Origin of the sequence: Rhodomicrobium vannielii ATCC 17100 (assembly GCF_000166055.1) — a bacterium.
Taxonomy (GTDB): domain Bacteria; phylum Pseudomonadota; class Alphaproteobacteria; order Rhizobiales; family Rhodomicrobiaceae; genus Rhodomicrobium; species Rhodomicrobium vannielii.
Genome location: NC_014664.1, coordinates 3,813,073 through 3,867,377 on the forward strand (window position 1 = coordinate 3,813,073; position 54,305 = coordinate 3,867,377).

Genomic DNA, 54,305 nt, shown 5'->3' on the forward strand with positions numbered 1-54,305 from the left:
ACGTGGAGGCGATATAGCCGCCCATCAGGCCGAAGCCCTTCGCAAGCGTCGCTTCGATGATGTCGACGCGGTGCATCGCATTGTCGCGCTCGCAGACGCCAGCGCCGTGGTCGCCATACATGCCGACCGCATGGACTTCATCGATGTATGTGAAAGCGTTGTACTTTTCGGCGAGGTCGCAGATTTCGTTGATCGGCGCAATGTCGCCATCCATCGAGTAGACGGATTCGAATGCGATGATCTTCGGCGTGTCGTTGTCATATTCCTGAAGCAGGGTTTCGAGATGCTCCAGATCGTTATGACGCCATACGCGCTTCGGGCCGCCACCGTGGCGAATGCCCTCGATCATCGAATTGTGGTTCTTCTCGTCCGAGAAAATGACCGCGCCCTTCAAGATCTTGACGAGCGTCGACAGCGTCGCGTCATTCGACACGTAGCCCGATGTGAAGAGCAGCGCTGCTTCCTTGCCATGCAGGCTGGCCAATTCACGTTCAAGTTCCACGTGATAATGCGTCGTGCCGGAGATGTTGCGTGTGCCACCCGAACCCGCGCCGACCGTGTCGATCGCTTCATGCATCGCGGCGAGGACAGACGGGTGCTGCCCCATGCCGAGATAGTCGTTCGAACACCAGACGGTGATCGGTTTAGTTCCTTCGGGAGTATGATGGACCGCGCACGGGAAGTCCCCACGGCGTCTTAGAATATCGGCAAAAACACGGTATCGGCCCTCGACGGTCAAGGCTTCGAGAGCTTCGCCAAACTTCCCCTGATAGTCCATATAGCGTTCCTCGTTGGCGGGAATCGGTCGCACGGATGCGCCTTGAGCGGAAGAGCCAACTACCTGGTTCGCTGGCAGGATTTCCGCCCTGCTGGGGCAGATAATTGCGCGAACGCAAACAGAAGTCTACCTCTTAGAAGGCTTACAAACTGACGCACGTCAATTTTTTATGACATTATTGGCTGTCAACGCAACCTGACAGTGGAAATGTCACAGACGGGTCAACTTTAACGGGCATTTACCGGGGGTTGCGAGGCCGTGCGGGCTCTCATCATCTCTACGAAGCGCCTGAAAAGGTAGTGGCTATCTTGCGGACCGGGCGACGCCTCGGGGTGGTATTGCACGGAGAATACAGGGCGGCCGCGCAGGCGGATGCCGCAATTGCTGCCGTCGAACAAGGAGACGTGTGTCTCCTCGACATCGGACGGCAGGCTCGCGCGGTCGACCGCGAAACCGTGGTTCATGGAAGTGATCTCAACCTTGCCGGTTGTGTAGTCCATGACGGGATGATTCGAGCCGTGATGGCCATGCGGCATCTTGATCGTGCGACCGCCGAGCGCGAGACCGAGAAGCTGATGGCCGAGGCAGATGCCGAAGAGTGGCACCCCCGCCCCGACTACCTCGCGGATGACCGGAAGGGCATACTCGCCCGTGGCGGCGGGATCGCCGGGGCCGTTCGACAGGAAGACGCCGTCTGGGTTGCGGTCGAGAATTTCCTGCGCCGTCGCATAGGCGGGCACCACGGTGACGCGGCAACCGGCCGAGGCAAGGCAGCGCAGGATGTTGCGCTTGATGCCGTAATCAACGGCTACGACGTGAAACTGCGGGTTTTCCTGCTGGGCGAATCCCTCGTCCCAAACCCAGCCCTGCTCGCTCCAGGGGTAGCTCTGCGTGGTGGTCACGGCGCGGGCGAGTTCCGCGCCTTCCATGGAGGGGCAGGCGCTCGCCTTCGCTTTCAGCGCATCGAAATCGAACAGGCCGTTGGGATGATGGGCGATGACGGCATTCGGCATCCCCGCCTCGCGGATCAGAATGGTGAGCGCGCGTGTATCGACGCCGGAAATGCCGACGATGCCGCGCGCACGCAGCCAATGGTCCAATCCCTGGCGCGCGCGATAGTTCGACGGCGTGGTGATGCCGGCCTGGAGGACGCAGCCGCGCACGCCGGATGACGCCGCGAGGTTTGTCGTCTCGATATCGTCGGGATTGGTGCCGACATTGCCGATATGCGGGAAGGTAAATGTGATGATCTGGCCCGCATAGGACGGATCGGTGAGGATTTCCTGATAGCCGGAGATGGCAGTGTTGAAGCAGACTTCGCCTTCCGCCTGCCCCTCAGCCCCGACGCCGTATCCTTGAATGACCGTTCCGTTCGCCAGAACGATGGCGGCTGTGTAGGGGCGTTCCGCCCATGCAGCGCTGCTGGCGGGGTCGATAAGAGACATGGCGTGTTCCTGCTTGTTCCGCGCGTGGTTTAATGCGGCGCGCGCCGCCTTACAACCGCGAAATTCTCGAAGTATGCCTGACGCGCGGTCTTATCGCGTCGGAACTGGGACTTCGCCGCGATAATCGTAGAATCCGCGCTGGGTTTTGCGCCCGAGCCACCCGGCTTCGACATATTTGACGAGCAGCGGGCACGGCCGATATTTGGTATCCGCCAACCCCTCGTACAACACCTGCATCACCGACAGGCATGTGTCGAGGCCGATGAAATCGGCGAGCTGAAGCGGTCCCATCGGGTGGCGCGCGCCGAGCCGCATGGCGAGATCGATGGCCTCGACGGAGCCGACGCCTTCGTAAAGCGTGTAAACCGCCTCGTTCACCATCGGCAGAAGGATGCGGTTCACGATGAAGGCGGGAAAGTCTTCCGCGACCGTGACCGTCTTGTTGAGCGTTTCAACGAAGTGCCGCGCCGTGTGGAAGGTGGACTCGTCGGTCGCGATGCCGCGGATCATTTCCACGAGTTCCATCACCGGCACCGGGTTCATGAAGTGAAGCCCGATGAACTGCTCCGGCCGGTCGGTCACGGCGGCGAGGCGTGTGATGGAAATGGACGATGTATTGCTGCCGATGAGCGTGTGCGGCTTCAACTGCGGACAGAGCGCGATGAGAATCTTGCGCTTGACGTCTTCGTCTTCGGTGGCGGCCTCGATCACGAGGTCCGCGTCGTTGAAGGCGTCGACGGCGGGTGCGTAACGGATGCGGGCAAGGGCGCTGTCGCGGTCCTCTTCCGTAATTTTCCCGCGATGCACCTGACGGCTCAAATTGCCGTTCATGGTGGCGAGCGCGGTTTCCACGCGCTCCCTGCTGATGTCGTGCAGCAGCACGTTGTAGCCGGCCAGAGCGACGACATGGGCGATACCGTTGCCCATCTGCCCCGCGCCGATAATACCTACCGTCTTGATGGCGACAGGTTCGCGCCCTTTTGCGTGGTTCACGAACGGATTTCCACGAAGGGCAGTCGTTGCAGTTTGGGACATCGTCAGCTCTGGTTTTGGCGTTATTTACGGCTATCGAGAGCCGCTTCGATTTCGGGCAGGATCTGGAAGAGATCGCCTACAAGGCCGTAATCCGCAACCTGAAAGATAGGCGCTTCTTCGTCCTTGTTAATGGCGACGATCACTTTGGAATCCTTCATGCCAGCCAAATGCTGGATGGCTCCCGAAATACCGACGGCGATATAAAGCTCCGGGGCGACGACCTTGCCGGTCTGTCCGACCTGAAAGTCACCCGGGATGAAACCTGCGTCCACGGCCGCGCGGCTTGCGCCAACGGCGGCGCCCAGCTTGTCCGCGATCCGCTCGATAAGCTTGAAATTGTCGGCGGACCCGAGACCGCGACCGCCTGAAACCACCACCTTCGCGGCGGTGAGATCCGGGCGCGCGGACTGCGAGATGTCCTCGCCCACGAATTTCGCGAGTTCGCTCTGCGCAGGTGCGTCGATCTTTTCGATGGCGGCGGAGCCGCCCTCTGGCGCGGCGGCGAACGCAGTCGTGCGGATCGTCAGCACCTTTTTCGGCACGGTGACTTCCACGGTCTGGATCGCGTTGCCCGCATAGATCGGGCGCTCGAACTGCGTCGGCGACAGGATCGCCGTCGCTTCCGAAATCTGCGGCACGTCGAGAAGCGCGGCGACACGCGGCGCGAAATTCTTGCCGGTGGTGGAAGCCACGACGACGAGCGCGTCGTGATTCGCCATCAGCGGCACGATGAGCGCCGCAAGATCCTCGGCGAGATGCGCGGCGAGATGCGAAGCGTCGGCGACGAGCACCTTGTCCACGCCTTCGAGCGCTGCGGCCTTCTGCGCGACGGCATCGACGTCAGCGCCCGCAACAAGCACATGGACCGGTGCGCCGAGCGCCTTCGCGGCGGTGAGCGCCTTCGCGGTCGCGCCATTCAGCGCCTTGTTATTATGTTCAGCGACGAGAAGAACGGCCATTATTGCAACACTCCCGCTTCGGTGCGCAGCTTGTCCACGAGTTCGGCAGCCGTCTTGAGTTTTACGCCAGCCTTGCGCGTGGGCGGCTCAGCCGTCTTGAGCACTTTTACTTTTGGCTCGATGTCGATGCCGAGCGAGGCGGCGTCGATTTCTTCGAGCGGCTTCTTCTTCGCCTTCATGATGTTGGGTAGAGACGCGTAGCGCGGCTGATTGATGCGAAGGTCGACCGTGACGATGGCAGGAAGGCGCAGCGCCAGCGTTTGCAGACCGCCGTCAACTTCGCGGACAACTTCGACCGTTTCACCCTGCGGCGAGACCTTGAACGCAAACGTCGCCTGCGGCCGGTTCAAAAGCGCGGCGAGCATCTGCCCGGTCTGGTTGGAGTCGTCGTCGATGGCCTGCTTGCCGAGGATCACGAGGCCCGGCTTTTCCTTTTCGACGGCGGCTTTCAGAATTTTTGCAACCGCGAGCGGCTCAATCGGAAGGTCAGTCTTGTAGAGGATTGCGCGATCAGCGCCCATGGCGAGCGCAGTGCGAAGCGTTTCCTGCGCCTTGGCGGGGCCGATCGAGACAGCGATCACTTCGTCGGCGTGTCCAGCCTCCTTCAAACGAATCGCTTCCTCGACCGCGATTTCGTCGAAGGGATTCATGGACATCTTTACGTTGATAGTGTCGACGCCGCTCCCATCCGGCTTCACGCGGATCTTGACGTTGTAGTCAACCACCCGCTTGACGGGGACAATTATCTTCATAATGGAACCATGCCCTGATTTTTCTTGTCCGCCAATTATGCTGCGCCGCAGCGCGGGGTCAACATCGGTTGCATCCTACTTACGTCGTTGCGAGTAACCACGCAAAGGTATTTCGCACTTGCGAAAGAGTCAATGGACCCTCCCTTAAACATTTATTATCTCGCCGTTAAACGGAGCCATCATACGCCCGTCGCCGAATCGAACAGAGGCACGCCGCGCCGCTTCATGACGACGATAAGAAGCGCGCCTGTGAAAAACCCCCCGATATGCGCCCACCATGCCGTTCCGTGATTGGTTAGATAGAGCGCGCAGATGATCTGGTAGGCGATCCACACGCCGATGACGGCGCCGGCGGAAAAGCGCAGCGGTAGGAAAGGGATAATGGGGTTCTGGAAAAGAACCCACACCCTGATATTCGGATGCAGCATCAGGTAGGCGCCGATGACGCCCGCGATTGCGCCGCTCGCCCCGATCAGCGGGACGTCCGGCGATGTCGTCACGATGCTGTGCACCACCCCCGCCGCGACCCCGCAAACGACGTAGAACAGGAAGAAGCGCACGTGCCCCAGCGCGTCCTCGACGTTATCGCCGAAGACGAAGAGAAAGATCATGTTGCCGAGAAGATGCAGGATGCTGCCGTGGAGAAACATGTAGGTCACAAGCCGGAATTGGTCCGGCATGTGGTCGACGAAGGCGCGCATCGTTTCAACATCGCGCGGCTTCAGCGCAAGCGCATCGACGAAGCTTGCGGGAGATGAAAGCACGAGGTGCGTTTCAAAGATGAAATAGATGAGGCAATTTATTGTAATAAGGCCGATGGTGACATACTGAAATTTAACCCTTTTTAGCTGGTTCATATCCCAGAGCGGCACAAACATCGACAGGCCCAATCAATATCGAAACGGAAGTACGATCAGGAAGCGGCATGTGGCTTCCACAGAAAATCGTTCGCGCCTTTGCCGTTCACGAAGCGGCTCGCCACGAAAAGGTGATCCGAAAGGCGGTTCAGATAGGCAAGGATATCGTCGCTCACCGGCTCTCCCTGAACGTCCTTCAATTCAACAATGCGGCGCTCGGCGCGACGGCAGATGCTGCGGGCCAGATGAAGCGCGGCCGCGCCTTCGGTTCCGCCCGGCAGAATGAACGCGTTGAGCGGCGGCAACTCCGCCGACAGCGCGGCGATTTCCCGTTCGAGGCGGGCGACCTGCTCCGCCTTCAGCCGTTGTGGTGCTGAGGCGTCGGCGGCTTCGAGGTCTGCGCCGATGTCGAAGAGGTCGTTCTGGATGCGTTCGAGCATTTCGGTGACGGCTGTCTGATCCGCCGGCAGCTTGAGACGTGCGACTCCGATGGCCGCGTTCGTCTCATCGACGGCGCCGTAAGCTTCGATTCGAATATGCGATTTCGAGAGGCGCACGCCGTTCGCGAGAGTGGTTTTCCCGCCGTCGCCTGCTTTCGTGGAGATGCTCGTCATGCCATCACCTCTGCCGCTGGAGCAAGGCTTCAGGGATAGCACACTTAGAACTTGTAGCCTAGACGGACACCCGCATTTGTAAGGCCGCGATTGGTGTCGCAAAGGCCCGCGTTCGACATGTGATCGATGGTGGCCATGATCTTCCAGTCGGCCGACAGCGGCAATGCCGAGCGACGCCGATTCACGGAAGTTTACATCGCAGCCGTAAGAAGCTTCAGTTTTCGAGCTGAGCGGGCCGTCATGCGCCGCGCCGCCAAAGGACGTTTCGAAAAACACGCGATCCGTCAGCTTCACGTCCCAGGTCGCGCCCCAATAAAACTGATTGGTTTTATCGAAAGCAACTGTGCCGCCAATGTGAAGGCGGGGCGTCATAAAGACATTCAGGATGCTGTTCTCGTAGGCTCCCGGGATGCGGCCGCTCAGAACCTCAAGATTGATGGCGGGGCCGCCCTCGCCGGGCGCGTCGTCGATGGCTTGCTTGAAGGCGCCGACGCGTACTTCATCAATGGCCCAGAACGGATGGTTGGCTTCCGTGAATGCCTCAAGGGCGGCAGCCGGTGCCGACAAACCCGCGCACATCGCAGCCGAAGCCACGAGCATGCGACCGATGCTGAATATGTGCCCGCCCATTTTTTTTCCCCGTGGTCCTTGTTCTTTTTTTGATCCTGTAGAACCCTCCTGTCAAACCGGGCGCGAGCCTCAAAATCCGGTTTGCCGATTGCTGTGAGAAATTTGACACGAGAACACGCAAGACACGCGGAAAAGCTTTGACAGAGCGTTACGTCCTGCAACTGAGAGGTATAGAGACATCGCGCGAACACCTTTCGCGTGCGCTTATCTGTCGAGACGGCTGTTGGTGAAAACGCCTTCAGCTGCATGTCCAATAGGCTCCCGCCGCCTGCGCCACCACGACTTGTTCAGTGCGCACTCGATGTTCTGGTGGCCGTTCAGGAGACGCGAATCTGGGTGTCTCTCGACACGGGCACAGATGACATCAAGAAAAAAGCGGCGGTCGACGAGAGGCATCTGATTGGACCAATTTCGATAGCGCGAATCAGTGAGAAAATGGCCGCTCGGTAGTCTTGTCACTGCCTTAGGCTGCACTTTTTCAGGCTCCTCCTCCAGATAGATCGCGCCGGAGCGAAACTTGTCGGGAAGTCCGAATTCGGCAAGCATCATAAGCTGCCTCAGAGCGGAAGGATGGTGAGGGGCAACTTCAGCAACGAAAGGATCTACAGCGCCAAAATAGGAGAGATATTTTTTGTAGGGACACCCTTCGCCCAGATGCCTGCGCGAACGCAGTGAGAAGATCTTGATATCGTTCGCGATCATGTCCGCCGTGCAGCTTTCGATGCAGCCGCGAACATCCGCGCCGGGGAGCGGGGTGATGTCGTTTTCGAGGATTAGCACATAGGGCTTCGTGGCACGCTCGGCGATTGCGCGGAAGCCGCCGTAGATGCCGCCATTCTCCGCCGATCCCGCAAAGTCGACGCCCGCTTCAGCAGCGATCGCGCGATCAGTTTCGGACAGTTCATTGAACCAGACGAAAAACTCGCCGACGGAATCGATGAGTCCGCTTTCGCGATGGCGGGCCAGCGTGTTCCGAATAGTCTGCGGCGCGCGAAAGCTCAGCACACCAACCGAAACGAGCGATGCCAGAGACGCGCGCGCCTCGTCTAGGGCGGCGCCTTCAGGCGCGCGCAATTCGTCGATGAGATTCATTGAACCAGCCGGTCAAGTTTAAGCCCGGCTAGGTTTACGCGAGAAGCTGCACCGAAAAAAGGCGGTTTTCGTCGACGAAAACCTGCGAGACTTCCCATCCGCCGTCACGCGCCAGCCGTTCAAACACCTCGGGTGTGTATTTGTGCGAATTTTCCGTGTGGATCGTTTCGCCGGCGGCAAAGCAGAAGGTTCGCCCCGCAACGCCCGCGCTCTGTGCGGCCAGCGAGCGCAGATGCATTTCGATCCGCTGATACCGCTCATTGTAAATTGCCGCATGCTCGAAGGCGTCGAGGTCGAACGTGCCTTGGAGATCGCGATTGATGCGCGCCAGCAGATTGAGGTTGAAAGCGGCCGTCACGCCATCCGCGTCATTATAGGCGGGCAGCAGGATGTCGAGCGGCTTTTGCAGATCCACGCCGAGGAGAAAAACTGCGCCGGGGCCGAGCAGACGCCGCGCGGACAGCAGGAACTCGACCGCCGCGAGTTGCGAGAAGTTTCCGATTGTCGAGCCGGGAAAGAAGCCGACGAGCCGCGAGTCGCCGAGCGGGAGCCGCATGCGCTCCAGATCGTGGAAGCCGCCGAGAACCGGATAGACATCCACATCGGGAAAGCTTTGCGCGATGCGGCGCGCGGCGGGATAGAGCGCGGCAGCCGAAATGTCGATGGGGACATAGGCTGCGGGCCGGTCCAGCGCAGCGAGCAGCAACTCCGTCTTGCGGCTGGACCCCGAACCGAACTCCACAACGACCGCGCGGCTGGGCAACGCCGCACCGATCTCGCTTGCTTGCGACTTCAACAGCCCGATTTCCGTCCGCGTCGGATAGTATTCCGGCAGTTCCGTGATGTGCTCGAACAGGTCGGAGCCGCGCGCGTCGTAAAGGAAGCGGCTCGGCAGCGATTTTTTTGGAAGCGACAGCCCATGAAGCACGGCGTCGAGAAAATCGCCGTCGGGCGCTGCGTGGTGCTCATTCGCGAGAAAAGGTTCCAGCATCATGCGTCGCTCGCAAGCCTGAGGCCGGTCATCTGCCAGCGTTGGTGCGGATAGAAGAAGTTCCGGTAGCTCGGGCGCATGTGCCCATCCGGCGTCAGCGCCGCGCCGCCGCGCAGCACCATCTGATTGCACATGAACTTGCCGTTGTATTCGCCGAGCGGCCCTTCGAGCGACTTGAAGCCGGGATAAGGAAGGTACGTGCTTGCGGTCCATTCCCACACGCCGCCGAACATGGGGGAAACACCGTCTTCGGCGGGCGACGGCAGGAGTCGTGCAAAGTCGAATGGCGCGGGCTGCGGTTCGCCGAGCGAGGCAATTTCCCATTCGAACTCGGTTGGGAGCCTCCCGCCTGCCCAGCGCGCGAACGCCTCCGCCTCGTAATAGCTGACATGCGTCACGGGGCGCGCGGCCTCGACCGGGCGAAGGCCGTAAAGCGTCATCTGATGCCAGACATCGCCGACGCGTTCCCAGTAGAGCGGCGCGCGCCAGCCTTCGCCTTCCACGGCGCCCCAGCCGTCAGCGAGCCAGAGCGACGGCGTTTGATAGCCGCCCGCCTCCATGAAGGCGAGCCATTCGCCGTTCGTCACCGCGCGGCTGAAGATGCGGAAATCGCGCAGCAAGACCTCGTGCGCGGGGCTTTCATTGTCGTAGGCGAAGCCCCCGCCGCGATGGCCAACCTCGTGGATGCCGCCCTTCACAGCGCGCCACTCGCCCGCGCCGCCTTCAAGCGCCGCCGGTTCGGGCGCTTCGGTGCGATAGGCGGGCCGGAGCGGGTTCGCCGCGAACAGCGCGAGAATGTCGGTCAGCATCAATTCCTGATGCTGCTGCTCGTGGTTGATGCCGACCTCGATGAGCGAGCGCGCGCCCTCTTGAAACGGCGCCTCGAAAAGCCGCCGCAGGTTTTCATCCACATGCGCGCGATAGGCGATGACCTCGTCGGCGCGCGGCCGTGTCAGCAACCCGCGCTTGGGCCGGGGATGGCGCTCGCCGAGGCTGTTGTAATAGGAGTTGAAGCAATAGGCGAAACGGTCGTCGAAGATGCGATACGCCGGCAGAAACGGCTTCAGCAGCAACTCTTCGAAGAACCACGTCGTATGCGCGAGATGCCATTTCGTCGGGCTGGCATCATCCATCGCCTGAACCGTCTGATCCTCGGGCGAAAGGGGGCGGGCGATGTCGAGTGAAAGCCTGCGGGTTGCAAACAACCTTTCCGAGAGCTTAAGTTGTTGCCGGTCGCTGGCGGCGGTCAACGGAGGATAGTCGTCGAGTGGCATGACTGTGCGCCTTCCTTGGTTTCCTTGGAGGGTCGTTCTCCGTCGACCGGAGACCTGAGCAACAATTCATCTCCGAAGTGGGTCCATCGTGGCATCAGATCGCGGCGCGGCCGCCACTCCGATCCTCGTTTCGCCATCCCTCTCGCGACCAGCGCCGAGGCCGTTGCGCGGGGCGATGCGGCTGCTGGAAGCGCTTGGCCATGGCGCGCTCACCGAGTTCCCGTTGAGGAGCGGGCGGCGCGCCGACATCCTTTCCATCGGAATGAAAGGCGAGATCTGGATCGTCGAGGTGAAGTCCGGCGTCCCCGATTTTCGCGCCGATCACAAATGGCAGGACTATCTCGAATGGTGCGACCGGTTCTTTTTCGCGGTCGGCCCAGACTTTCCTCAGGACATTCTGCCGCCTGAAGCGGGCCTCCTCGTGTCGGACGAGTATGACGCCGTGATGCTGCGCGAGCCGGGGGTGTCGCCGCTTGCCACGAGCCGCCGCAAATCTCTCACGCTTCGTTTTGCGCTGCTGGCGGCCCGCCGACTGTCCGGCCGTGACGATCCGATTTTTCCCGTGTGACCCCAACGCCGAGGTTGCGCCAAAAGGGAACGGCGCGGATGGACCGCGCCGTCTGCAACACTAATTGCCGGTTCCCCCGGGGGCCTGACCCGCGGGAGCCTCGCGGAGTTTCCCGCTTCGCGCGCTCTTTGTTGGACCGATGGACCGGGCACCACGGTGGGGTCATTTTGGCAACCGCCGCGCGAAATGTGGCTAATCCGCAACTGCTTCTACGTAGGCTCATAAAAATTTGCTTATTTTGGAACAAATGCGTTGAGACGCTGTTTACCGCGAGATCGAAGGCCAAAAGGTAGTTCGACTGATTATCATCAATCAAAACGAGTTGGAGTTGGGGGAATTATGAGCGCTGCCGCGATGAGAAAGAACATGCTCCCGGGATACGCGTTTCCGGCGGCTACGTCTGAAGCGGGTGTTAGCCGCGATGAGCCGCGACATTTCAAGACCAGGACATCGATCGAGAAGAACCTGGAAAACATGTGGATCAAATCCCAGGAACTCGGCTGGAATTACCAGGATTTCGTGTCTCAGGTTCTGGAGATCATGGTCGTCCTCAACCACAGGGATCGCTTGGTCAAACGCGAGGCAATTCCAGAAGTCGTAGTTCGGCGACCCATGGTGTCCGCTCCCGAGAAGGCGCTGGTCTAGCTTTCGGCTGCCTTTGAACGGCGATTTTCCTTGCGGCATTTTCGAGCGCTCGGAAATGCTTCGGGATATTTTTGCGCCGCCCGCCGACGCGCATCCCGCTTTCGCGGGCTTAACGATATAATTTGTCCACATTTCCGCGCGCGCGGGGCTTTTCTCTGGCTCCCCGGCCGCAGCGAACCGCACCGCGCCGCATAGAGGCGGGCGCGGCAACAGCGCCTCGCGTGAGGCCGAGCCGTTGTATTTAATGGTAAACGTCACCGTTAATGGCAACCTAACGCCGCTCGCGATATGCAAATTTGATTTGCGTCAAACCTCATTAGCGGTTTTTGTGATGCAATAAGGTCACGCGCCCTCGACGGTCGCTCTTGCTCCCGCAAAATTTGCGCCGTTGTAAGTGCCGCCGATGGGCCGTGTTTGTGTTAGCCAACCTGTAAGAAGTGCCGTCATGAAAAAGTCCCGCTCGAAGAATTGGTATTCGTCAGAAGATTGGTTTTACGATTATGAGCAGGGGAGCGGTCAGACGCTCACGGTCCACGAACAGGAAAAAGAGCTTTTCACCGGTCTTTTCGATGCGCAGGGAAACAAGCTCTACCGTGAAAGGCAGCCGATCGGCTTCCCGTTGCGCAAAGCCAGCCGCGCGTAATTTCCCCACCCCCTAGAGAACCCCAGCCTCAATTGCCCGGCCGCCAGCTGCCGACGCTCCTCTCCAGATCATCTCACGCGTGACACGTCGGGCGGTTGTTTCCGCAGCCGCCCGTTTTCGAGGGGCACCCGTTTTGCGCGATGTCCGCGCGCTTACGGCTTGCAAAATCAACCCCCGCGCGCTTTAACAACCCTTCACGGATCGTAACGAGCGCGTGAAATCGCGCACGCGATCAGCCGAAAAAGCCTTACAGGGAGACGCCGATCCAATGGTTCTGCGCGTCGTATTCATGGGGACGCCAGACTTTTCCGTCCCCACCCTCAGCGAAATCGTAGCGGCCGGGCATGACGTCGTCGGCGTGTACACGCAGCCGCCGAGACCGGCCGGGCGCGGCATGGAGCCGAAAAAATCGCCCGTCCACGCTTTCGCTGAAGAAGCCGGGTTGCATGTCTTCACGCCTAAATCGTTGAAAAAAGCCGAGGCGCAAGCCGAGTTCGCGGCGCTGGGCGCTGACGTGGCCGTGGTCGTCGCCTATGGGCTGATCCTGCCGAAGCCGGTACTCGCCGCGCCGCCGCTCGGCTGTCTCAACCTTCACGCATCGCTCCTGCCGCGATGGCGCGGCGCCGCGCCCATTCAGCGCGCGATCATCGCGGGCGACGCCGAAACCGGCGTCATGGTGATGAAAATGGAGGAGGGCCTCGATACCGGCCCCATCGCGCTCGCGGACCGGATTTCCATCGGTGCCGATGCCACGGCGGGCGAAATCCACGATCACCTTTCGCTCATGGGCGCGCCGCTGATGCTGAACGCGCTAGACCGGCTCCCGCGAGGCGAACTCGCCTTCACGCCGCAACCCGAAGAGGGCGTGACCTACGCCGCCAAGATCTCGAAGGACGAGACGCGTATCGACTGGTCGCGTCCCGGCCCCGAGGTTCACGACAAGATCCGCGGGCTTTCGCCTTATCCCGGCGCATGGTTCGAGGCGCTGCTTGGCGGCAAGTGCGAGCGCGTGAAGGTGTTGCGGTCGGTTCTGGTGCCAGGCAAGGGCGATCCGGGGCAGCTTCTCGACGGACATTTGACGGTTGCGTGCGGCTCACAGGCCGTGCGTCTCACGAGAGTGCAGCGCGCGGGCAAGCGCGCGGTCGGCGGCGACGAGTTTCTGCGCGGCTTTCCCCTCGGCAGGGGCACGCAATTCGAGTGAGGCCATGGGGTGCGCGGTCGGTTGCCGCCCGCCGGACGTGTCCGTTATCGAGCGACGACGCGCGCGCAGTCTGATCCCTATCAGCGGAAAAACCAATAATTTTCAGAAGCTTGCCGCATCCTGTTGCGGACGCGGCATAGCTTCTCCGCGCTTCAACTCGCCGAATCGTGAAGAAAAACAAGGAGTCGTGACTGGGAGTTGAAGGTGTTTCTTGCGCAAAGTGCAAGCCGGACCATCGATTTCGGAGGCTCGCTTGACCCGCTTAGCATCGGTTGGCCAACTCTTCTTGATGGGCGCTCTAGCAGTGACATGCGCCTCAGGCGGCAATACGCTCGCCGCACCAGCGAACGAAAAGACCTCCGTCGTCGAGCTATTCTCAAGTCAAGGCTGCTCGCTCTGCCCCCCCGCGCACAGGATCTTGCAACAACTCTCGCGTCGGCCGGGCATTGTGGTGCTGAGTTTCCCGGTGAATTACTGGGACTATCTCGGGTGGAAGGACACGCTCGCCCGCCCGGAATATGGCGAGCGGCAGCGCAATTACGCCGCGTTGCTTACAAAGGGCGAGGTTTTTACGCCGCTAGCCGTTGTGAACGGTATGCGCAATTGCGTCGGCAGCGACCTCGCCGCGATCGAAACCGCGATCAGGTCGACGTCCACCTCGCTCACGAGCCAATCCGTGCCTCTCTCGGTCCACCGGGAAGACGGGAACCTTCACATCGAGGTCGGTGACAGCGACGCTCCGCCGCGCCATCGCAGCGGCAAGCTCTGGGTGGCGACCGTGCTTCGCTCTCGGTCGGAGAAAATCGGCGCGGGCGATAATGCCGGGCAAATGGTCACTTACACAAATGTGGTGCGCCGCCTGACGGATGCCGGGGACTGGCAGGGCGCGCCCGCGTCCTATTCGCTGCCGTTGGATGCGCTGTCGAAAGACGGCGACATGCTCGTCGTGTTCTTGCAGACGGGAAAGCTCGGTCCCATACTTGCCGCAACATTGGTGGACATAGACTTCAACAGAAACTGACGGCGCAATGGCTTACTGGCTTTTCAAGACGGAACCCGGGACGTTTTCCTGGGACGATCAGCTCAAGGCCGGGGGCAAGGGCGAGGAATGGAGCGGCGTCCGCAACGCGCTCGCGCAGAAGAACATGCGGGCGATGAAAAAGGGCGATCTCGGCTTCTTCTATCACTCCGTCAACGAAAAGCGCATCGTCGGCGTGGTGCGCGTGCTGAACGAAATCCACCCGGATTCGACCGATCCGACCGGGCGATGGAATTGCGTGGATGTGGAGGCGGTCGCCCCTTTTCCCGAACCCGTCACGCTTGCCGAAATCAAGGGCGAGCCGCAGCTTGCCGACATGGCGCTGGTGAAATACTCGCGGCTTTCCGTTCAGCCCGTCACCGCCGAAGAGTGGGACATCGTCTGTCGCATGGGTGGCTACAAGCCCCCGCGCTGAGCGCCACGGGAACGGCGATCCGTGGCGACGACCGAGTCCTATAGAAATGAATAGATAAGATAGCCTGCCACCGCGAGCAGGATGATCGCCAGCAGATAAAGAAATGGCGCGGCGGCGGACATCAGCCGCTCGTCGAGAATAAGGTCTGGCGCGCCGGGCGGTGGCGGCTCGTGCGCGGGCACTGCGGGGTCTGGCACGGGGCCCTGACGCGTCGCGGCCTCCTCCGCCAACGAAGGCTCCTGATGAGCGACTGGCGGCTCAGGTGTGGCTTGAGCGGGGGCCGAATCTTGCGGAGCTAGCTCTCTTTCGGGCGCATCTTCCCGCCGCGCGGCTTCCGAATCCGCTGGGTCAACCGGCCTGTCGGTCGGTTCCGACGGCGGCGCTGTGTCGTCGGATGCGGTTGCCAACAGCTGTTCATCGGGCGCGCCCGCCAACCCCGATGCGGCCGGATCGGCGCCGAACTCTTCGCTCCGAGAGTTTGCGTCGAACTTGTTTTCGGTGCCTCCCATCGCCTTCTCCTTCTCAGGCATGCCGCCTGTCAACGCGCTACGCCCTTCCGGCGAAGCTGCGCCGAACGAGCCGACCGAAGACCGATGTCTAACCTCTCTCTTTGGATCGAACCTTGCCACCCATCATAAATCTGTTTCGCCCGCCGGGAAAGATGCGTGACAGGGCGTCCGGGTTGTGTCCGCTCGCGCTTCGTCGCCGCGCCCAGAATCGGCGGTGCATGTTGGCCGATGCACGGTCTGCGTGTGCTTGCGGGGTGCGCTCCGGGCAAAAACCGCGCGGTGGCGGTTGAACACCTTCCCGAATTCCTTCGTCGCTTTCGCGCATAGCAGACGCATACGGAGCGTTGTGACGCCGCGATACAACATTTCCCGCGCAATATCAGTGTCTTAATGCGGCTCAGAGCCAGAGTTGCCGATTTGCATCGGTCAGGGCAAGAACAGGTTCGAGGGGTTCCAATACAACCTAAGGTTGGTGTAGATTGTCACCGGGCTCCTCTAAAAAGATGGACGTGGGGTTCACCGATGGCAGCGCGCAACAAGTGAAATGCGTAGCGGCCAATGCAAACAATTTGGCGCTGAAAAAGGGAATATGGGCATGACTGGGGGAATCTTCAATAAGACTAGCGCTTTTGCGCTTGTCGCGGCTGCTGGCCTCATGATGGGCGGCCTCTCCTTCGCTACCACTTCTGCCAAGGCGGCTGACCTTGGTGCTGACGACCTCGAAGCGCGCGTCGCCGAGCTCGAAGCCACGACCGTCCGCAAGGGCAACCGCAAGGTTTCGCTGGAGCTTTCCGGCCAGGTCAACCGCGCTTTGGTTGCTTGGGATGACGGCAAAGACTCCGACGCTTACGTCGTCGACAACGAGCAGTCTTCCACGCGCTTCCGCATGAAGGGCACGGGCACGATCTCGTCCGACCTCAAGGCTGGCTTCCTTATCGAACTCGGCGTGAATGACTCCAACTCGGCGAACGTTACGCAGGCGAATGACGATCTGGCGACCGAAGACACAACGGTAAAGATCCGCCAGGCGAACGCGTTTTTCGAAAGCAAGACCTTCGGTCGTGTAACGCTCGGTCAAGGCTCGTCCGCGACGGACGACCTCGGCATCATCAATCTCAGCGGTAGCCTGAGCGACGCCTCGCAGTATTTCAATAACGTTTACACGGTACGCGGCGGCGGCAACGTCACTTGGGGTACGATCGTTAACGGCAGCAACTTCTTCGACTCGTCGCGCGGTGACTTCGTCCGCTACGACACGCCCGCCCTGTACGGCTTTATCCTGAGCGCGGCTTGGGGTGAAAACGACGTGTGGGACATCGCGCTGCGCTTCCAGAAGGAAGTCTCTGATTTCCGCGTCGCTGCTGGCGTCGGCTATTACTACAACGGCGAGCACAAGGACAACACTGATCCGCGTGCTGCTGTCGCTTCTACTGTTAAGTTCGACAAGGTGTTCGGTTCGGCCTCGATCTTGCATGTTCCGACCGGCCTCTTCGTGAACGGTGCTGCTTCTTCGATCACAAAGTACAACACCTCCCTCGGCGATGTTGACTCGCAGGCTTGGTTTGTCCAGGGCGGTATCACGAAGCGCTTCCTCGACTACGGCGCGACGACGGTCTACGGCGAATACGGCAACTATGACGACGCTGGCGTCGGCAGCGAGTATGTGGCAAATTCTGGCGATTACATCACGGCGTCGGACGTGACCCGCTTTGGCTTCGGCGCGACGCAGGCTTTCGATGGCGCTGGCCTCGAAGTGTACGCTCAGTATCACCACTACGAAGCTGACGTGAAAGTCGAGAATGCGGCTGTTAAGCTCGAAGACTGGGATGCGGTCGTCACCGGCATGAAGCTGAAGTTCTAATCTGGTTCAACCCGGATTTCACGGAAAGGCCGCCTTCGGGCGGCCTTTTCTATTTCCGCCCGCGACGCGCAACCTCGCGTGGCCATCTGCCCCCGGAGCGGCGACCGCGAAACCCGCCGCCAACCTGCGCGATCCTCGCGCCCGCATCGCCGCCGCGCCAAGATAATTCGCCTCAGGCCAAACCCCCTTGAAGTTGCCGTTCCAATCAAGCTAAACAAGCAGCATTGAGCTCGTGCTCTGGCGCATCCGTCTGGTTCTCTTCTCCGCGCGCTCGTCATCAAACGCATGCGCCGCAAGAGCACGAGTAACTTATCGAATTAAGCGCAGTGCGGAATTCGACCTGTGATATGAGAGCCCGCAGCGAGGGTGAATCACATGTCGAATTCACTGCGCTTGCGGGGGAGGCACAGCCACATGCATGCATTTTTCGGTTTCATCGCGATGGTGATCTCGCTCTTCATCTGGGTGATCATCATCAGCGCCATCATGAGCTGGCTCATCGCCTTCGACGTGGTGAACCGCCGCAACCGCGTGGTCTACACCATCGCGGACGGCCTCTATCGCCTGACGGAGCCGCTGCTGCGTCCGATCCGCAACGTGTTGCCGAATCTCGGCGGCCTCGACCTTTCGCCCGTGGTGCTGATCCTCGGCCTGATCTTCCTGCGCGACGTGGTCATCTTCGGGTGGATCCTTTAAGTTCGTCCGGCAAAAGTGGGTTCCGGTTTTGCCAACAGGACGAACGAAAACAGGAAAGCCTGAGCCCGTGCGCCCCGAGCGGACGGGGTCAGGCCCGATGGATTTGCCCGCCACGGCGAAACCGGATGGCGTGTTGTTGCATGTGCGGCTGACTCCGAAGGCGAGTTCTGCGCGGGTTGCGGGCGTCGAGGCGTTCGACGGCAAGCCGGTGCTGAAGGCCTATGTCACGACGCCGCCGGAAGACGGCAAGGCGAACGCGGCGCTCGTGGTGCTCGTCGCGAGTTGGCTCGGCGTGCCGAAATCGTCCGTGTCCATGGCGGCGGGGCAGAAGTCGCGGCTGAAGACGGTCGCGGTCGCGGGCAAAGCCGATGACCTGCTTGCGAAAATCGCCATATGTCTCGACGTGGCAGCGAAGAAAGAAGGTGAGCGCGATGGTTGAAGCGAAGATACTGGACGGCGTCGGAAGGATACTGGACGGCGTCGCCATGGCGGCGGAGATCAAGGCCGAAGCGGCGAAGCTCGCGGCGGCGTTCGCGGAGAAGACCGGGCGCGCGCCGGGGCTTGCCGTGGTGCTCGTCGGCGAGAACCCGGCGAGCCAGGTTTACGTGCGCTCGAAGCTGAAGCTCGCGCGCGAACTCGGCTTTCATTCCGTGGAGCATCGCCCCGCCGCCGACATCGACCGCGCGGGCCTGCTTGCTCTCATCGCGCAGTTGAACGCCGATCCTGCGGTGGACGGCATCCTCGTGCAGCTTCCCCTGCCGCCGCATCTCGATGCGGACGACGCCATTGCGGCCATCTCGCCCGAGAAAGACGTCGACGGTTTTCATGTGGTGAACGCGGGCAAGCTGTTCGCGGGGCTGCCGGGCTTCGTGCCGTGTACGCCGCTCGGCTGCCTCAAGCTCATCAAGAGCGTGCAGCCGAACCTCGCGGGCGCGAATGCGGTCGTGGTCGGTCGCTCGAACATCGTCGGCAAGCCGATGGCGCATTTGCTGTTGCAGGAGAACTGCACTGTGACCATCGCGCACTCGAAGACGCGCGACCTGCCAGCCGTCATCGCTGGCGCGGATGTGCTCGTCGCCGCCGTGGGCCGCCCAAGCATGATTCCCGGCAAGTGGATCAAGCCGGGCGCGATCGTGGTGGATGTCGGCATCAACCGCGTTCCGGCGCTCGACGGCAAGTCGAAGCTCGTCGGCGATGTCGATTTCGAGAGCGCGAAGCATGTGGCGGGCGCGATCACGCCGGTGCCGGGCGGCGTCGGGCCGATGACGGTGGCCTATCTCATGGTCAACACATGCCGGGCGGCGTATCTGCGCGCGGGGTTGGACTGGGGTGGCGTGTAGTGGAGCGAATTTGCCATTGAGTCACGGTTGCTGCGAGCTATCGATCAAATGCCAAATTCAAAAGCTCCACTAGAATTGTAGTGGTCCTTGCGATTTCGACATTTGATCGCGAGGGTTCTTCAAGGGATGCAAACGTCGGAATCGGACCACTAGCGCCGTCTCGCGTCGCGTCAAGTGAGATGTCGCCGGAAAAGCCCCAAACTACGCGGCATCGCCTTGCGCGGGCTGTTTCAGGCGGCGCGTTGAAGGTCTTCGGGCACGGCGTCCCGCCGGTCGGCGCTTTTCAGCCACGCATCCATGAAATGCGTTGTCCACGCGCGGAGCCGCGCCCCATGCATGGCGTGCGATTCAACGTGGCGATGGGCCTTTTGCGCGCCGGGATGCGCGAGCTTGGCGGCGCCGCGCACCGTCCAACCATGGATCATCGCAAGCGTGATCTCGGGATGAAATTGCAGGCCGAAAGCGTTGCGACCGTGGCGGAACGCCTGATTTTCAAAGACATCGCCCGCCGCCAACCGCACCGAGTCCCGGCAGAGCGAAAAGCCCTCGAAATGCCAGTGATAGACGTGGCTCGGCCATGGCCCCAAAGTCTGGTCATGCGGATGGATCGGCTCCCAGCCCGCTTCCAAGTGGCCCGCCGGATGCGGCCTAACCTCCGCGCCGAGCTGTTTCGCCAGCATCTGCGCGCCGAGGCATATGCCGAGGAACGGTTTGCCCTCGGAAAGCGGCACGCCGATCCAGTCGATTTCGCGGCGGATATAGTCGTCGGGGTCGTTGGCGCTCATCGGGCCGCCGAACACGATCGCGCCAGCATAGCCATCGAGAGATGCCGGGAGGGGATCGCCGAAGCGCGGCCGCCTGATGTCGAGAGCGTGTCCGTGCGCTCGGAGCACCTGACCAACGGCTCCCGGCTGGGACTCGCGGCGATGCATGACCACGAGAATGGGCTCTTTGGAACGCTGAGCCGAAGCTGGCGAGCCGGTAAACGAAAGCAGTTCAGACATGTGTCGTTTGCAACAAAACCATGATGCCGGTGCAATACTCAAGACATGTGCCACAAAAGCTATAACGGGAGTATTACCGTTACGAGAAGCTACAACCTAAAGGCTGCGCGCCGTGGTTTCAACCCCCGAGCACCGGCTGTCGAGCAAGAAAGAAGAAAGCTTTCGTTGAAAGGGATTGCGCAATGTCTTCGTTCTATCCTCGCGCAGGGGTTTCGATAGCGGTTTTTCGCGGGTCGGCCGTGCTTCTCGTGCGCCGCGGCAAAGCGCCTTATGCGGGGATGTGGTCGCTGCCGGGTGGCGCGGTTCTTCTGGGCGAAACCGCGCGCGAGGCGGCAGGTCGTGAACTCTTCGAGGAAACCGGGTTCCTTGCCTCGGCTCTAACTTTGGGCGATGTTGCCGACGCGTTGGCGCGAGACGACGAGGGCGCGGTGGCCGTACATTATATGATTGCCGTTTTCGCGGCGGAAGACGTGACGGGTGTGCTTGCGGCGGGCGGCGATGCGGCCGAGGCGCGTTTTTTCACGGACGAGCAGCGCGTCCGCTTGGTCTGCACGCCGGGGCTTGAGACTGCGATCGGGAACGCGAAGGCGGCGCTCTCTAAAGGCTCATCATGATCGACATGACAGGGAAATGTCTGCGAGTTGCATTGGCTGCGGCTCTGGCCTGCACGGGGTTTGCGGCGATGCAGCCCGCGCAGGCGCAGTTCTTCGAAAGACTGTTGCAGCCGCAGCAGCCTCCGCCGCAACAACAGCGCCGCGCGCCCCAGCGGCAGCAGCCCGCCTCGCCTCCGCCGCAGCTTCAGCAGGAGGTCGCGCCGCAGGGCAAACTGGGCTCCGACGACCGCCCCTACGACGCACAGCTATTCCGCCTCGCAGAAATTCTGGGCACGCTGCATTATTTGCGTGAGCTTTGCGGAGGCAATGAAGGTCAGGTCTGGCGCGAGCATATGCGCGAGCTGGTCAGTTCGGAGGGGACGAGCGCGCTGAGGCGGGCGAAGCTCGTCGAAGCCTTCAATCGCGGCTATCGCGACTACTCTCGCACCTATCGCACCTGCACCCAACCCGCGCTTGTCGCGATCCAGCGCTTCATGGATCAGGCGACGACCATCACCGACGGGCTTGTCACGAACGACAAATAGGCGGCAGAGAATAAAGCGAGCCGCCCGAAGGCGGCTTGCGTCGTCGACCTACATCGCCTTCGCAGCCGCGGTCTGCATCAGCCCCTTCAGGCGCGCGATCGTCTGCGTCGCTATCGTTCCGACGCCGACCTTGCAATCTCCCGTGACCGAGCCCGTCACATCGATCTTCTGGCCGATGGCGAAGGTCGTCGGGTCGATAAGCTCGACCTTCACAAGTTGTCCACGGTCGCGCACCTTGACAGGGATCTGAAACTCCGCAGGCATCGCCTCCGTAACCGGCAGGATGCTCTCGATCTTCGCGTTGAACGTGCGGTTATAGGCGCGCACGCACACATGGTCGCCTTCGTCGAGATCCATCAGATAGCTGTCGGGAAGGTAGGCCAGCACGAAACTGCTCCCGACATAGATGTCCGCGACCGAGTTCTGGCCGGTGAGAACTTGTCCGGCAACGCCGACCGTCGGCCCGACGATGCCCGTCGATGCGGCGAAGAGCACGCCGTCATTATAGGCGTGCTTCAGGTCGTCGTGCGCCTTGGTGGCGTCGAGGAGTGCGGACCTGTTCACCGCGAGTTCGGTTTCGAGAGATTCGCGTTCGGCGCGAAGGCCCGCCGCCTTGTCCTGCGCGATGAGCCATGCGGCCGAGATTTCCTGCGTGGACCGCCAGACGGCGAGGCCCTTCGCTCGCGCCTTGTCGAGTTCGTCCATGAATTGCTTCGCCTGTTTTGCACTCGTCTCGGCGACAGGAAGCGTCGCTGCGATGAAAGAGCGGCGCGCTTCGAGCTGTGCGACGCGCGTGGAGATGCGCGCGCGCTCGGCGGCGATGTCGGTCATGGTCCGAAGCATCCAGCCGGACTCGACGCGGGCGACCTGCTGCCCCTTGACGATCGCGTCGCCGGGATGGACGTAGACGTCGGTGATGCGCGCCTCGAAGGGCGAGGCCACGCGGATGCGCTCCCGCGTCACGATGCCGTTTGCGTGCAGGAACAGGCTTGCGCCGGTAACGTAAAGACCGATGGCCGTAGCCGCGCCCGCAATCAAGGCGACCTGCAAGAGAAACTTGAGCAGGCGCGACCACTTCACGCCGCTTGCCTTGAGCTGGACGGGCTCAGCGGCGGGGGCGGACGAGGTCGCCCGGGGGCCGTGCAAGGTTCTGTTGCTCACGCGAAATCCTCCTTGTTGTGCCGATGAGCCGATGGGAAACCGTGATTGGTCATGATGCGCGAAGCTCGACCTGTGCCGCGCGGATGGTCGATTGAGCGGCCCGGTTGTCCGTAAGCGCGGCGGCGATCTTGCCGGCGCTGTTGCCGTCGCCGAACGGGTTCGGCGCGTCGATCCGCTGAGGAGCGTCGCCCGCCGTCAGCGCGCGGACGCCCGAAACGATGGCGTCATAATTCCAGCCGACGAGTTGGCCGAAGCCCGCTTCCACCACTTCCGGCCGCTCCGTCGTGTCGCGCGTGATGAGCACGGGAAGACCGAACGCGGGCGCTTCCTCCTGAATGCCGCCGGAGTCGCTCACCACCAACCATGCGCGCGTCAGGAGATGCACGAAGTCCGGGTATTGCAGCGGGCCGGTGAGCACGACATTCGCCGTGTCGCCGAGAAGGGCGAGAACGCTGGCCCTCACTTCCGGGTTCAGGTGCACGGGCAGCACGATGAGCTTGTCGCCGTCATGCGCGAGATCGCGAAGCGCGCGCAGCACCTCGTCCATATGATCGCCGATGTTTTCGCGGCGATGGAGCGTTGCGAGCACGATCTTTCTGTTATCGGGCAGCGAGGCGAGCGCGGGATTGATGGGGGTATAGCCCTTTGCCACTTTGGCCCGCGCGAATTGAAGGGCATCGACCACGGTGTTTCCCACCACGCGCACGGCTTCCGCGCGGATATCTTCGGCGAGCAGGTTCGCCCGGGCACCCGGCGTCGGCGCGAAGTGAAGAGCGGTACAGAGGCTGATGACACGCCGGTTGAACTCCTCAGGCCAAGGCGAATGCATATCGCCCGTGCGAAGCCCGGCTTCGACATGCGCGACCGGCACGGCGTTGAGGAAGCCACTCTGCGCCGCCGCGAGCGCGGTGCCGGTGTCGCCTTGCACAACGATCCAGTCGTAATGACTGGCGCGGATCACGCTCTCGATGCGCTTCGTCATGATGCCGACCTTCGCCGCGAGACCTGCCTCGGCGACAATCCCGCTGTGATTGAAGGCGATGTCGATGCCGAAGAAGTCGATCAGGCCCGCAGCGAGATCGGTGTGCTGACCCGTCCACAGAACGTCGACGTCGATCTGGCGGCCCCGCAAGGCGCGGTAAACGGGCGCGAGTTTGATAATTTCGGGACGTGTCCCGAAAGCCAGGAGGATACGCATACTGAAATTTTCCTTGAGTGTTATCGGCGCGCCGACATGAGATCGTCGGGGAGTTCGTGCTCGGTCTTCGACCAGACGATGGGTTTGGTGGCGTATTCGCTTTCGCCGACGTAGGTTTTCCATGCGCGCCAGACCGCCAGCATGTTGACGGTGAGCGACACCGGCCAGCGCACCGCCACGCCGATGAAATCGTTGATGCCGTAGACGTCGCGGCAGCAGATGACGCGCATCAGGTAGCGAAGTCCCAGCGCGAGCATGTTGAGGAAGATCGACACCTGAAATATCGGCACGAGGTCCAGCGGCATCTGCTCGATATCGACGACTTCGAAGGCAAGCAAAACCCAGAAGACGAGAGAGATCGGCGGCAGGAAGTTCGTGATCGCGCCTTTGCGATCGCGCATGAAGAAGTATTTGTCCCAGAAGTCGCCGCCCCAGCCGAGCTTGTGCGTCGCCTCGAAATTGATGCCGTAAACCCAGCGCGTCTTCTGCTTCACCGACGCGGAGAACGACTTCGGAAAATATTCGCGCGTGGCGACGAAATCGAGCCCGCGCAATTCATCCGCCGACACAGCAGCGAAGGCCGAGCGGAAGCCCGCGCGTTTCGCTTCCACGCCGAGGATATAGTCTTCGGTGACGCAGCCATTCGCGAGAACGAAGCCGCGCTCTCTCACGAAATGCTCAAGGAGCCGCCGTGTCATGCAGGTGCCGACGCCCGCCGACGGGATCATCGCGCCGACCGCATGCCGCACCACCATCTCGCGCGTGTGGCGTTCGGCGAACTCGTCCATGTAGGTGGCGGCGACCTTCGAGCGCTTGATGGAGTTCAGCGAGAAGACCGGCACCTGAATGAAGTCGTAGCCTTCCCGTGCGTAGGCCGTATAAACGCCGAACGTGCGGGGATCGATGATGTCTTCGCTGTCGTGCAGGACGGCCATCTCCGGCGCTCCGGGGCGCGCATAGACCTGACGGAACATCTCGTTCAGCATCTGGCCCTTGGAGGTCGGCCCCTCCATGGAGTTCACGATGACCCGCACGCGGTCCGGATATTGGGCCGCCATGGCCTCGGCAACGGCGAGCGTGCCGGTATCGTTCGGGTAGACGCCGAGATACAGCTTTACGGACGAAATCGGGATGCGGGCGAGGTTCCCCTCCACCATCCGACCGAGCACGTCTTCCTCCTGCCAGTTGGCGACGAAGACGCCGATATCGGGGATTGCGGACGAGGTCGGCTTTTCCGGGGACGGATCTTCTGGTGGGCCGAAATTACCGCGAATTATTCCAACGGAAAGAAGGTCAACAAAAGCATCATCAAAAGAAGAGACGTTGATTAAAATGCTGATAAATAGCATCAGCGTTAGAATGAGAGCGTCCATTTTTTCGGTCCACGTGCTCTTGACTTAGATCAATGGGCCGGATCATAGTGTTGAGCTTGAGGTAACCATATTCGTTTATAGAGAAGTGGTAAATATATCTAATTGTATTTATGGGGGTGGGCTGATTTTCTTGAGCCAGAACAACGTGCAAGGGATGGAATGGCCTTATGGCATCCCGGAAATGTGATCGCCGGAAGCGCCATAAGGCCGTGTGGACGCGGTTAATTGATCGCTCAGCTATCGGAATCGTCGTCGTCTCGGGCGTAGCGCACGTAGTAGCGTTGCCCGCGCACCTTCACGCTTCGCACGCCCGGGCTGCGGTGTTTTCTGGCCGCGTAGCGGACTGAGCCGCCATCATCCACATGTCCGCAGTCGTTGAAACTGCACCCGTCGCGGAAGCCGTGTTTCGCGATGATCGCGCGGGCGCGGTACATGAAGGAGGTCGTCAGCCCCCAGCCGCGTTGGTCGAAATCGCAGGCCGCGCCCGAATAGTGGCGCGAGTTGGGGACGTGCCCGCCGTGAGCATGGCAATGCACGGAGCGCGGCTTGTAGCCGTGCGAGACGAAGTCGGCGATCAGGGCCTGAAAGCGCCCCGCGAGATGCGCGGCGACGCGGATCGGACCCGCTGCCGTGGTGATTGTAACGAGGCCGCCGCTGCTGCCTCTGCCGAGACTAGCCTCGCTTGTGCCGAGTTGCTTGGCGTGATGGCGGTGCCGATGGGCGGCGTTGGCCGGAATTGCGAAAAGCATAACAATGGCTGCTGTGAGGAGCAGTCGCATACTCACCTACCTGTTGGAGTCCTGACGGAGGATGCTCGCAAAGGCCGATGCGCGTTTTCCGCGCGGATAGTGGCGACGAGACCCTCGCCGGCTTATGTGGCTCAGCTTTGGCTGGCACCGGCGGCCTTTTCGCTAAAGTTTAATTAAGGCCGTGCTGCGGCCTCAAGTTGCGGCCCATGAGGGGAGGGCGGCTAACGCGAGCGCTATGGATTAAATTTCGTTAATTGTTCAGTCGCTTATGGGGTGAAATGCCTGCGACAATATGTTGTATGCCAGCGGCAGCTCGGCGCCCTCTACGGGCGTCGAGAGCGCGTGAATTGCGACGACGGACGCGGATGTCGGACCGCATCGTCGTTTGGATCAGGTCGTCGCTCGGATCAGATCTTCTGATTGTATTCGCCGATCTCGGGATAGGTGGCGAGATGCTGGTCGATCTCGGCGAAGATCGCGCGCATGTTGGCCTCCGAGGTCGGGCTTTCCACGACGACGACGAGTTCCGGCTTGTTCGATGACGCGCGCACGAGGCCCCACGTGCCGTCTTCGAGCACGAGGCGGATGCCGTTCACCGTGATGACATCGCGGATCTTCTGGCCCGCGATCTCGCCGCCCTTGTCGGCAATCGCCTTGAAATGCGCGATCACGCGATCGACCACCTCATATTTCTTCTCGTCGTCGCAATGGGGCGACATGGTCGGCGATTGCCACGTCTTCGGCAGTTCGCGGTGCAACTCGGCCATGGTCTTGCCGGGGTTGCGCGAAAGCATGTCGCAAATGGCGACGCCAGACACGATGCCGTCGTCATAGCCGCGCCCAAGTGGCGGGTTGAAGAAGTAGTGGCCCGACTTCTCGAAACCGACGAGCGCGCCCGTCTGGTGGCTGTAGCGCTTGATGTAGGAGTGGCCCGTCTTCCAATAGGCGGTGTGAGCGCCGTTCTTGACGAGCACCGGGTCCGTGGTGAACAGGCCGGTGGACTTCACGTCCACCACGAATTTCGCGTCCTTGTGGAGCCCCGAAATATCGCGCGCGAGCATGACGCCAACCTTGTCGGCGAAAATCTCCGTGCCTTCGTTGTCGACCACGCCGCAACGGTCGCCGTCGCCGTCGAAGGCGAGGCCGACATCCGCGCCGGAGAGCCGCACCGCGTTCGACACCGCGTGCAGCATCTTCAGCGATTCCGGGTTCGGGTTGTGGTTCGGGAAATTGTAGTCGAGGTCGGTGTTCAGCGGGATCACATCGACGCCGAGCTTCGCCAGCACCTCAGGCGCGAAAACGCCAGCCGTGCCGTTGCCGCACGCGACGACGGCCTTGATCTTGCGCGTGAACGGTTCGCGGTCGGTGAGATCCGCGATATAGCGCGCGGCGATGTCGCCGTGGAAACGATATGTGCCGCCTTCATGCGGCGCGAAGCGGCCTTCGAGCACGATCGCCTTGAGTTCACTCATATCTTCGGGGCCGAAGGTGAGCGGCCGCGCCATCCCGAGCTTGATGCCGGTCCAGCCATTGTCGTTGTGACTTGCCGTGACCATCGCCACGCCTTCCACTTCGAGCGCGAACTGTCCGAAATAGGCCATCGGCGAGAGCGCAAGCCCGATATCGTGCACCTCCGCGCCGCCCGCGAGCATACCGGAAATGAGCGCGTATTTGATGCTCGACGAATAGGAGCGGTAATCGTGGCCGGTCACGATGCGCACCGGCACGCCCCGCTCGCGCATCAACGTCGCGAGCCCGATGCCGAGCGCCTGCATCCCCATCAGGTTGATTTCCTGCGGGAACAGCCAGCGCGCGTCGTATTCGCGAAAACCCGTCGGCTTCACATACGGAAGACGCTCGAATTCCGCCGTGTTAGGCTTGAGGTCCGTGCGCGGCTTGGGGAATGCTGCGGCTGTCATGACGACTCCGGGTCTTTCTTTGGTTTGACACTGGCATAACGGCGTTGCATGGGCCTGCCAAGCTCGTTCGGTGGGTGGGCGCGAGAGATGCGTCGTGCTTGCGCGCTGACGCCAGCTAAGGCGTGGCGCCATAATTGCATTCAAAATACACGCTAGGCTGCGACAAGCTGTGCGAGGCGTGTCGCACCGTTTTGCCCCCTCTATTCAAGTCTACCGCGGCTGCCGTCCTGACGTGAGCCGAGATGATCGTTCGCAAGTCGCCGAATATGCTGGCGATGCTGTTCACTTTGCGTGGCACCGTGGTGCATCTGGCAACGTCTTCTGCTGGTCACCGCCGTGTCCACCTTCATGGCTGCTTTCCCGCATTGTGTTGTCGGAGCCGTTGCCATCAGTTTCGCCGCCGTGCTCGCCGCGCGCTTGCGCGAGGTCTGTTTCCTAGCTCACCGATGAGCGTCGGGGTGCTGCGTACGGATGCAAATGTCGGAATCGGACCACTAGACGCGCTCCTGAACGAAATCGTGATGCCAAAGTCCTCTTGCTTCGCTGCCATCTTTTGGCTAATCGTATTTCGTCGATTGCCGAATAAGGTTCCACCAATGGTTGCCAGGAAAATCTCCGCGCTGGATGTCGGCTCGGATTGTCAAGGCCCAGGTTCGCGCCAGGAGCGCATCGCGAGCCTTGCAAAAGCGCTCGGACATCCTGCGCGCGTGCAGATCGTCGAAACGCTGCTCCGGCGGCAAACCTGCATCGGATGCGACATCGTGGAGGAGATCGGCCTTGCCGCCTCCACGACCTCTGAGCACCTGCGGATCTTGAAAGAGGCGGGCATAATCATCGGCGAGATTGCGCGGCCTAGGGTCTGCTACTCGCTCAACCCGGCGGCGGTCTCGCCTCTGGCCGCGTTCCTGAAAACCATCGAGGCCGGCTCCGCTCCGGCGTTACCGGAGTAGATCATGTCCACGTTCGAGCGATATCTAACCCTTTGGGTCGCGCTGTGCATTGCCGTTGGCATCGCGCTCGGCCACTTCTTCCCCACGGTGTTTCAGGCCATCGGGTCGGCGGAAATCGCCAACGTCAATCTGCCGGTGGCCTGTCTTATCTGGCTGATGATCATCCCCATGCTCGTGAAGATCGACTTCGCGGCGCTCGGTCAGGTCAAGGAGCATTGGCGCGGGATCGGCGTGACGCTCTTCATCAACTGGGCGGTGAAGCCCTTCTCGATGGCCCTTCTCGGCTGGGTCTTTATCGGGTGGCTGTTCCGCCCCTACCTGCCCGCCGACCAGATCGACAGCTACATTGCTGGCCTGATCCTGCTTGCGGCGGCTCCCTGCACCGCGATGGTGTTTGTCTGGAGCAACCTAACCAAAGGCGAGCCGCATTTCACGCTGAGCCAGGTCGCGGTCAACGATGTGATCATGATCGTGGCGTTCGCGCCGATCGTCGGCTTGCTGCTCGGCCTTTCCGCGATAACAGTGCCTTGGGACACGCTCGTGTTGTCGGTCGCGCTCTATATCGTGGTTCCGGTGGTGATCGCACAGGTTTTGCGCAACCGCATCCTGGCGAGCGGTGGCGAGGCTTCGCTTGGGCGCGTGCTCCGGGTCTTGCAGCCCTTGTCGCTTGTGGCGCTGCTGGCCACGCTTGTTCTTCTCTTTGCGTTCCAGGGCGAACAGATCATCGCGCAGCCGCTCATCATTGCCATGCTGGCCGTGCCGATCCTCATTCAGGTCTATTTCAACTCCGGGTTCGCCTATCTCCTGAACCGCGCGGCGGGTGAGGCTCACAACATTGCGGGGCCTTCCGCGCTTATCGGCGCGAGCAACTTCTTCGAGCTTGCCGTTGCCGCGGCGATCAGTTTGTTCGGGTTCAATTCGGGCGCAGCGCTCGCAACCGTGGTGGGCGTGCTGATCGAGGTGCCTGTGATGCTGTCGGTCGTGAAGATCGTGAACAGTTCAAAAGGCTGGTACGAGGGCGGCTCCGCAGTTCGCCGCCGGGTGGAAGCTGACGCGGTCGCAGGAGATGAAGCAACCCATCTCGCCAAAGCGCGTGGGTAAGAAGTGACCCCCAACTCTACAACGGGAGGCGCGTTGAATGAGCATTGTCATCTATCACAATCCCGCTTGCGGTACCTCGCGGAACACGCTGGCGATGATCCGCCAAAGCGGAGAAGAGCCGGAAATCATCGAGTATCTGGAAACGCCGCCGTCACGCGAAAAGCTCACGGAACTGATCGCGGCGATGGGAATTTCGACACGCGCGCTGTTGCGGGAAAAGGGCACGCCCTATCACGACCTCGGCCTCGACGATCCGAAATGGTCCGATGATGAACTGATTGATGTGATGCTGGCGCATCCGATCCTCATCAACCGCCCGATCGTGGTGACGCCGAAGGGCGTCAAGCTCTGCCGACCTTCCGAAGAGGTGCTGGAGATTTTGCCGAATCCCGACATCGGACCGTTCACGAAAGAGGATGGCGAGGTCGTTACGCCGAGGGGATAGCGCGCCTCGGCGCCACCGCCTGACGAACCGCGATCAGGGGCCATCGGCAACTGATCGCGGTCGTAGCAGCGGCAACCCAAATCGGACGCTCGCGTCAGCTCGCCTGTTCGGTCTTCGAGCTGGACCCTTCCATGCGGCCGATGTCCCGCAACTTGTCGGAAAGCGCGAGCTTGCTGACGGTGCGAAGCGGCAGGGCGGTGAAGACCTGGATTCGGTTGCGCAGGAAGCGGAACGCCTCGTTGAAGGCGCGCTGCTTTTCGATGTCCGTGCCTTCGACGGCTGCCGGATCTTCGATGCCCCAATGCGCGGTCATCGGTTGCCCCGGCCAGTAGGGGCAGGTTTCGCCCGCCGCGTTGTCGCAGACGGTGAAGACGAAATCCATCTTCGGCGCATCGGCGGCTGCGAACTCGTCCCAGCTTTTCGAGCGAAAGCCGTCGGCGGGATAGTCGTAGGCCGCCAGCGTCTTCAGCGCATACGGGTTCACGATGCCTTTCGGCTGGCTGCCGGCCGAGAAAGCGTTGAACCGGCCCGCGCCATCCTTGCGCAGGATGCCTTCCGCCAGGATCGAGCGCGCCGTGTTGCCCGTGCAGAGAAACAGGACGTTGTAAACGGGGCTATCCATCGCTTCCTCCCTACGCGCAGCAGCACGATTTCTTCGGCTTCACCGCGCGCACGAAGGCGCTCATGAGCTTGCCGTCGAGTTGCCCGGCGATGGCGTCCACATCGATGCCCTTGCCGCTCAGAAACTCCCGCGCGTCCTCACCGCGATAGAGGCGCGTCGGCTCAATCCCGATGGCCTCGAAGCCTGCCGCCGCGAGCTTGGCCGCGTATTCGCCTTCTTCCAGCGCACCCGCGATGCAGCCCGCCCACGCGAGTACGTTCTTGCGGATGTCGTCGGGGATTTCGCCACGCGTGACGATGTCGGACACGGCGAAGCGCCCGCCCGGCTTCAGCACGCGGAAAGCCTCGCGCAGCACTCTATCCTTGTCTCCCGACAGGTTGATGACGCAGTTCGAGATGATGACGTCGACGGAATTGTCGGGCAGCGGGATCGCCTCGATTTCGCCTTTCAGGAACTCGACATTCTCGACGCCCGCCTGTTTCTGGTTCTCGCGGGCGAGCGCCAGCATGTCGTCGGTCATGTCGAGGCCGTAGGCTTTGCCGGTCGGGCCGACGCGTCGCGCGGAGAGCAGAACGTCGATGCCGCCGCCGGAGCCCAGGTCGAGCACGATTTCGCCGGGCGCGAGTTGCGCCAGCGCCGTGGGATTACCGCAGCCCAGCGAGGCCAGCACCGCCGCCTCGGGCAGCATCCCCTTCTCGGACACGTCATAAAGGTTCGATGTGATCGGCTCGGAACCTTCGAGCGCAGCGTTGCCGCCGCAACACGAACGCCCTTCGCTCACGCGCCTTGCCGCTTCGCCGTAACGCTCGCGCACGGCTTCCTTCACATTGGTGTCGCTCATGGTGTGTGCTCCTTACAGCAGGTGACTTCTTCCGGGCTGATGGCTCGGTTGCGCGTGCAACATTCGGCGAAGAGGAACGCGAGGATGTCTTGCAGCGCCTGCGTGTTCGCCGTGTAGCGAAGGAACGTGCTTTCGCGGCGGACCTTCACGAGGTCTTCGTTCTTCAGCTTTTCGAGATGATGGGAGAGCGTCGAGGCCGGAATGCCGAGTTCCGAGCCGATTTCGCCCACGACAAGGCCGTAAGGGTGCGCGGAAAGGAGAAGGCGCACGATGCGAAGCCGCGTCTCGGTGCCCAGCGCCGCCATCATGTCGGCGAAGCGCGCGATGTCTTTTTCCTGCGGAGCGTCGGCCATTGGGCACACCATTAATTTTATAATTCGAGTATTATAGAATTACCATCCTGTCAAGAAGAGCCGAGAGAGCTACCGCTTCATCGGGTCCGGTCGCTGGAAAGCGGAGCCTGGTTCTGGGAAATGCGAGCGGTCGTTGCCAACCGGGAGCGCGCTGGCCGCCCGGCGAAGGAAACCGCCGCCTATGGCTGGCCGCTTTGCGAGAGCCCTTCGCCGCCATCGGCGGAAGTGCCTCGAACCCCAATTGGCGAAGCGATGGACCATCACGTGTGAGGCGCTTGACACCGTTGCAATGGCTGATCTCGATTGGCCGCCGCCCCGATGCGTGAGGCCGCCGTGTTCCGTTCGGAGATTTGCCCTCGCCGGATTTCCTCCATGAGGCGAGGAACGATGCAGAGCGAACGGACGACGGCATTGATCATCGTCTTGCGCAAAGACGCTGGCGACGCGGCTTCGCCAAAGCAAAACCGACGTACGCGTTGTGATCCCGGTGCGCGCTCCCTTGAAGACGGCGCTCGACGCGACGGAACGGCGTTCAACAATCATCCTGGTTAACAGTGACGGCAGGCCTTGGACAGAGGACGGGTTTCGCTCGTCATGGAGGAAAGCCGTCAAAAAAGCCGGGATTATCGACCTTACATTTCATGATCTTCGCGGGACCGCCGTCACGCGACTCGCAATTGCGGGAGCGACCGAGGCTGAATCGCCACCATCACCGGGCATTCGCTTCGCGATGTTCGATCAATTCTCGATGCGCATTACCTACGACGAGACGTCAGTTTAGGGGGAAGCGCAATCCGAAAACTCGAGGCCAAAAGCGGAACGAGAGTTGCAAAATGACCTTCAAAATGTTCCGTGCTGTTCTACCCATAAACCGGGAAAAACCCAGTAAAATCAAGTGGCTGGGGAACCTGGATTCGAACCAAGACTAGCGGAGTCAGAGTCCGCTGTTCTACCATTAAACTATTCCCCAATCGGCGGCGGGAACCCCACGACCGATCAGGGCCGAACAATGGAGCAGTTTTCGCCGCTTCGCAAGTCTTTGTTGCGCGCCCCCGACAAGGAGGGTCTGGTCTTCTGCGGATCTTGGCTGCGAAAAAACGCGGTGGAGTCTTGGACTGCTGCCGGGGCGAGATCCAAAGTGGCGACTGCCTGAACGTAGTCACCCAAGCTGGCAACCTTTCGAAGGTTTTCTCGCGGGAGGGGTGTTGGGCACCAGTCCAGCGACCGGCGCGTAATTCATCAACATATCCCACAAGCTCTCAAACATAGTGTGGCAAAAGCGAATATGGCGACAAGACTAGGGCGATCGAATGACGTGCAATCGTCGCTGCAATTGGACGACAATTTTGCCACTGTTCGGTTCTCTTGGCGGAAAAAAAGGCGATATCCGCTGGCGCTCGCTCAGCAAAAACAGATCGCTCATCAACCTTCCCCCTGTCGATGAGCCTTGAAGCACATCTTGACGGAAGGGTCCTGAGCCTAGCCGAGACGTTGGCGCAACCAAGCACCCCCTACTTCGCCAACTGCTCCACCCGCTCGGCGTCGGCCTCGCCTCCGGCTGTGCGCCGCGAAACCTCCACCAGCACGCCGTCATTGAGCTGCAGCACGCGATCCATCCGCCCCGCCAGCTCGAAATTATGCGTCGCGATGAGCGCGGCAACGCCGGAATTGCGGATGAAGAAAACGAGTTCATCGAACACGCGGTCGGCTGTGTGCGGGTCGAGGTTGCCAGTCGGCTCGTCGGCGAGAAGCACGCACGGGCTGTTCGCGACCGCGCGCGCGATGGCGACGCGCTGCTGCTCGCCGCCGGACAATTCGGCCGGGCGATGCGACGCGCGTTCGTAAAGGCCGAAGGTCGAGAGCAATTCCAGTGCGCGCTCCTTCGCATCCTTCCGGCGGACGCCCGCGAGAAGCTGCGGCATCATCACGTTCTCCAGCGCCGAAAACTCCGGCAGGAGGTTGTGAGACTGATAGACGAAGCCGATCTCGTTGCGGCGTACGCGCGTGCGGTCCTTGTCGTTGAGCGCGGTGCAATCGACGCCGTTCAGCAGCACCGCGCCGCCGCCCGGCTTTTCGAGCAGGCCCGCCATATGGAGAAGCGACGACTTACCCGACCCGGAAGGGCCGACAAGCGCAACCGCCTCGCCGTCGCAGATTTCGGCAGAAGCGCGTCGCAGTACATCCAGCGTGCGGTTGCCCTGCACATAGGTGCGCTCAAGCTCGACGAGTTGCAGAACGGGCCTCGTGCCCGCGAAATCGCGCGTGACGGTTTTCATTCGTAGCGCAGAGCCTCCACGGGATCGAGACGCGCCGCCTGAAGCGCGGGATAGATCGTAGCGCCCATCGAAAGCAACAGCGCGATCACGACGACCACGATCACTTCGGACGGATCGAGCTGGGACGGCAGGCTCGACAGGAAATAGACGCTCGGATCGAACAGGTGCGTGTTCGTAAGCCAGGATACGAGTTGGCGGATGTCTTCCAGGTGCAGGCTTATGAGCACGCCGAGGATCACGCCGACAAGCGTCCCGATCAGGCCGATGCTCGTGCCCGATATGAAGAACACGCGCATCACCGCACCGCGCGTCGCGCCCATGGTTCGCAACACCGCGATGTCGCGTCCCTTGTTCTTCACCAGCATGGTGAGGCCGGAGATGATGTTCAGCGTCGCCACCAGCACGATGAGCATCACGATGATGAACATCACGTTCCGCTCGACCTTGAGCGTGTTGTAGAAGGTGGCGTTGCGCTGTCGCCAGTCGGTGAGGAGCATGTCGGGGCCGCCCGCGTCCTGCAACACGCCGCGCATCCTCTCTACATTGTCCGGATTGTCGATCACGACTTCCAGAACATGCACCGCCTCGCCGAGATTGAAGAAGCCTTGCGCCTCCTTCATCGGCATGAAGGCGATGGAGCCGTCATATTCGGACATGCCCATCTCGAAGACGGCGGCGATGCGATAGCGCTTCACGCGCGGCGCGGTACCGAATGGCGTCGACGCGCCCTTCGGTGCAAGCAGCGTCACCTCGCTGCCGACAAAGACATTGAGCGTATTCGCGAGGCGCGTTCCGATGGCGATGCCGCCCGAATCGTCGAAGCCGTCGAGCGTGCCGAAGCGGATGTTGCCCGAGATCGACTTCAAGGCTTGGAGGTCGCGCCCCTTGAGCCCGCGCACGATCACGCCGGACGAACCGTTCTGCGAGGAGATCATCACCTGTCCCTCGACGACGGCGAGCGCATGGTCGACGCCCTTCACGGCGTTGAGCCTCTTCGCGACTTCGTCATAGTCGGTGAACGGGCGCGCGAGGGGCCGCACGATGACATGGCCGTTAAGCCCAAGAATCTTGTCGAACAGTTCCTTGCGGAAGCCGTTCATCACCGAAAGCACGATGATGAGCGTGGCCACGCCGAGCGCGATGCCAAGCACGCAGAAGAACGCGATGACGGACACGGAGCCCTTCTTGCGGCGCGCGCGCAGATAGCGGAAAGCGAGCAGCCATTCGAACGGCGCGAACGCGCCCGGTTCTTTCACGGCTTTTTCTGTCATGCCTCGTCCCGCGTGTTGATTTTCGACGGGCGTCCGCGCGCACGCGATTTCGCGACCGCAACGCCGGGCTGTGTGTTGCAACGGATTTATGGCCGCATCAAGGGCGAATATGCCTCCTTGTCGCGCCGCCACGCGCGGGCAATATCGCAGGGTGATGCGCGAACTGCGAAAACGCGCCTCGTTCGCGTGTAATCTGTCTAAAAGTATAGGTTGCGCGAGAGAAGCGGACGCGGCCAGATTGTGTTTTTACCAGCGGGAAAACGATATGGCGGCAAAAACGTCGGTTTTGTTCGTGTGCCTTGGCAATATCTGCCGGTCGCCGCTTGCTGAAGCGGCCTTCCGGGCCGAGGCGAGAAAACTCGGTCTCGACGTCGAGGTCGATTCGGCGGGAACGGGAGACTGGCATGTTGGCGAGCCGCCCGACCGGCGCGCTCAGGCGGTGGCGCGGAAGAACGGCGAGGAGATTGGCGGGTATCGCGCGCGCCTCGTGACGCCGGACGACTTCCGCCGCTTCACGCATATCGTCGCGCTCGACGGATCGAACCTGTCCGTGCTGCGCTCGATGCGCCCATCCGACGGCACCGCGAAGCTTGCGCTGCTGCTCGACTATGTGGACGAGCGCAGGGGCGAGGCGGTCGCCGACCCGTATTACGGCGAAGAGGCGGGTTTTGACACCACTTGGGCTGATGTAACGGAAGGCGCGCAGGCGCTCGCGCGGGCTATCGCAGCCGGGCAGTGAGTGCGCGAGGTGCCGCGGCGCCCTGACTTGGCTGCACATTCGCATTTTATCGAGCGTTCAGAGCGGGAGTGAATCCAATGTCGAAATTCACTGCGCTCGGCGAGGCGGGGGCCGCGCTTCTCGGCGGTACGCTTGCGACCGAAACGGCGCTCGGCGGCGGCTCGCTATCGGAGATCGTGCGCATTCGTCTCGCGGATGGACGCGATGCAGTCGTCAAAGGCGGCGGTCGGCCGGAGGTTGAGGCGCGGATGCTGCGGGCTATCGCCGACACAGGCGCGCCCGCGCCGGCTGTGCTCGCTGTGGGCGATGGCGTGCTCGCGATCGAAGCGCTCGATGCGGGCGGGTCGATGAGCCAGGCGTGGCCGCAAATCGGCGCGATGCTGGCCACCTTGCACACGGCTAAGGACAGCCGCAGCGGCTGGGACGACGACTACGCCTTCGCGCGCGTGGCCATCGAGAACCGCTGGACGCAAAGCTGGCCCGCCTTCTGGGGCGAGCGCCGTCTTCTGGTGAATGTCCCGCATGTCGGCGTGGACCTCGCCCGCCGACTCGAAGCGCTGGCGCAATCGCTCCCCGACCGGCTGCCGGAGCTAGCCGCGCCGAGCCTTCTCCACGGCGATTTGTGGGGCGGCAATGTGCTCGTCTCGCGCGGCGGCGCGGTGTCCTTCATCGATCCCGCCTGCTACTACGGACACGGCGAGGTCGATATCGCGATGCTGAACATGTTCGACACACCGCCGCGCGCCTTCTACGACGCCTATGGCACGCTCGAACCGGGCTTCGATGAGCGCCAGCCGATCTACAGGCTGTGGCCAGCGCTCGTCCACTTACGCCTTTTCGGCTCGGGCTATCGCGGCCTTGTGGAGCGGCTGCTTTCGGAAGCGGGCGTTTGAGCGGCGACGCGGCCTCACCCGCCGCGCCTAGTAAGCCCGCGAGATGATGATGTCTTCGACCGCAGCGCCGCCGGTGAAGAAGCATGTCGCGGCGCTCGTCTTGCTGTCGAGCGGCGTGTTGCGGATGGTGAGCTTCAGCGCCTTGAGCCTGTCCGCGATCTCTTCGAGCGCCGCGCCGGTCGGCCGCGACCACGACACGCGCACCCATCCCTTGAAAGCGCCGCCCTCGTCCTCCTCGGCCGGGCCGAAATAGGCGGCCAGCTCGTCGAAGCTCGCGATGTCGGTGCGGATGTTGCCGTCGAGGCGCTTCTTGGCGTCGGCGTAAAGCGCGCCCTGGATTTCGCGCAGCAGCCCTTCGGCGCCCGCGACGAACTCGGCGCGCGGCAGCGAATGCGATTTGACCTTGGGGCCGTCGCGCAGGGCATCGCGGCGCGTGAACGTGACGTTGCCGCCGCTTGCGTCGCGCGGGCCGATTTCGAGGATGAGCGGCGCGCCGCGGCGCACCCAGTCCCAACGCTTGTCGGCGGACTTGATCTTGCGATTGTCGATATGCGCGCGGATCGGCTCGCCGAACGCGGCCTTGGCGTTAAGCTCCGCCGCGAGGCTCGTACAGAATTCGACCACGGCAGCGTCTTCCGGCTTGTCGCGCAGCATCGGCACGATGACGATCTGCTTCGGCGCGATGGCAGGCGGCAGGCGCAAGCCGTCGTCGTCGCCATGCGTCATGATTACGCCGCCGATGAGCCGCGTGGACACGCCCCAGCTGGTCGTGTGGCACAGCGCGAGCTCGCCCGCCTCATTCTGGAAGCGGATGTTCTGCGCCTCGGCGAAATGCGTGCCGAGATAATGCGACGTGCCGGCCTGAAGCGCCTTGCCGTCCTGCATCATGGCTTCGATCGAATAGGTGTTGTCGGCGCCGGGGAAGCGCTCGTTCTCCGGCTTTTCACCGGCAACCACCGGCATCGCGAGCACATCCTCGGCGAAGCTGCGGTAGACTTCCAGCATCCGCAGCGTCTCGGCCATGGCGTCGGTCTTGTCGGCGTGCGCGGTGTGGCCCTCCTGCCAGAGAAATTCCGTTGTGCGCAGGAACATGCGCGTGCGCATCTCCCAACGCACCACGTTCGCCCACTGGTTGATGAGGATGGGAAGGTCGCGGTAGCTCTTGACCCAGCGCTGGAAGGCGTCGCCGATGATCGTTTCCGACGTCGGCCGCACGATCAGCGGTTCCTGAAGCTCGGCTTCGGGATCGGGCACCAGCTTGCCGTCGATGTTCTTCAGGCGGTGATGCGTGACGACCGCCATTTCCTTCGCGAAGCCTTCGACGTGCTCCGCTTCCTTGGCGAGGAAGCTCATCGGTATGAAGATAGGGAAATAGCAGTTTTCGTGCCCCGTCTCCTTGATGCGCGCGTCGAGGCCCTTCTGCACGCGCTCCCAGATGCCATAGCCCCACGGCTTGATGATCATGCAGCCGCGCACGGGCGAATTTTCCGCGAGGTCGGCATCGCGGACGACGGCCTGATACCACTCGGGAAAATTCTGTTCGCGCGTTACGGAAAGGGCGTGCTGCGACATGGCGGAACCTGGCGAAAACCTGTTTATGGGGCGGCGCTAGGCTGCGACCGCCCGGATGATTCGATGCGTGCTATTCGTCGCGGGTTGCGAGCGTCAGCGCGTGGGTGAGGTCGGTGCGCGAGATGAAGCCGACGAGCTTGCCCTCTTCGAGCACCGGAAAGCCGCGCGTGCGAAGCTTCACCATCAGCTCCAGAACCTTTGTCAGCGGCGTTTCAAGCTCGACGTGGACGATGTCCTTCATCATCACCTCGCCCACCGTCTTCGACATGACCTCACCGTAGTGCGGCATGAGGTGGCTGGTGTCGAAGATGAACGCCTTCAGGAAGTCGAGCTTCGTTACGAGGCCGACGAGCACGTCGTTATCCACAACCGGGAAGGAATTGTAATCGTTGTGATCGAACAGCGCGCCGAGTTCGCGGAGCGTCAGCGACGAGGGAACGGATTCGACGTCCTTCGTCATGAACTGACTGGCATGCCACTCAAGAAAGCGATGCATCGGCATGGAAAGTCTCCGTGTGTCAATAAAAGCGGTTCGAAATGGCGTCATCCGGCGCGGGCCGCATCGCGCCGTCCGACATTTCGTAAAACAGGCGTCTTCCCAGGTCTACGGGATATTTCGCGGCGCGGCGCTATTCGCGCGCAGCGGCGGACTTTCGAGCCCGTTCAATCGCGCCTGGAAGTCGGCGAAGCTGATGCCTCGGCCGCCGCGTTCGCGGAAATAGACGTGCTGCGCGAACTTGCGCATGGGGGCGGTCCCGAGCGCGGCCGACAGAAGCGCGTTCGGCGGCGCGAGATTGAGCGCAAGGCGCGTCAGGTGGCTGAGGCCGAAACGCGGCAGTTCCTTCGCGAGCGCCATCTCCGGCGATGGTCCGAGATGCAGAAGGTGATCGGCGACCACCTGCGCCGCGCGCCGCCCATACTGGAAGGCAAAGCCGACGCCGCCGCCGGTTGTCGGCGAAACCATGCCCGCCGCATCGCCGATCAGTGTCACGCCATCGGTGGCGAAGGGCCGGACCAAGCCGCCGCATGGAATGCGCCCCGTTCGCCGCTCCACGAGCCTCGCATCCTCGAAGCCGAAGATCGGCGCGGTCTTGGCGAGGAAGGCGGCGAGATGCGGCCTCCGTCCCGGACGGGCGGCAAGCCCGGCATGAAACAGCGACGGCCCCGGCGCGACCCAGGCGATATGCCCCGGCGCGAGCTGCGAATCGAGGAAGCAATGCAGGAAGCGCGGGTCCGCGTCGAGCCCGTCATATTCGTGCTCGGTGGCGAGCATGAACCGCGTGTTGAGCCCAAGCCCGAAGGCGCGAGCCACGGCAGACTTCGCACCGTCCGCGCCGATGATGTGCCGCGCCGAAATGTTGACGCCCTTGAAAAGGAATATGCCGTCCTTGCGTTCCGCGCCCTGAAACGGCGTGCGCCACAGGATCTGCGCGCCCACCCGCTGCGCTTCCTGCGCAAGCCAGCCGAGCACGCGTCCGGTGTCCGTCGTCACGAAGAAGCTGTCCGGCGCGAACAGATCGACGTGGCGGAGATTGGGAGCGTAAAGCCGCACGCCGTAAACGCGTCGCGTGAGATTGTACGGGAGGTCGATTTCCTGTGCGGCTTCCTTCGTGAGGATGCCCGTCGACGCCACATGCTGCCCCGCAGCGGCTTTTGGTTCGAGAACGGCGACTTTCAGCCCGCGAATCGCCGCGGTCTTGGCGGCTACCAACCCGGCGAAGCTTGCACCGGCAATGACCAGATCATAGGGGTGAGGGGTGCGTGCCATGGCTTAAAAATTTTCTCGTGGGTGTAAAAACTCTATCTTCGCGGAGAATTGTGGCGGTTGTACAGCCCCTTCGCATTGCAGCACAAAGCGCCCGGTTAATGCCTCCAAGCATAATGACGCGTTTACATTGTGCCGCTCGTGCGCCACATATCGCATCAAATTTTCTCACTCGCCCCCGGAGCGAACGGAATGACTGCTTACGATCACAAAATCCAGAACCTCGGTTTTCAGGGGTTCGTCAACACCGTCTTCGACCGTGTCGCCACGCGCTACGACCTGATGAACGACCTGATGTCGGGCGGCGTCCATCGCATCTGGAAGGATGCGGCGATCAACTGGCTCGCGCCGTCCAAGTCGAGCGCATCGCTGCTGATCGACGTGGCTGGCGGCACCGGCGATATCACGAAGCGCTTTCTCAAGGCCGCCGGACGCGGATCGCGCTCGATCATCACCGACATCAACCATTCGATGATGGACGAAGGCCGCGACAAGCATCCCGAGTTCGCGGGCCATGTCGAGTTCGTGCAGGCGAACGCGGAGAGCCTGCCGTATCGCGATAACACGTCGGACTTCTACACCATCTCCTTCGGCATCCGTAACGTGGACAACAAGCAGAACGCGCTGAACGAAGCGTTCCGCGTGCTGAAGCCGGGCGGCCGCTTCCTCTGCCTCGAATTCTCGCGCGTGCAGGTGCCGCTGTTCGACAAGGTCTACGAGGTCTATTCCGATAATGTGGTGCCGCCGCTTGGCCGCGTCGTGGCGGGCGATGCGGAGCCCTATCGCTACCTCGTTGACAGCATCCGCGCCTTCCCGGATCAGAAGAAGTTCGCCGGAATGATCGAAAAGGCAGGCTTCAGCCGCGTGCAGTATCGCAACCTGTCGGGTGGTATCGCGGCGATTCACTCCGGCCTGAAGCTTTAGTCAACGCATGATAAGACGCGTCCCGCCGCTCAGGCGGGGCGGCGTCGCTTGGACAGCGCCTTGGCCGCATGGCCGTTGGAACGCCTCGCTGTGGGCGCGACCGTCGGCAGCCTGAGATTCAAGAAACATCGACGCAGCCGACCTGGCAGACGCGCCTGCCCGGGGTCGGCGGTGCCGTTGTCAGGCCTGCGGCATGCCGGAGATGTCGAAGCGCTTCTTGATGCGGTCGAAAAGCTGATCGCGCACGGCGCGGTAGCCTTCGAGGATCTGCTCGCGGTTGCCGGTGGCGGCGGAGGGATCGATCGTCGGCCAGTATTCGACGTCGACAGCCATGGTGCGCGTGAATTCCAGCGCCTTGTGATGCGCTTCCGGCGCGAGCGTCACGATGAGGTCGAAGGACGTGTCCTCCAGATCCTCGATGGTTCGCGGCTGGTGATGGGTGATGTCGATGCCGATTTCGTCCATCACAGCGATCACGAAAGGGTCGATTTCGCCCTGGCGCACGCCCGCCGAGCGCACATAGATCCGCCTTCCCGCGAGAAAACGCAGGATCGCGGCCGCCATGGGCGACCTTATCGAATTGTAGTTACAAGCAAAAAGTACGGCCTGGGGCAAATCTTCCTGTCGCTGCGCAAAGGATCCATCCGGGAGAAGATATTCTGACCGACTGGCGATCCTCAAGCAAAGCCAAAGGCAAGCCTGCGCGCTGCGATCCTTATGGTTATAGCTTTCGGGCCGCCGATAGAAAAGCAGTCAGACGTTGCGGCATGGCTGGCCTTTCGTCGACGAATGCGCCCTAAGTCTCCTTGATGGCGCGGGCGGTCATTCGTATGAGAGGTTAACCGGGGAACGCCCCGCGAGAGGCGTTGCTCCAGACAAAAGGGGAGGGGACGTTGCGTAAAATCGGCGTCATCATGATTGCATGCGCGCTTGGCGCATGCGCTACCAGCGGCGACACACGCCTTTCGACAGGTGCGGCGAGCGGCCCTTCCGAGCCGGTTTCCGCCGAAAGGGTCGCCACCATAGAACCGGCGAAGGTCAATCACGCGCCCTATATGGGCTTCAGTTGCGAGAAGCTCGCGGGTGACCGGGCGCGCATCGCCGACGATCTTGCCGCCGTTTCAGCCGGGAAGGCTGGATCACAGGCCGCCGATGTCAAAGGCCAGATCGCCCGCCTCAAGGGCGAGGAACTCGCCGTCGCAACCGCCATGCGCTCGAAGAACTGCAAGTGATCCTCGCGCGTCGCGATACGTGCCGCCGCCTCACCGGCTCAATGATGCACGCCCTCGAACGCGGCTTCGGGCCAGCGCTTGTTCGACCACATCCACTGTGAGGGATGCTCGCGAATCCATGCCTCGAACTCGCGTTGAATGGTGGCCGTCAACACCTTGATGTCTTCGTTCGCATCGCCGGTGCGCGGCACTTCCAGTTCCTTGAACGCGATGGAAAAACGCGACTCCTTGCCGATGCGGATGCAGCGGCCCACCGCAAGGCGCGTGCCCGCGCGTCGGGCGAGCCATGCGGGTGCGACGGTCGCCCACATCGGATGACCGAAGAACGGCACCTGCACGCCATGCCAGTCGGCGAGGTCGGCCAGCATGCCGAGCGCGCCGCCGCTTCGCACATGCGTGGCGATGCGCATGATCGTGGCGAGCCCCTCGTTGCTCTTGCTGGCGAACAGGCCGCCCGGATAAAGCTGTGCGCGCTTGTTGCGGATGTAGCGGTCCACATAGGGGTTTTCGACCAGCCGGTAAACGCCGGCCGTGTTCGCGCCGATGGTGAGCAGCGGCAGGATCGCGATTTCCCAATTGCCCATATGCGGCGCGGCGACGACGAGCGGCCCCATCTCGTTGCGGTAACGGTCGAGCAACTCCGGGTTTTCGATAGCAAAGCGCGACGGATCTTTCAAAAGGCGGTCGAGCTGGAACGTCTCCGCCATCACGCGCCCGAGATTGTCCCACATCTCGTCGACGATGGCCTCGCGTTCGGCGTGCGTCGTCTCCGGCATGGCCTTGGCGAGGTTGCGCAGCGCCCGGGCCTGACGATGGGTCTTCGGCGCAAGGAACCGCCAGGCGCGAGCGGAAAACGCGGTGGCCATGTCAAGCGGCATCGCGCGGACGATCGCCGCGATGGCCAGAACGGCACCGTATTCAAGCCTTTGGCGGAGATCGAGAAACATTATCGGGGACGCGCGGTGAGAGCCTCACGCCTGTCTTGCAAGCGCAACCTTCGGCGTCAAGCCTAAACGCGTGCTTTGGCGCGTACGTTTGGCCCGCCTCCCCGCGCGCTTCAGAACAAACGTGTGCGCCTCAAGAGCACGCGCAACTTATTGATGAATCGGGGCAGTTTTCGAATTTCACATTTGATTGTCGAGCCGCAGCGGGGATGGATCAAATGTAAAATTCACTGCACCGGGCCAGCAGGAGCCATCCCGCGCCGCATGAAAGCCCTGCGTAGCGGCCCGATCGCGCCGAGCGCATAGAGGCCAAGCCCGCGCGCGGCCTGCATCGGGAGGAAGCTGGACAGGAGGCTGCGGTTCAGGAGGTCGACGCCGAGCGTCCGGCTGACGATGTCGCCGCGGCGCGCCGCCGAGTAGTCACGCAGCAGGTCTTCGCCGCCGAGGTCCGCATTCGCCGCCTTGGCATCGACGAGAAGGCCCAGCAGCGCCTCCACATCGCGGAAGCCGAGGTTCAGCCCCTGCGCGCCGATGGGCGGCACCGCATGCGCCGCTTCGCCCACGAGCGCAACGCGGGCACGGCCAAACTCGCGCGCCATGAGCGCCGAGAGCGGGAATGCGCCGCGTTGGCTGAGGTCGAAGATGCGGCCGAGCGCGAAATGCGACGCCTTTTCCATCTCACGCGCGAAGGCTTCGTCGTCGAGCCCCATCAGACGAGCCGTGTCGGCCTTGCGCTCCGTCCAGACGAAGCTCGACCGGTTGCCGGGTAGCGGTATGAGCGTGAACGGTCCGCCGTTTCGGTGAAATTCGATGCATAGCCCGTTATGCGGCCGGGCGTGGCTGAAACTCGCAGCCATCGCGGTTTGCTCGTAAGGCCATGTCAGCGCGCGAATGCCCGCCGCCTCGCGGGTGGCGGAGTTTCGACCGTCGGCGGCGATGGCGAGGGGCGCATAAAGCTCGATGCCGTTTTCGAAGGCGAGGATCGCCCGCGTGGCAGACTCGTGGAACGTTCGCAGCGGACCCGGCGTGAGAATCGCGATGCCCTTTTCCGCCGCGATCTCTTTCAGCGCCCGCGCGAGATCGGCATTGGCGATGTTGCAGCCGAATGCCTCCTCGCCGATTTCGGCAGCCTTGAACAGCGCGTCGGGCGCGCGAAGGCGGCGTCCTGTGTCGTCGATGAATTGAAGCGCGCGAAGCGGCTCCGCATGCGGCTCGCATCGATCCCAGACGCCGAGCCGCGCAAGGAAGGCGATGGTCGTGTTGAAAAGCGCCGCGCTGCGCCCGGTCGCGGCATGAGAGGACGCGGCGGGGGACGTGTCGACGACGGTCGCGGTCAGGCCCGCATCGTGGCAGCCGATTGCCGCTGCGAGTCCCGCAGGCCCCGCGCCGATCACGATGACTTCGGACCTCTGGGTGAAGCTCATTTCCGTGCTCCCACTCTTTTGTTGCGGCGCAGCTTATCGTGACCAACCAAAACCGGGAACGGCTTCTCGATCATCTTTGCGCGAGGCGCCCGGCGGCTCCCCGCATCAGACAACCCATCGAGACCAGCCGGGTTTCGGGCGGCGATGAGAAAGGAATTCCACAGTCCGAAGCGGCGAAAAACGGACCGAGGCTTTGTTCAGTGCAACGCACGCCAAAAGGCTATGCAAGTAACACGCTAGTTGAGTTGTGGCACCGCCAGATTCAGTGCCGGCGCCCCATAATCAGTACAAGCAATCGCGGCAACAGGTTGTGATGCGGCGAGTTTCGTTGCGCACACGCCACAAATTTCTACAAGTTAAATTCAATTTTAAGTTGCGCAGTTTACGAAACAATAAGACTCGGTTAGCAACCAGAGATGGTAACGGCCGCTGAAAATCGTTGGCCGACCGAGTTTGTCTCAGCACCGAGTGGAGCCTCGCGGCTCGAAAGGAGGCGGTGGCACACAGCTCTCCCGCCAGTCAGAACACATTTAAACCGGTGTTTGCCCAGCACATTTGGGTTGAAGGGAGATACAGATGATCGGCGGACTCGTGACAAGGACGAGCCTTGCGTGTGCGGCAACTCTAGGTTTTGTGCTGGGTTTCGGGCAGGTTGCGGCATTGGCGGCCGACACCGGTACGAAATCGGCAAAAGATCTGACCCTCGGCGGCGACTGCTGCGCCGATCTTGAAGAGCGCGTGGCCGAACTTGAGGTCACAACGGTTCGAAAGGGCAACCGCAAGGTCTCGCTCGAACTTTCGGGCTGGGTCGACAAGATCCTGCTCTTCTGGAACGACGGCAAGCAGAGTGACCTCTACGTTGAGGACAACAACTTTGCTTCTACCCGCTTCCGGATGAAAGGTGTTGGCCAGATGGCGCCCGACTGGAAGGCCGGCTTCTTGATGGAATACGAGTTCCGCGACGCATCGTCCAATCTGGTCGATCAGCTCACGGAGCAGAACCGCAACATCGAGACGGCGCTCCGCATCCGGCAAGAAAACTTCTTCGTTGAAAACCAAACATTCGGCCGAGTGACGCTCGGCTTCCAGAACACCGCAACAAAGGATCTGACGCTCATCAATCTCGGTGGTGGCTTCAGCAACGTCGAGAACTACCACGCCGCCAGCTTCTTCATCCGCGACAACACGCTGCCGACGAGTTCCTGGTTCAACACAACGACCAACACTTTCGTGGCGACCGCTCCCACGTCCGGGGCGCTTCCCAACTCGACGCGCACCGTGGCGCCGACCCTCAGCGCCACCGATTCGGGGACTGTCGTCGCCTTTGCGCCGGGCGGCCTGGTCTGGAACAACCTTTCGAACGCGCTCGATAGCCAGCGCATGGAGGCAATTCGTTACGACTCGCCGGAAATCTGCGGCTTCATTGCCTCTTTCGCTTGGGGGCAGAACGACTTCTGGGATGCGGCACTGCGTTATCAGAAGGAGTGGAATTCCATCCGTGTCGCGGGCGGCGTCGGCTATCAATGGTGGGGCGAGCGCTCGCTGACTCTCGGCGCGCCCTGGGCGGCAAATTCGATCTATCAGGGTAGCGATCAATCCAACCAGCCAGGCATGACGGCGGGGCCGAGTGCTGGCGTGGCCGCATCGCAGCTTTTCTCCAATGCCAACAACATATATGGCGGCGCGCGCTACCGCGTGAACTCCAAGATCGAAGTTGTGGAAGGCAATCTCTCGGCGATTCATCTGCCGACCGGCCTTTACGGCTCCATCGTTGCTGGCACGCGGCACATCGAAAACTCGCCTGTCGAGTCTCTCAACAAGGACGCGACCTACTGGTACACACAGGTTGGCATCACGAAACGTGTCTTCGAAGTTGGCGCGTCGACGATCTATGCGGAATACGGCAATTACGACAATTTCGCTGCAGCGGCGGTCTATTTCCAGGTGTGGAATTCCGCGAATGGCAACACCCTCAGCACGACTCGCGTCCGGGACTCGAACGTCGACCGCTTCGGCATTGGCGTGACGCAGGCCTTCGACGGCGCGGCGATGGAAATCTATGGCAATTATCTTCACTATAACGCCAGCATCGCTACGACGACGTCTTACGTCGGCAGTGCGACCGGCGGGGCCGCAACCACCGGCTTCAACAACACCGAAAGCCGTTCGCCGGAAGACTGGGACGCGTTCTACACCGGTGCTCGTCTGAAGTTCTGAGGGTTACATGCCGGAAGACACGACGCGGCATGACGCTGTAAGTTTTGATTGTCGATAAGCTTCCCTAAGCCAAATCCTGTTTAACGCTGGCTGATCTCATCCCCACCCTATCGAAAGCCGCCTTCATGGGCGGCTTTTGTGTGCGCGGTAGTGATGGGCGTCGCCACTTGATTTTATCGAGCAAGGTTTTCTGAACTTACTACGGCGATTTCATTGGCTTTCGCGTGCGGCAGGGCTGCGCTTTGGCTACGCGCTCTGCATCAAGTAGGTCATCAACGCACTGATTTATAATGAAGTTGTCGTCGCTTTAAGGTTGGCTGGGGCGCCAGGACTCGAACCTGGGAATGGCGGAATCAAAATCCGCTGCCTTACCGCTTGGCTACGCCCCAATGGGTAAATTGCCAAGTTTTTGGCATTTCACGGGGTTTAACATCGATACCACGGGGATTCAAGGGGGAACGGAGGGCGAACTTCGGTATTTTGCACCCACATTGCACCCACACTTAAAAACAATGGGCTTTGCACCCACATCGCTCAAAATCTGCACCCACATTACACTCACATGTTCTTTTCTGTTCATGGACGTGTACGGATCGAACTGATCCGGTACGCCGCCGACGAACGGGCTTTCCTTGGCGTCCTTACCAGCGCTTGGTCTTGAGATTGTGAATGTGCTCGCCTTTGGCCGCGTCCTTCACGATGCGGCCCACGTCCTGGCCATATTTGATGGCGGTGTCGCCTGCCTTCAGATCCTTCAGCGCGACCTTGTGGCCGATGGGTGTCCTGCTTCACATGGACCTCGAAAGGCGCGTCGTTTTCGGTGATGACGCCGAATGCGGTCGTGCCCGCTGTGGCGTAGAGCACGATGGGGCCCGCACGCGAGAGAAACTGGCACACAATAGGGCGATCATTCCGAATGGCGATGCGTGCAAGAGAGCGATCCGGCGCATGCCAGCAGGAATCATCGTCTTCAGTCCCTCGACAGGTTGGCTGATGAGCAGACTCCCCGATTTTTAAACATACTAAAAATATCGAAACACCGTCAAATTTATCGCAAAGCCGCGCTGCCATGATTGTGTCGGTTTTCATCGGCGATAAAATAATGAAACAACATTTCAGTCAATGCAGCAAGTGCTTGCAGCTTGCAATATATTTATTGATCCGTAAATTTGGTTGCATTAAAACTTTTGCATAGATATTGGCTTCTCGCGTGAATATCACTCTTCATCGAGAAAATATCTCGTATCCCACTCATGCAGTAGATTCTGGTGACATGTAACATGCCCTCGCTGAATCATTTTTCTTGCAGCATTGCAAAATTTTTGTCTGTATTTCTCTTGATCATGGTTCCGGCAGTCGTGTTTTGCTCTGGGAGTGGCCTCGCGAAGGCCGAGCCTATCGTCATCCGTATCGGTTATCCGGGGCTCGGCGTCGACAACAGACCATTTGCATACGGCGGCATTGCCGCGATTGCTCACGCTGAAAGATACATCGAAAAAGAATTCGAGAACGACCAACATATCAAAGTGGAATGGACGCTGTTCCGCGGAGCTGGCCCGGCTGTGAATGAGGCGTTTGCCTCCGGTCAGCTCGATTTCTCCGCAGGATTGGGCGACCTGCCAGCAATCGTGCATCGATCAAACGGCATCAAGACCAAATGGCTCGCGCAGTCGGATGTGCATACGCCTATCTTTCTCGCGGTCCGGAAAGGGGTCGAAGTAAACCGTATTGAAGATCTCGTTGGAAGAAAGATCGCGCAGTTTCGCGGGACCAATCTTCAGCTGGCAGCGGATCGGGTGCTTGCTGCGCACGGGTTGACGGAAAAAAACATCAAGTTCATCAATCTGGACTTTGCAGGGTCGGTTGCGGCTTTGCTTTCCGGCAACATCGACGGTGCTTTCGGCGGCGTTGAAGTCCTCGAGCTGAAGCGTCGCGGGATCATAGACATTCCTTACGACACCAAGGACGACAAGCCGGAATTCAGTCGCGCTGCGGGACTCTACGTAACGGAAGAGTTCGAGGCCAAACACCCCGAACTCGTGCAACGCGTTGTAAACGCATATGTCCGCGCGGCGCGTTGGGGAGCCGACGAGGCCAATCGCGAGGCTCTCAATGACGTGTACGCAAAATCCGGCATCCCGGCGCAGAGCTTCCGCGAGTATTTTTCGGGCCAGAAGCTCGCCGACCGGCTTAATCCCCTCATCGACGACTTTGTCATCGAACGCTATCGCGATCAGGCTCGGCGCGCTCTCGACTACGGACTTCTGCGCAGGCCCGTCGAAATCGAAAGCTGGATCGACCGCCGCTATCTTGAGCGCGCGCTTGCCGAACAACACCTCGAGACCTACTGGCCCCGCTCCAAGGCCGACGGCACCAAACTGACCGAAGCGGCGGCGTCCGCTGGCAGCAAGGCGCAGTGACGATGAAGCGCTCGCATCTGCTCGGGTTGATCGTTCCCGCCGGTCTTCTTGCGGCTTGGACAGGGGCAGCTCGGTTCGGGCTGCTGCCTGCGCAGATCCTGCCGGACCCGGCGCTCGTCGCGCAAACGATCGGTGAGACGCTGGGGAGCGGCGAACTGTGGATGCACCTTTCCGCCAGCCTCCAGCGCATCGCTGTCGGCTTTGCGCTCGGCGCGGTTGCGGGACTGCTGCTTGGTGCAGCGATCGGCGCGTCTCCTTCGCTTCGGGCGCTTTTCCGGACGCCGTTTCTCGTCATGACGCAGCTTCATGCTCTCGCGATGCTACCGCTCATCGTGCTGGTCTTTGGTATCGACGAGGAGATGAAGCTCTTCGTTATCGGCTGGGCGACATTCATTCCCGTCGTGCTGAACACCGCGCAGGGCATCCGCGAAGTGTGCCCCGCATGGCTCGAAGTCGGCCGGGTGCTTGGGTTCGATCCCTGGTATCAGGCCACCCGCGTCGTTCTGCCCGCTGCTGCGCCGTCGATCTTCACCGGAATCCGTGAGGGGCTGGCGAACGCGTGGCAGGCGCTGATCCTGGCTGAACTGTTCGCGTCCAGCGAGGGGCTCGGGTACCTGATCGTTTGGGGCCGCCAGCTCTTTCAGCTCGACCTCGTGCTAACCGCCATCTTGACGATTGCGCTGGTCGGCCTCCTGCTCAACGGGGTGCTGGGGATTGCCGAACGCCGGTTATACCGCTGGCGTGGAGGCGTCGCATGACGATCCGCGCGCCCTCGCTGAAGCCATTTGCCGTCCTTGGAGGCACGCTTGCGGTGTGGGAAGCCGCCACGCTTCTGGAACTAGCAGACCCCAATTTCCTGCCGTCGCCTCATGCCGTGCTAGCGCGGGGTTGGACCGAAGTGACAACCGGCACGCTTCCCGCCGACCTCGCTGCGACGCTTTCGCGCCACATTCAAGGGCTCGGCATTGGCGTCTCCGCCGCGCTGGCTTTCGGGCTCCTGCTTGGCTTGTCCAAACTCGCTAACCGGCTTATTGGGCCGCTGTTCCTGGGCTTCAGGCAAATCGCGCTGTTTGCCTGGGTTCCGCTGCTGTCGCTGTGGTTTGGCGGAAACGAGGCTGGGAAGATCGCCTTCATCGCCGTTGCCGCCTTTACGCCGATGGTGGTGAGCACCTGGCGTGGAACAAGCGAAATTTCTCCAGCCCATCACGAACTCGCGGCGGTGCTGACCCTTGGCCGTCTCGACTACGTTCGGCTGATCGCGCTGCCGAGTGCGCTGCCGCAGGTGCTGACCGGGTTTAGAAGTTCTCTCATCGCGTCCTGGCTCGCGACAGTCGGCGCGGAACTGTTCCTGAACGTCGCTCCTGGTCTTGGCGGCCGCCTCAACGAGGGCCGTGAAACTTTCCAGATGGATCTGCTGCTCGCCATGCTCATCGTGCTGGTGGCCATCGGCATGATTTACCAGCGACTGGCCGATGCCGGAGAGATGAAGCTGCTGAAACGGAGAACAGCCTGATGACCGCGCTCGCTAATCCCGTCACGTTCCGGCTTGCCGCGCTTGAACTGGAAAGCGTCGGCCGCGCCTTCGATGTAGCCGGCACAAAGTTCGACGCATTGCGCGACGTGTCGCTGACTGTGTGCGAGGGTGAATTTATCGCCTTTGTCGGCGCATCGGGATGCGGGAAGTCGACGCTTCTCAAAGCGATCGTCGGTCTCGACCGCGGCTTTGAAGGAAGTATCAGGATCGATGGAAAGCCCGTCGATGGCCCGAACCTTGACCGGAGCATCGTGTTTCAGGAGCACCGTCTCCTGCCATGGCTTACGGTCGAAGCCAATGTCGGCGCGGCGCTCAGGAGAAGCGGCCTTCCGTCCAGCGAGCGGAAACAGCGCGTGGCCGAACAGCTCGATCTCGTTGGGCTTTCCAGCTTCGCGAAGGCATATCCGGCTCAGTTGTCCGGCGGGATGGCGCAGCGTGTCGCCATCGCACGAGCGCTCGTGACGCGCCCGCGCTTTCTGCTTCTGGATGAGCCGCTCGGAGCGCTGGACGCACTGACCCGTCTCAGGCTTCAAGGCGAGCTTGCCCGGCTCATTCGACACGAGGGCACCACGGCGCTGCTCGTGACGCACGATGTTGATGAAGCCGTCACCCTCGCCGACAGAATCGTCGTGATGAAACCGCATCCTGGGCGCGTCGCGCGGATCCTCGATGTTCCGCGCCATGCGATCCGCGACCGCTCGTCTCCAGCCTTCCTGAGAGCGCGAGACGAGGTTCTGGGGCTGCTCGGTGTTCCGGGTTTCGTCGAGGAACCCGATGCCCCCCGTGACCGCCCGGCCGAACTCCAGACGGCCTGACCTCAGATCCCACACAAAAGGAGTAGTGCAGCATGACGACAGAAAAACGGTCCCCCTTGCCGAAATCGAAGCTGTGGGAAGAACTGAGGCTCAAGGCCGAACTCGGCATTCATGGTGTTGCCATCACGAAGCAGGCACTCGACTTCGTGAGGCCCGCCGAACTGGCCCAGGAGCAGGTTCACAACCTGTTCGAGATGGATTTCTTCGTCCACGATTTCGAGCTTCCTTCAGGCTACGATCTTCCCGGAGGCATCTCGGTCCCGTTCCGCTGGAACCCCAATTCGGCGAACATCATCGATCTGGATGGTAGCCGCACCATCATCACTAACAAAGGGCATGAAGTTGCGGAGGTACGCTTCCACAAGCGGCCCGGCTTTTACGGCCTGAAGACCTCGGATGGCCAGGACATGGCGACTATCGGCGCTCTGTATCGCCATCGCGCCCTGTTTTTCGCCTACAGCAACGAGTGTTCCTACAAGGATCGAGGCGAAGACTGCGCCTTCTGCAATATCAACCACACGAAGGACGTTTACGGCGAGAAGAAGGGCATCTTCTGGAAAACGCCGAGACAGATCGGTGAAGTAGCCGCGGCGGCCTTCGCGGAAAACGCGGTCGATCATCTAACGGTCAGTGGCGGCATCATCCCCGAGCGGCGCGAACTCGAATATTATCTCGACGTCGCCGAGGCGATCCAGGAGCACACCGGGCTACAGGATTTCAACGGCACTGCCGTCGTCGCCGCGCCGCTCGACCTGCGCCAGATCGACCGCTTCCACGAAGCGGGCTATCGCACCACCGCGATGAACATCGAACTGTGGGACAAGGGCTTCTACGAAACCATCTGCCCCGGCAAGGCACGGACCAGCGGCGGCTGGGATCACTGGCTCCACGCTCTGAAATATGCCGTCGGCGTGTTCGGTCATGGCCGCGTGCGCTCGAACATGGTTGCGGGCATCGAGCCGAAGAAAAAGACGCTCGAAGGCCTTGAGCACCTCGCCGCTGCGGGCGTTGTCGGCACGTTCTCGGTGTGGTGCCCAAATCCCGGCTCCGAGCTGGAAGGCCACCGCTCGCCCGTTCCCGAGTGGTACATCGATCTCGCGGCGAAGACGACTGCGATCTGGAAGAAGAACGGCTTCACCTTCCAGCAGGTCAGCGACTGCAACGCGTCGAACGACTCCCTTCAGCACGACATCTGGCGCATCGAGGACGACCTTCTCCCGTCGCTTCAGGAAAGCAGCCTCGAACTCGCCTGATGAGCGGAAGGGGCGACGGTGGCGCGAATCATGGGCAAGACTGAAGACGGCGCGCGGGCGTTCCGCGTGCCACTACACTGGCTTTTCATCCTGGCCGGCGCGACGAGCGGGATCGCCTTCGGCATCCTCTCGGTTGGGCTGCCGGTCTACGCACTGAAGCTCGGCGCCAGCGCAGCGGAGACCGGGTTCCTGCGCGCGGCGACCGGGCTCGGCATGCTGATCGCCGTGCTTCCGGCAGGCATGGCGGTGGACCGCTTCGGAGTGAGGCGCGTGTTTTTCCTGGCGAGCGCCGCGAACGCCGCGTCCGTCGCGCTTTGCGCGCTTGCGGCGTCGCCCGAAACGCTCGCCTTCGCCATGATGGGCGAGGCTTTCACGCGCGCTTTCGTGTTCGCGGCGCTCGCGTCTGCCTTCCTCCACGCGCTGCCGCTTATCGGCCTGCACCGGGCTGGATGGAACAAGGCCGCCATATCGCTCGGCATCAGCTTTTTCGGACCGTTTCTCGGCGGTGCGCTTATGTGGGGTCTGCCGTTTGGAGGCGTCTTTGCCATCGCTGCGGTCATGATGTGCTCGGCGAATCTCCCGCTACGCTTCATTCCCGTACCGGAGGCCGCGCAGCGAGAGGAGCATCGCCGAAGCATCGCGAGCCGATTCGCCGAAAGGCGGGCCTCGCTCGCATCGCTGTTTCGCTCGCCGGGCGTTCCGACCTGCCTTGCGGCGGAGACGCTGTTAACGGCCGTGTTTGCGTCTTTCGCAACTTTCATCGTGGTCCTCGCCGTCACGGAGCGCGGACTGGCGGCGATGGAAGCTGCGTGGATCGCTGGCGTCGAA

Annotated in this window: 58 protein-coding genes, 2 tRNA genes and 1 pseudogene (2 of these 61 only partly in view); 29 read left to right on the forward strand and 32 right to left on the reverse strand. The window is 61.7% G+C overall.

What is annotated here, in order from left to right; all coding sequences use genetic code 11:
* From hemA to RVAN_RS19870, 8 genes are all read right to left on the reverse strand, one after another.
* Positions 1–778, reverse strand: partial view of a 5-aminolevulinate synthase gene (hemA, locus tag RVAN_RS17540; protein WP_013421038.1) — the 5' portion only. Its footprint begins 506 nt before the window's first position; 778 of the gene's 1,284 nt are visible here — the first part of the coding sequence; its start codon is at positions 776–778; the stop codon falls past the left edge of the window.
* A 227-nt stretch (positions 779–1,005) separates the two neighbouring features.
* Positions 1,006–2,223 (reverse strand): glutamine-hydrolyzing carbamoyl-phosphate synthase small subunit, encoded by a 1,218-nt coding sequence (gene carA / locus RVAN_RS17545; RefSeq protein ID WP_013421039.1) that lies wholly within the window; start codon positions 2,221–2,223, stop codon positions 1,006–1,008.
* Between the two features lie 90 nt (positions 2,224–2,313).
* Positions 2,314–3,258 carry a 3-hydroxybutyryl-CoA dehydrogenase gene (locus tag RVAN_RS17550; protein ID WP_013421040.1) on the reverse strand — a complete coding sequence of 315 codons (945 nt, stop codon included), beginning with the start codon at positions 3,256–3,258 and terminating at the stop codon, positions 2,314–2,316.
* A gap of 20 nt (positions 3,259–3,278) precedes the next feature.
* Positions 3,279–4,217 carry an electron transfer flavoprotein subunit alpha/FixB family protein gene (locus tag RVAN_RS17555; RefSeq protein WP_013421041.1) on the reverse strand — a complete coding sequence of 313 codons (939 nt, stop codon included), beginning with the start codon at positions 4,215–4,217 and terminating at the stop codon, positions 3,279–3,281.
* Positions 4,217–4,969, reverse strand: coding sequence for an electron transfer flavoprotein subunit beta/FixA family protein (locus tag RVAN_RS17560; RefSeq protein WP_013421042.1), 753 nt, complete (start codon positions 4,967–4,969; stop codon positions 4,217–4,219). Before RVAN_RS17560 ends, RVAN_RS17555 begins: the two co-directional genes overlap by 1 nt.
* Positions 4,970–5,148: 179 nt before the next feature.
* Positions 5,149–5,847: a rhomboid family intramembrane serine protease gene (locus RVAN_RS17565; protein ID WP_013421043.1), complete on the reverse strand. Its 699-nt coding sequence runs from the start codon at positions 5,845–5,847 to the stop codon at positions 5,149–5,151.
* Positions 5,848–5,882: 35 nt separating this feature from the next.
* Positions 5,883–6,440: a cob(I)yrinic acid a,c-diamide adenosyltransferase gene (locus tag RVAN_RS17570; RefSeq protein ID WP_041789471.1), complete on the reverse strand. Its 558-nt coding sequence runs from the start codon at positions 6,438–6,440 to the stop codon at positions 5,883–5,885.
* A 44-nt stretch (positions 6,441–6,484) separates the two neighbouring features.
* The gene (locus RVAN_RS19870; protein WP_081449527.1) at positions 6,485–6,577 is read right to left on the reverse strand and encodes an acyloxyacyl hydrolase; all 93 of its coding nucleotides are present in this window, start codon (positions 6,575–6,577) and stop codon (positions 6,485–6,487) included.
* Here RVAN_RS19870 and RVAN_RS19875 point away from each other — a divergent pair.
* Positions 6,576–7,103: a hypothetical protein gene (locus RVAN_RS19875; protein WP_081449528.1), complete on the forward strand. Its 528-nt coding sequence runs from the start codon at positions 6,576–6,578 to the stop codon at positions 7,101–7,103. The genes RVAN_RS19870 and RVAN_RS19875 overlap by 2 nt on opposite strands.
* Positions 7,104–7,274: 171 nt before the next feature.
* Here the strand turns inward: RVAN_RS19875 and RVAN_RS17575 are convergent, their stop codons facing one another.
* Genes RVAN_RS17575 through egtB form a run of 3 tightly spaced genes read right to left on the reverse strand, consistent with a single transcriptional unit; the run spans position 7,275 to position 10,427 of the window.
* Complete coding sequence (locus tag RVAN_RS17575; protein ID WP_013421045.1) at positions 7,275–8,162, reverse strand: glycosyltransferase family 2 protein; 888 nt, start codon at positions 8,160–8,162, stop codon at positions 7,275–7,277.
* 34 nt (positions 8,163–8,196) lie between these two features.
* Positions 8,197–9,156, reverse strand: coding sequence for an L-histidine N(alpha)-methyltransferase (gene egtD, locus RVAN_RS20580; RefSeq protein ID WP_013421046.1), 960 nt, complete (start codon positions 9,154–9,156; stop codon positions 8,197–8,199).
* Complete coding sequence (gene egtB, locus RVAN_RS20585) at positions 9,153–10,427, reverse strand: ergothioneine biosynthesis protein EgtB (RefSeq protein ID WP_013421047.1); 1,275 nt, start codon at positions 10,425–10,427, stop codon at positions 9,153–9,155. The genes egtD and egtB overlap by 4 nt, the downstream gene beginning before the upstream one ends.
* An 88-nt stretch (positions 10,428–10,515) precedes the next feature.
* Between egtB and RVAN_RS17590 the strand changes: the two genes are divergently transcribed.
* From RVAN_RS17590 to RVAN_RS17615, 6 genes are all read left to right on the forward strand, one after another.
* The gene (locus RVAN_RS17590) at positions 10,516–10,995 is read left to right on the forward strand and encodes an MmcB family DNA repair protein (RefSeq protein ID WP_013421048.1); all 480 of its coding nucleotides are present in this window, start codon (positions 10,516–10,518) and stop codon (positions 10,993–10,995) included.
* Positions 10,996–11,361: 366 nt separating this feature from the next.
* Entirely contained in the window at positions 11,362–11,640 is a 279-nt protein-coding gene (locus tag RVAN_RS17595) for a hypothetical protein (protein WP_155942508.1), read from the forward strand.
* 445 nt (positions 11,641–12,085) lie between these two features.
* Entirely contained in the window at positions 12,086–12,283 is a 198-nt protein-coding gene (locus RVAN_RS17600) for a hypothetical protein (RefSeq protein ID WP_013421050.1), read from the forward strand.
* A 268-nt stretch (positions 12,284–12,551) separates the two neighbouring features.
* Positions 12,552–13,484 (forward strand): methionyl-tRNA formyltransferase, encoded by a 933-nt coding sequence (fmt, locus tag RVAN_RS17605; RefSeq protein WP_013421051.1) that lies wholly within the window; start codon positions 12,552–12,554, stop codon positions 13,482–13,484.
* A 289-nt stretch (positions 13,485–13,773) separates the two neighbouring features.
* Positions 13,774–14,505 carry a DUF1223 domain-containing protein gene (locus tag RVAN_RS17610; protein WP_081449529.1) on the forward strand — a complete coding sequence of 244 codons (732 nt, stop codon included), beginning with the start codon at positions 13,774–13,776 and terminating at the stop codon, positions 14,503–14,505.
* A gap of 7 nt (positions 14,506–14,512) precedes the next feature.
* Positions 14,513–14,938, forward strand: a complete 426-nt coding sequence (locus tag RVAN_RS17615) for an EVE domain-containing protein (RefSeq protein ID WP_013421053.1) — start codon at positions 14,513–14,515, stop codon at positions 14,936–14,938.
* A gap of 38 nt (positions 14,939–14,976) precedes the next feature.
* Here the strand turns inward: RVAN_RS17615 and RVAN_RS17620 are convergent, their stop codons facing one another.
* Complete coding sequence (locus RVAN_RS17620; protein WP_013421054.1) at positions 14,977–15,447, reverse strand: hypothetical protein; 471 nt, start codon at positions 15,445–15,447, stop codon at positions 14,977–14,979.
* Between the two features lie 595 nt (positions 15,448–16,042).
* Here RVAN_RS17620 and RVAN_RS17630 point away from each other — a divergent pair.
* From RVAN_RS17630 to folD, 4 genes are all read left to right on the forward strand, one after another.
* Positions 16,043–17,308, forward strand: coding sequence for a porin (locus tag RVAN_RS17630; protein ID WP_013421055.1), 1,266 nt, complete (start codon positions 16,043–16,045; stop codon positions 17,306–17,308).
* A gap of 414 nt (positions 17,309–17,722) precedes the next feature.
* Positions 17,723–18,004, forward strand: a complete 282-nt coding sequence (locus RVAN_RS17635; protein WP_013421056.1) for a YggT family protein — start codon at positions 17,723–17,725, stop codon at positions 18,002–18,004.
* 97 nt (positions 18,005–18,101) lie between these two features.
* Positions 18,102–18,443, forward strand: coding sequence for a DUF167 domain-containing protein (locus RVAN_RS17640; protein ID WP_049779524.1), 342 nt, complete (start codon positions 18,102–18,104; stop codon positions 18,441–18,443).
* Positions 18,436–19,344, forward strand: coding sequence for a bifunctional methylenetetrahydrofolate dehydrogenase/methenyltetrahydrofolate cyclohydrolase FolD (gene folD, locus RVAN_RS17645; protein ID WP_013421058.1), 909 nt, complete (start codon positions 18,436–18,438; stop codon positions 19,342–19,344). The genes RVAN_RS17640 and folD overlap by 8 nt, the downstream gene beginning before the upstream one ends.
* 230 nt (positions 19,345–19,574) lie before the next feature.
* Here folD and RVAN_RS17650 read toward each other — a convergent pair whose 3' ends face one another.
* The gene (locus tag RVAN_RS17650) at positions 19,575–20,348 is read right to left on the reverse strand and encodes a glutamine amidotransferase (protein ID WP_013421059.1); all 774 of its coding nucleotides are present in this window, start codon (positions 20,346–20,348) and stop codon (positions 19,575–19,577) included.
* Between the two features lie 182 nt (positions 20,349–20,530).
* Here RVAN_RS17650 and RVAN_RS17655 point away from each other — a divergent pair, with 182 nt between their 5' ends.
* Together RVAN_RS17655 and RVAN_RS17660 are read left to right on the forward strand one after the other, a co-directional pair.
* Positions 20,531–20,962, forward strand: a complete 432-nt coding sequence (locus RVAN_RS17655; protein ID WP_013421060.1) for an NUDIX hydrolase — start codon at positions 20,531–20,533, stop codon at positions 20,960–20,962.
* Positions 20,959–21,486: a TIGR02301 family protein gene (locus RVAN_RS17660; protein WP_013421061.1), complete on the forward strand. Its 528-nt coding sequence runs from the start codon at positions 20,959–20,961 to the stop codon at positions 21,484–21,486. The genes RVAN_RS17655 and RVAN_RS17660 overlap by 4 nt, the downstream gene beginning before the upstream one ends.
* 48 nt (positions 21,487–21,534) lie before the next feature.
* On the opposite strand, the gene RVAN_RS17665 is transcribed toward RVAN_RS17660, so the two are convergent.
* The 5 genes from RVAN_RS17665 to RVAN_RS17685 form a co-directional block, all read right to left on the reverse strand.
* Positions 21,535–22,647 carry an HlyD family secretion protein gene (locus tag RVAN_RS17665; RefSeq protein WP_013421062.1) on the reverse strand — a complete coding sequence of 371 codons (1,113 nt, stop codon included), beginning with the start codon at positions 22,645–22,647 and terminating at the stop codon, positions 21,535–21,537.
* Positions 22,648–22,696: 49 nt separating this feature from the next.
* Complete coding sequence (gene wecB, locus RVAN_RS17670) at positions 22,697–23,845, reverse strand: non-hydrolyzing UDP-N-acetylglucosamine 2-epimerase (RefSeq protein ID WP_013421063.1); 1,149 nt, start codon at positions 23,843–23,845, stop codon at positions 22,697–22,699.
* A 20-nt stretch (positions 23,846–23,865) separates the two neighbouring features.
* Positions 23,866–25,218, reverse strand: a complete 1,353-nt coding sequence (locus RVAN_RS17675) for a glycosyl transferase family protein (protein WP_013421064.1) — start codon at positions 25,216–25,218, stop codon at positions 23,866–23,868.
* 233 nt (positions 25,219–25,451) lie between these two features.
* Positions 25,452–25,967, reverse strand: a complete 516-nt coding sequence (locus RVAN_RS17680) for a hypothetical protein (RefSeq protein WP_041787845.1) — start codon at positions 25,965–25,967, stop codon at positions 25,452–25,454.
* A gap of 407 nt (positions 25,968–26,374) precedes the next feature.
* On the reverse strand, positions 26,375–27,886 hold the full coding sequence (locus RVAN_RS17685; protein ID WP_013421066.1) for a phosphomannomutase/phosphoglucomutase: 1,512 nt from the start codon (positions 27,884–27,886) through the stop codon (positions 26,375–26,377).
* 242 nt (positions 27,887–28,128) lie between these two features.
* On the opposite strand from RVAN_RS17685, the gene RVAN_RS20695 reads away from it, so the two are divergent.
* Genes RVAN_RS20695 through arsC form a run of 3 tightly spaced genes read left to right on the forward strand, consistent with a single transcriptional unit; the run spans position 28,129 to position 30,382 of the window.
* A complete protein-coding gene (locus RVAN_RS20695; protein ID WP_210160445.1) occupies positions 28,129–28,836 on the forward strand; it encodes an ArsR/SmtB family transcription factor in 708 nt (235 codons plus the stop codon).
* Positions 28,837–28,839: 3 nt separating this feature from the next.
* Positions 28,840–29,937, forward strand: a complete 1,098-nt coding sequence (gene arsB, locus RVAN_RS17695) for an ACR3 family arsenite efflux transporter (protein ID WP_013421068.1) — start codon at positions 28,840–28,842, stop codon at positions 29,935–29,937.
* Between the two features lie 37 nt (positions 29,938–29,974).
* Complete coding sequence (gene arsC, locus RVAN_RS17700) at positions 29,975–30,382, forward strand: arsenate reductase (glutaredoxin) (protein WP_013421069.1); 408 nt, start codon at positions 29,975–29,977, stop codon at positions 30,380–30,382.
* 94 nt (positions 30,383–30,476) lie between these two features.
* Here the strand turns inward: arsC and RVAN_RS17705 are convergent, their stop codons facing one another.
* The 3 genes from RVAN_RS17705 to RVAN_RS17715 are packed head-to-tail and all read right to left on the reverse strand — an operon-like array spanning position 30,477 to position 32,198.
* Positions 30,477–31,004, reverse strand: coding sequence for an arsenate reductase ArsC (locus RVAN_RS17705; RefSeq protein WP_013421070.1), 528 nt, complete (start codon positions 31,002–31,004; stop codon positions 30,477–30,479).
* A gap of 10 nt (positions 31,005–31,014) precedes the next feature.
* Positions 31,015–31,845, reverse strand: coding sequence for an arsenite methyltransferase (locus RVAN_RS17710; protein ID WP_013421071.1), 831 nt, complete (start codon positions 31,843–31,845; stop codon positions 31,015–31,017).
* Positions 31,842–32,198, reverse strand: a complete 357-nt coding sequence (locus RVAN_RS17715; protein WP_013421072.1) for an ArsR/SmtB family transcription factor — start codon at positions 32,196–32,198, stop codon at positions 31,842–31,844. Before RVAN_RS17715 ends, RVAN_RS17710 begins: the two co-directional genes overlap by 4 nt.
* Positions 32,199–32,318: 120 nt before the next feature.
* Between RVAN_RS17715 and RVAN_RS20415 the strand changes: the two genes are divergently transcribed.
* Positions 32,319–32,468, forward strand: coding sequence for a hypothetical protein (locus tag RVAN_RS20415; protein WP_155942509.1), 150 nt, complete (start codon positions 32,319–32,321; stop codon positions 32,466–32,468).
* A gap of 229 nt (positions 32,469–32,697) precedes the next feature.
* Positions 32,698–32,979, forward strand: coding sequence for a tyrosine-type recombinase/integrase (locus RVAN_RS17720; RefSeq protein ID WP_342411003.1), 282 nt, complete (start codon positions 32,698–32,700; stop codon positions 32,977–32,979).
* 115 nt (positions 32,980–33,094) lie between these two features.
* Here the strand turns inward: RVAN_RS17720 and RVAN_RS17725 are convergent.
* From RVAN_RS17725 to RVAN_RS17735, 3 genes are all read right to left on the reverse strand, one after another.
* A tRNA-Gln gene (locus RVAN_RS17725) sits at positions 33,095–33,168 on the reverse strand.
* A gap of 541 nt (positions 33,169–33,709) precedes the next feature.
* On the reverse strand, positions 33,710–34,474 hold the full coding sequence (locus RVAN_RS17730; RefSeq protein WP_013421073.1) for an ABC transporter ATP-binding protein: 765 nt from the start codon (positions 34,472–34,474) through the stop codon (positions 33,710–33,712).
* Positions 34,471–35,745, reverse strand: a complete 1,275-nt coding sequence (locus RVAN_RS17735; protein ID WP_013421074.1) for a lipoprotein-releasing ABC transporter permease subunit — start codon at positions 35,743–35,745, stop codon at positions 34,471–34,473. The genes RVAN_RS17730 and RVAN_RS17735 overlap by 4 nt, the downstream gene beginning before the upstream one ends.
* A 265-nt stretch (positions 35,746–36,010) precedes the next feature.
* Between RVAN_RS17735 and RVAN_RS17740 the strand changes: the two genes are divergently transcribed.
* Together RVAN_RS17740 and RVAN_RS17745 are read left to right on the forward strand one after the other, a co-directional pair.
* Positions 36,011–36,484 (forward strand): low molecular weight protein-tyrosine-phosphatase, encoded by a 474-nt coding sequence (locus tag RVAN_RS17740; RefSeq protein WP_013421075.1) that lies wholly within the window; start codon positions 36,011–36,013, stop codon positions 36,482–36,484.
* Between the two features lie 77 nt (positions 36,485–36,561).
* Positions 36,562–37,377, forward strand: coding sequence for a fructosamine kinase family protein (locus RVAN_RS17745; RefSeq protein ID WP_013421076.1), 816 nt, complete (start codon positions 36,562–36,564; stop codon positions 37,375–37,377).
* A gap of 27 nt (positions 37,378–37,404) precedes the next feature.
* Here the strand turns inward: RVAN_RS17745 and proS are convergent, their stop codons facing one another.
* The 3 genes from proS to RVAN_RS17760 all read right to left on the reverse strand — a co-directional run bounded on the left by proS (position 37,405) and on the right by RVAN_RS17760 (position 40,717).
* Positions 37,405–38,949: a proline--tRNA ligase gene (proS, locus tag RVAN_RS17750; protein WP_013421077.1), complete on the reverse strand. Its 1,545-nt coding sequence runs from the start codon at positions 38,947–38,949 to the stop codon at positions 37,405–37,407.
* Positions 38,950–39,019: 70 nt separating this feature from the next.
* A complete protein-coding gene (locus tag RVAN_RS17755; RefSeq protein WP_013421078.1) occupies positions 39,020–39,451 on the reverse strand; it encodes a CBS domain-containing protein in 432 nt (143 codons plus the stop codon).
* A 102-nt stretch (positions 39,452–39,553) separates the two neighbouring features.
* Positions 39,554–40,717 carry an NAD(P)/FAD-dependent oxidoreductase gene (locus RVAN_RS17760; protein ID WP_013421079.1) on the reverse strand — a complete coding sequence of 388 codons (1,164 nt, stop codon included), beginning with the start codon at positions 40,715–40,717 and terminating at the stop codon, positions 39,554–39,556.
* A 189-nt stretch (positions 40,718–40,906) separates the two neighbouring features.
* Between RVAN_RS17760 and ubiE the strand changes: the two genes are divergently transcribed.
* The gene (ubiE, locus tag RVAN_RS17765; RefSeq protein ID WP_013421080.1) at positions 40,907–41,638 is read left to right on the forward strand and encodes a bifunctional demethylmenaquinone methyltransferase/2-methoxy-6-polyprenyl-1,4-benzoquinol methylase UbiE; all 732 of its coding nucleotides are present in this window, start codon (positions 40,907–40,909) and stop codon (positions 41,636–41,638) included.
* Positions 41,639–41,818: 180 nt separating this feature from the next.
* Here ubiE and RVAN_RS17770 read toward each other — a convergent pair whose 3' ends face one another.
* Complete coding sequence (locus RVAN_RS17770) at positions 41,819–42,253, reverse strand: arsenate reductase ArsC (RefSeq protein WP_041787848.1); 435 nt, start codon at positions 42,251–42,253, stop codon at positions 41,819–41,821.
* Positions 42,254–42,531: 278 nt separating this feature from the next.
* Here RVAN_RS17770 and RVAN_RS17775 point away from each other — a divergent pair, with 278 nt between their 5' ends.
* Positions 42,532–42,870: a hypothetical protein gene (locus tag RVAN_RS17775; RefSeq protein ID WP_013421082.1), complete on the forward strand. Its 339-nt coding sequence runs from the start codon at positions 42,532–42,534 to the stop codon at positions 42,868–42,870.
* Between the two features lie 38 nt (positions 42,871–42,908).
* On the opposite strand, the gene RVAN_RS17780 is transcribed toward RVAN_RS17775, so the two are convergent.
* Positions 42,909–43,817 carry a lysophospholipid acyltransferase family protein gene (locus RVAN_RS17780; protein WP_013421083.1) on the reverse strand — a complete coding sequence of 303 codons (909 nt, stop codon included), beginning with the start codon at positions 43,815–43,817 and terminating at the stop codon, positions 42,909–42,911.
* Between the two features lie 224 nt (positions 43,818–44,041).
* Positions 44,042–45,238: an FAD-dependent monooxygenase gene (locus RVAN_RS17785; protein WP_013421084.1), complete on the reverse strand. Its 1,197-nt coding sequence runs from the start codon at positions 45,236–45,238 to the stop codon at positions 44,042–44,044.
* Positions 45,239–45,814: 576 nt separating this feature from the next.
* Between RVAN_RS17785 and RVAN_RS17790 the strand changes: the two genes are divergently transcribed.
* On the forward strand, positions 45,815–47,455 hold the full coding sequence (locus RVAN_RS17790; protein WP_013421085.1) for a hypothetical protein: 1,641 nt from the start codon (positions 45,815–45,817) through the stop codon (positions 47,453–47,455).
* A gap of 314 nt (positions 47,456–47,769) precedes the next feature.
* On the opposite strand, the gene RVAN_RS17795 is transcribed toward RVAN_RS17790, so the two are convergent.
* Positions 47,770–47,844: transfer RNA gene (locus RVAN_RS17795), tRNA-Gln, on the reverse strand.
* 252 nt (positions 47,845–48,096) lie between these two features.
* Positions 48,097–48,355, reverse strand: a pseudogene (locus RVAN_RS20940) (flagellar biosynthesis protein FlgA).
* A 422-nt stretch (positions 48,356–48,777) separates the two neighbouring features.
* Here RVAN_RS20940 and RVAN_RS17805 point away from each other — a divergent pair.
* The 6 genes in view from RVAN_RS17805 to RVAN_RS17830 are tightly spaced (at most 32 nt apart) and all read left to right on the forward strand, a layout consistent with a single transcriptional unit that may run on beyond the window.
* On the forward strand, positions 48,778–49,875 hold the full coding sequence (locus tag RVAN_RS17805) for an ABC transporter substrate-binding protein (protein WP_245258010.1): 1,098 nt from the start codon (positions 48,778–48,780) through the stop codon (positions 49,873–49,875).
* 2 nt (positions 49,876–49,877) lie between these two features.
* Positions 49,878–50,633 (forward strand): ABC transporter permease, encoded by a 756-nt coding sequence (locus tag RVAN_RS17810; protein ID WP_013421087.1) that lies wholly within the window; start codon positions 49,878–49,880, stop codon positions 50,631–50,633.
* Positions 50,630–51,388, forward strand: coding sequence for an ABC transporter permease (locus tag RVAN_RS17815; protein ID WP_013421088.1), 759 nt, complete (start codon positions 50,630–50,632; stop codon positions 51,386–51,388). Before RVAN_RS17810 ends, RVAN_RS17815 begins: the two co-directional genes overlap by 4 nt.
* Positions 51,388–52,224: an ABC transporter ATP-binding protein gene (locus RVAN_RS17820; RefSeq protein ID WP_013421089.1), complete on the forward strand. Its 837-nt coding sequence runs from the start codon at positions 51,388–51,390 to the stop codon at positions 52,222–52,224. The genes RVAN_RS17815 and RVAN_RS17820 overlap by 1 nt, the downstream gene beginning before the upstream one ends.
* A 32-nt stretch (positions 52,225–52,256) precedes the next feature.
* Complete coding sequence (locus RVAN_RS17825; protein ID WP_013421090.1) at positions 52,257–53,477, forward strand: radical SAM protein; 1,221 nt, start codon at positions 52,257–52,259, stop codon at positions 53,475–53,477.
* 30 nt (positions 53,478–53,507) lie between these two features.
* A protein-coding gene (locus RVAN_RS17830; RefSeq protein WP_013421091.1) for an MFS transporter crosses the window boundary here: on the forward strand, positions 53,508–54,305 show its 5' portion. Its footprint extends 432 nt past the window's final position; the window shows 798 of its 1,230 coding nt (coding positions 1–798); its start codon is at positions 53,508–53,510; the stop codon falls past the right edge of the window.

Excerpts from the sequence above, each read along its gene's own strand:
- carA (WP_013421039.1), bottom strand. The coding sequence starts at position 2,223 with ATGTCTCTTATCGACCCCGCCAGCAGCGCTGCATGGGCGGAACGCCCC.
- RVAN_RS17550 (WP_013421040.1), bottom strand. The coding sequence starts at position 3,258 with ATGTCCCAAACTGCAACGACTGCCCTTCGTGGAAATCCGTTCGTGAAC.
- RVAN_RS17555 (WP_013421041.1), bottom strand. The coding sequence starts at position 4,217 with ATGGCCGTTCTTCTCGTCGCTGAACATAATAACAAGGCGCTGAATGGC.
- RVAN_RS17560 (WP_013421042.1), bottom strand. The coding sequence starts at position 4,969 with ATGAAGATAATTGTCCCCGTCAAGCGGGTGGTTGACTACAACGTCAAG.
- RVAN_RS17565 (WP_013421043.1), bottom strand. The coding sequence starts at position 5,847 with ATGTTTGTGCCGCTCTGGGATATGAACCAGCTAAAAAGGGTTAAATTT.
- RVAN_RS17570 (WP_041789471.1), bottom strand. The coding sequence starts at position 6,440 with ATGACGAGCATCTCCACGAAAGCAGGCGACGGCGGGAAAACCACTCTC.
- RVAN_RS19875 (WP_081449528.1), top strand. The coding sequence starts at position 6,576 with ATGATCTTCCAGTCGGCCGACAGCGGCAATGCCGAGCGACGCCGATTC.
- RVAN_RS19870 (WP_081449527.1), bottom strand. The coding sequence starts at position 6,577 with ATGGCCACCATCGATCACATGTCGAACGCGGGCCTTTGCGACACCAAT.
- RVAN_RS17575 (WP_013421045.1), bottom strand. The coding sequence starts at position 8,162 with ATGAATCTCATCGACGAATTGCGCGCGCCTGAAGGCGCCGCCCTAGAC.
- egtD (WP_013421046.1), bottom strand. The coding sequence starts at position 9,156 with ATGATGCTGGAACCTTTTCTCGCGAATGAGCACCACGCAGCGCCCGAC.
- egtB (WP_013421047.1), bottom strand. The coding sequence starts at position 10,427 with ATGCCACTCGACGACTATCCTCCGTTGACCGCCGCCAGCGACCGGCAA.
- RVAN_RS17595 (WP_155942508.1), top strand. The coding sequence starts at position 11,362 with ATGCTCCCGGGATACGCGTTTCCGGCGGCTACGTCTGAAGCGGGTGTT.
- RVAN_RS17600 (WP_013421050.1), top strand. The coding sequence starts at position 12,086 with ATGAAAAAGTCCCGCTCGAAGAATTGGTATTCGTCAGAAGATTGGTTT.
- fmt (WP_013421051.1), top strand. The coding sequence starts at position 12,552 with ATGGTTCTGCGCGTCGTATTCATGGGGACGCCAGACTTTTCCGTCCCC.
- RVAN_RS17610 (WP_081449529.1), top strand. The coding sequence starts at position 13,774 with ATGGGCGCTCTAGCAGTGACATGCGCCTCAGGCGGCAATACGCTCGCC.
- RVAN_RS17615 (WP_013421053.1), top strand. The coding sequence starts at position 14,513 with ATGGCTTACTGGCTTTTCAAGACGGAACCCGGGACGTTTTCCTGGGAC.
- RVAN_RS17620 (WP_013421054.1), bottom strand. The coding sequence starts at position 15,447 with ATGGGAGGCACCGAAAACAAGTTCGACGCAAACTCTCGGAGCGAAGAG.
- RVAN_RS17630 (WP_013421055.1), top strand. The coding sequence starts at position 16,043 with ATGACTGGGGGAATCTTCAATAAGACTAGCGCTTTTGCGCTTGTCGCG.
- RVAN_RS17635 (WP_013421056.1), top strand. The coding sequence starts at position 17,723 with ATGCATGCATTTTTCGGTTTCATCGCGATGGTGATCTCGCTCTTCATC.
- RVAN_RS17640 (WP_049779524.1), top strand. The coding sequence starts at position 18,102 with ATGGATTTGCCCGCCACGGCGAAACCGGATGGCGTGTTGTTGCATGTG.
- folD (WP_013421058.1), top strand. The coding sequence starts at position 18,436 with ATGGTTGAAGCGAAGATACTGGACGGCGTCGGAAGGATACTGGACGGC.
- RVAN_RS17650 (WP_013421059.1), bottom strand. The coding sequence starts at position 20,348 with ATGTCTGAACTGCTTTCGTTTACCGGCTCGCCAGCTTCGGCTCAGCGT.
- RVAN_RS17655 (WP_013421060.1), top strand. The coding sequence starts at position 20,531 with ATGTCTTCGTTCTATCCTCGCGCAGGGGTTTCGATAGCGGTTTTTCGC.
- RVAN_RS17660 (WP_013421061.1), top strand. The coding sequence starts at position 20,959 with ATGATCGACATGACAGGGAAATGTCTGCGAGTTGCATTGGCTGCGGCT.
- wecB (WP_013421063.1), bottom strand. The coding sequence starts at position 23,845 with ATGCGTATCCTCCTGGCTTTCGGGACACGTCCCGAAATTATCAAACTC.
- RVAN_RS17675 (WP_013421064.1), bottom strand. The coding sequence starts at position 25,218 with ATGGACGCTCTCATTCTAACGCTGATGCTATTTATCAGCATTTTAATC.
- RVAN_RS17680 (WP_041787845.1), bottom strand. The coding sequence starts at position 25,967 with ATGCTTTTCGCAATTCCGGCCAACGCCGCCCATCGGCACCGCCATCAC.
- RVAN_RS17685 (WP_013421066.1), bottom strand. The coding sequence starts at position 27,886 with ATGACAGCCGCAGCATTCCCCAAGCCGCGCACGGACCTCAAGCCTAAC.
- RVAN_RS20695 (WP_210160445.1), top strand. The coding sequence starts at position 28,129 with ATGATCGTTCGCAAGTCGCCGAATATGCTGGCGATGCTGTTCACTTTG.
- arsB (WP_013421068.1), top strand. The coding sequence starts at position 28,840 with ATGTCCACGTTCGAGCGATATCTAACCCTTTGGGTCGCGCTGTGCATT.
- arsC (WP_013421069.1), top strand. The coding sequence starts at position 29,975 with ATGAGCATTGTCATCTATCACAATCCCGCTTGCGGTACCTCGCGGAAC.
- RVAN_RS17705 (WP_013421070.1), bottom strand. The coding sequence starts at position 31,004 with ATGGATAGCCCCGTTTACAACGTCCTGTTTCTCTGCACGGGCAACACG.
- RVAN_RS17710 (WP_013421071.1), bottom strand. The coding sequence starts at position 31,845 with ATGAGCGACACCAATGTGAAGGAAGCCGTGCGCGAGCGTTACGGCGAA.
- RVAN_RS17715 (WP_013421072.1), bottom strand. The coding sequence starts at position 32,198 with ATGGCCGACGCTCCGCAGGAAAAAGACATCGCGCGCTTCGCCGACATG.
- RVAN_RS20415 (WP_155942509.1), top strand. The coding sequence starts at position 32,319 with ATGCGAGCGGTCGTTGCCAACCGGGAGCGCGCTGGCCGCCCGGCGAAG.
- RVAN_RS17730 (WP_013421073.1), bottom strand. The coding sequence starts at position 34,474 with ATGAAAACCGTCACGCGCGATTTCGCGGGCACGAGGCCCGTTCTGCAA.
- RVAN_RS17735 (WP_013421074.1), bottom strand. The coding sequence starts at position 35,745 with ATGACAGAAAAAGCCGTGAAAGAACCGGGCGCGTTCGCGCCGTTCGAA.
- RVAN_RS17740 (WP_013421075.1), top strand. The coding sequence starts at position 36,011 with ATGGCGGCAAAAACGTCGGTTTTGTTCGTGTGCCTTGGCAATATCTGC.
- RVAN_RS17745 (WP_013421076.1), top strand. The coding sequence starts at position 36,562 with ATGTCGAAATTCACTGCGCTCGGCGAGGCGGGGGCCGCGCTTCTCGGC.
- proS (WP_013421077.1), bottom strand. The coding sequence starts at position 38,949 with ATGTCGCAGCACGCCCTTTCCGTAACGCGCGAACAGAATTTTCCCGAG.
- RVAN_RS17755 (WP_013421078.1), bottom strand. The coding sequence starts at position 39,451 with ATGCCGATGCATCGCTTTCTTGAGTGGCATGCCAGTCAGTTCATGACG.
- RVAN_RS17760 (WP_013421079.1), bottom strand. The coding sequence starts at position 40,717 with ATGGCACGCACCCCTCACCCCTATGATCTGGTCATTGCCGGTGCAAGC.
- ubiE (WP_013421080.1), top strand. The coding sequence starts at position 40,907 with ATGACTGCTTACGATCACAAAATCCAGAACCTCGGTTTTCAGGGGTTC.
- RVAN_RS17780 (WP_013421083.1), bottom strand. The coding sequence starts at position 43,817 with ATGTTTCTCGATCTCCGCCAAAGGCTTGAATACGGTGCCGTTCTGGCC.
- RVAN_RS17785 (WP_013421084.1), bottom strand. The coding sequence starts at position 45,238 with ATGAGCTTCACCCAGAGGTCCGAAGTCATCGTGATCGGCGCGGGGCCT.
- RVAN_RS17790 (WP_013421085.1), top strand. The coding sequence starts at position 45,815 with ATGATCGGCGGACTCGTGACAAGGACGAGCCTTGCGTGTGCGGCAACT.
- RVAN_RS17810 (WP_013421087.1), top strand. The coding sequence starts at position 49,878 with ATGAAGCGCTCGCATCTGCTCGGGTTGATCGTTCCCGCCGGTCTTCTT.
- RVAN_RS17815 (WP_013421088.1), top strand. The coding sequence starts at position 50,630 with ATGACGATCCGCGCGCCCTCGCTGAAGCCATTTGCCGTCCTTGGAGGC.
- RVAN_RS17820 (WP_013421089.1), top strand. The coding sequence starts at position 51,388 with ATGACCGCGCTCGCTAATCCCGTCACGTTCCGGCTTGCCGCGCTTGAA.
- RVAN_RS17825 (WP_013421090.1), top strand. The coding sequence starts at position 52,257 with ATGACGACAGAAAAACGGTCCCCCTTGCCGAAATCGAAGCTGTGGGAA.